The sequence below is a fragment of the Modicisalibacter luteus DSM 23508 genome (assembly GCF_000378505.1).
Classification (GTDB): Bacteria; Pseudomonadota; Gammaproteobacteria; order Pseudomonadales; family Halomonadaceae; genus Modicisalibacter; species Modicisalibacter luteus.
The window spans coordinates 3543-60868 of sequence record NZ_KB900005.1; the positions used below are offsets into that span (position 1 = coordinate 3543).

Annotated in this window: 55 protein-coding genes and 6 pseudogenes (1 of these 61 only partly in view); 22 read left to right on the top strand and 39 right to left on the bottom strand. The window is 57.6% G+C overall.

Going from position 1 to position 57326, the window contains the following annotated elements; genetic code table 11:
- Positions 1 to 711: 711 nt before the first annotated feature.
- The 6 genes from F568_RS0119060 to mobI all read right to left on the bottom strand — a co-directional run bounded on the left by F568_RS0119060 (position 712) and on the right by mobI (position 7752).
- Positions 712 to 1650, bottom strand: a complete 939-nt coding sequence (locus F568_RS0119060) for a DsbA family protein (RefSeq protein ID WP_169338686.1) — start codon at positions 1648 to 1650, stop codon at positions 712 to 714.
- Positions 1604 to 1927: a hypothetical protein gene (locus F568_RS0119065; RefSeq protein ID WP_019020367.1), complete on the bottom strand. Its 324-nt coding sequence runs from the start codon at positions 1925 to 1927 to the stop codon at positions 1604 to 1606. Before F568_RS0119065 ends, F568_RS0119060 begins: the two co-directional genes overlap by 47 nt.
- Positions 1917 to 2522, bottom strand: a complete 606-nt coding sequence (locus tag F568_RS0119070) for a hypothetical protein (protein ID WP_019020368.1) — start codon at positions 2520 to 2522, stop codon at positions 1917 to 1919. The genes F568_RS0119065 and F568_RS0119070 overlap by 11 nt, the downstream gene beginning before the upstream one ends.
- Positions 2515 to 2982 (bottom strand): hypothetical protein, encoded by a 468-nt coding sequence (locus F568_RS23345; RefSeq protein ID WP_019020369.1) that lies wholly within the window; start codon positions 2980 to 2982, stop codon positions 2515 to 2517. The genes F568_RS0119070 and F568_RS23345 overlap by 8 nt, the downstream gene beginning before the upstream one ends.
- 3949 nt (positions 2983 to 6931) lie before the next feature.
- On the bottom strand, positions 6932 to 7228 hold the full coding sequence (locus F568_RS25040; RefSeq protein WP_156817507.1) for a hypothetical protein: 297 nt from the start codon (positions 7226 to 7228) through the stop codon (positions 6932 to 6934).
- Between the two features lie 68 nt (positions 7229 to 7296).
- A complete protein-coding gene (gene mobI / locus F568_RS25045) occupies positions 7297 to 7752 on the bottom strand; it encodes a conjugative transfer protein MobI(A/C) (protein ID WP_156817508.1) in 456 nt (151 codons plus the stop codon).
- Positions 7753 to 8643: 891 nt separating this feature from the next.
- Between mobI and F568_RS0119095 the strand changes: the two genes are divergently transcribed.
- Entirely contained in the window at positions 8644 to 9141 is a 498-nt protein-coding gene (locus tag F568_RS0119095; protein WP_156817509.1) for a hypothetical protein, read from the top strand.
- 1252 nt (positions 9142 to 10393) lie between these two features.
- Here the strand turns inward: F568_RS0119095 and F568_RS23355 are convergent.
- The 3 genes and pseudogenes from F568_RS23355 to F568_RS24560 all read right to left on the bottom strand — a co-directional run.
- Positions 10394 to 10972: pseudogene (locus tag F568_RS23355) on the bottom strand (IS30 family transposase); the annotation flags it as partial.
- A 295-nt stretch (positions 10973 to 11267) separates the two neighbouring features.
- The gene (locus F568_RS0119110; RefSeq protein WP_169338687.1) at positions 11268 to 12302 is read right to left on the bottom strand and encodes a type IV toxin-antitoxin system AbiEi family antitoxin; all 1035 of its coding nucleotides are present in this window, start codon (positions 12300 to 12302) and stop codon (positions 11268 to 11270) included.
- A gap of 456 nt (positions 12303 to 12758) precedes the next feature.
- Positions 12759 to 12923 carry a transposase gene (locus F568_RS24560; protein WP_507236284.1) on the bottom strand — a complete coding sequence of 55 codons (165 nt, stop codon included), beginning with the start codon at positions 12921 to 12923 and terminating at the stop codon, positions 12759 to 12761.
- On the opposite strand from F568_RS24560, the gene F568_RS0119115 reads away from it, so the two are divergent.
- The 3 genes from F568_RS0119115 to F568_RS25050 all read left to right on the top strand — a co-directional run bounded on the left by F568_RS0119115 (position 12862) and on the right by F568_RS25050 (position 15925).
- Complete coding sequence (locus tag F568_RS0119115; protein WP_026300660.1) at positions 12862 to 13809, top strand: RNA-guided endonuclease InsQ/TnpB family protein; 948 nt, start codon at positions 12862 to 12864, stop codon at positions 13807 to 13809. The genes F568_RS24560 and F568_RS0119115 overlap by 62 nt on opposite strands.
- Before the next feature lie 83 nt (positions 13810 to 13892).
- Positions 13893 to 15521, top strand: coding sequence for an IS1182 family transposase (locus F568_RS0119120; RefSeq protein ID WP_156817510.1), 1629 nt, complete (start codon positions 13893 to 13895; stop codon positions 15519 to 15521).
- Between the two features lie 254 nt (positions 15522 to 15775).
- Positions 15776 to 15925, top strand: a complete 150-nt coding sequence (locus F568_RS25050) for a hypothetical protein (protein ID WP_019020378.1) — start codon at positions 15776 to 15778, stop codon at positions 15923 to 15925.
- Between the two features lie 16 nt (positions 15926 to 15941).
- Here the strand turns inward: F568_RS25050 and F568_RS0119130 are convergent, their stop codons facing one another.
- The gene (locus F568_RS0119130) at positions 15942 to 16598 is read right to left on the bottom strand and encodes a helix-turn-helix domain-containing protein (protein ID WP_019020379.1); all 657 of its coding nucleotides are present in this window, start codon (positions 16596 to 16598) and stop codon (positions 15942 to 15944) included.
- 183 nt (positions 16599 to 16781) lie between these two features.
- Positions 16782 to 16934, bottom strand: a pseudogene (locus tag F568_RS26140) (RES family NAD+ phosphorylase); the annotation flags it as partial.
- Positions 16935 to 17139: 205 nt separating this feature from the next.
- On the opposite strand from F568_RS26140, the gene F568_RS0119135 reads away from it, so the two are divergent.
- The 3 genes from F568_RS0119135 to F568_RS0119150 all read left to right on the top strand — a co-directional run bounded on the left by F568_RS0119135 (position 17140) and on the right by F568_RS0119150 (position 20651).
- Complete coding sequence (locus tag F568_RS0119135; protein ID WP_019020380.1) at positions 17140 to 17424, top strand: hypothetical protein; 285 nt, start codon at positions 17140 to 17142, stop codon at positions 17422 to 17424.
- A 13-nt stretch (positions 17425 to 17437) separates the two neighbouring features.
- Positions 17438 to 18718: a hypothetical protein gene (locus F568_RS0119140; protein WP_019020381.1), complete on the top strand. Its 1281-nt coding sequence runs from the start codon at positions 17438 to 17440 to the stop codon at positions 18716 to 18718.
- 592 nt (positions 18719 to 19310) lie between these two features.
- Positions 19311 to 20651, top strand: coding sequence for a DUF5623 domain-containing protein (locus F568_RS0119150; RefSeq protein WP_019020383.1), 1341 nt, complete (start codon positions 19311 to 19313; stop codon positions 20649 to 20651).
- Between the two features lie 203 nt (positions 20652 to 20854).
- On the opposite strand, the gene F568_RS0119155 is transcribed toward F568_RS0119150, so the two are convergent.
- From F568_RS0119155 to F568_RS26400, 4 genes are all read right to left on the bottom strand, one after another.
- Positions 20855 to 21292 (bottom strand): hypothetical protein, encoded by a 438-nt coding sequence (locus F568_RS0119155; protein ID WP_019020384.1) that lies wholly within the window; start codon positions 21290 to 21292, stop codon positions 20855 to 20857.
- A gap of 80 nt (positions 21293 to 21372) precedes the next feature.
- On the bottom strand, positions 21373 to 21891 hold the full coding sequence (locus F568_RS0119160; protein ID WP_019020385.1) for an RES family NAD+ phosphorylase: 519 nt from the start codon (positions 21889 to 21891) through the stop codon (positions 21373 to 21375).
- A complete protein-coding gene (locus F568_RS0119165; protein WP_019020386.1) occupies positions 21888 to 22307 on the bottom strand; it encodes a hypothetical protein in 420 nt (139 codons plus the stop codon). Before F568_RS0119165 ends, F568_RS0119160 begins: the two co-directional genes overlap by 4 nt.
- A gap of 87 nt (positions 22308 to 22394) precedes the next feature.
- Positions 22395 to 22805, bottom strand: coding sequence for a hypothetical protein (locus F568_RS26400; RefSeq protein WP_211213457.1), 411 nt, complete (start codon positions 22803 to 22805; stop codon positions 22395 to 22397).
- 295 nt (positions 22806 to 23100) lie between these two features.
- Here F568_RS26400 and F568_RS26405 point away from each other — a divergent pair, with 295 nt between their 5' ends.
- The 3 genes from F568_RS26405 (at position 23101) to F568_RS0119180 (ending at position 23937) form a co-directional block, all read left to right on the top strand.
- Entirely contained in the window at positions 23101 to 23229 is a 129-nt protein-coding gene (locus F568_RS26405) for a site-specific integrase (protein ID WP_211213458.1), read from the top strand.
- 73 nt (positions 23230 to 23302) lie between these two features.
- Complete coding sequence (locus tag F568_RS0119175; RefSeq protein WP_229804353.1) at positions 23303 to 23539, top strand: type II toxin-antitoxin system Phd/YefM family antitoxin; 237 nt, start codon at positions 23303 to 23305, stop codon at positions 23537 to 23539.
- Entirely contained in the window at positions 23536 to 23937 is a 402-nt protein-coding gene (locus F568_RS0119180) for a type II toxin-antitoxin system VapC family toxin (RefSeq protein ID WP_019020388.1), read from the top strand. Before F568_RS0119175 ends, F568_RS0119180 begins: the two co-directional genes overlap by 4 nt.
- 883 nt (positions 23938 to 24820) lie before the next feature.
- Here F568_RS0119180 and F568_RS0119190 read toward each other — a convergent pair.
- The 3 genes from F568_RS0119190 to F568_RS0119200 form a co-directional block, all read right to left on the bottom strand.
- Positions 24821 to 25447: a LysE family translocator gene (locus F568_RS0119190; protein WP_019020390.1), complete on the bottom strand. Its 627-nt coding sequence runs from the start codon at positions 25445 to 25447 to the stop codon at positions 24821 to 24823.
- A gap of 133 nt (positions 25448 to 25580) precedes the next feature.
- The gene (locus F568_RS0119195) at positions 25581 to 26786 is read right to left on the bottom strand and encodes an MFS transporter (RefSeq protein ID WP_019020391.1); all 1206 of its coding nucleotides are present in this window, start codon (positions 26784 to 26786) and stop codon (positions 25581 to 25583) included.
- 62 nt (positions 26787 to 26848) lie between these two features.
- On the bottom strand, positions 26849 to 27742 hold the full coding sequence (locus tag F568_RS0119200) for a dihydrodipicolinate synthase family protein (protein ID WP_019020392.1): 894 nt from the start codon (positions 27740 to 27742) through the stop codon (positions 26849 to 26851).
- A gap of 106 nt (positions 27743 to 27848) precedes the next feature.
- Here F568_RS0119200 and ptsJ point away from each other — a divergent pair, with 106 nt between their 5' ends.
- From ptsJ to F568_RS26410, 8 genes and pseudogenes are all read left to right on the top strand, one after another.
- Positions 27849 to 29153: a MocR-like B6 salvage transcription factor PtsJ gene (ptsJ, locus tag F568_RS0119205; protein WP_026300661.1), complete on the top strand. Its 1305-nt coding sequence runs from the start codon at positions 27849 to 27851 to the stop codon at positions 29151 to 29153.
- 1914 nt (positions 29154 to 31067) lie between these two features.
- The gene (locus tag F568_RS0119215; protein WP_019020395.1) at positions 31068 to 31493 is read left to right on the top strand and encodes an arsenate reductase ArsC; all 426 of its coding nucleotides are present in this window, start codon (positions 31068 to 31070) and stop codon (positions 31491 to 31493) included.
- Between the two features lie 16 nt (positions 31494 to 31509).
- A pseudogene (locus F568_RS26145) lies at positions 31510 to 31850 on the top strand (metalloregulator ArsR/SmtB family transcription factor).
- 44 nt (positions 31851 to 31894) lie between these two features.
- Positions 31895 to 32911: pseudogene (locus F568_RS23370) on the top strand (ArsJ-associated glyceraldehyde-3-phosphate dehydrogenase).
- Positions 32912 to 32923: 12 nt separating this feature from the next.
- Entirely contained in the window at positions 32924 to 34177 is a 1254-nt protein-coding gene (arsJ, locus tag F568_RS23375; RefSeq protein WP_019020399.1) for an organoarsenical effux MFS transporter ArsJ, read from the top strand.
- Between the two features lie 124 nt (positions 34178 to 34301).
- Positions 34302 to 34619, top strand: a complete 318-nt coding sequence (locus F568_RS0119235) for a PadR family transcriptional regulator (RefSeq protein ID WP_019020400.1) — start codon at positions 34302 to 34304, stop codon at positions 34617 to 34619.
- A 5-nt stretch (positions 34620 to 34624) separates the two neighbouring features.
- On the top strand, positions 34625 to 35830 hold the full coding sequence (gene chrA, locus F568_RS0119240; RefSeq protein WP_019020401.1) for a chromate efflux transporter: 1206 nt from the start codon (positions 34625 to 34627) through the stop codon (positions 35828 to 35830).
- 156 nt (positions 35831 to 35986) lie between these two features.
- Positions 35987 to 36450: pseudogene (locus tag F568_RS26410) on the top strand (exopolysaccharide biosynthesis protein).
- 314 nt (positions 36451 to 36764) lie between these two features.
- Here F568_RS26410 and F568_RS26415 read toward each other — a convergent pair.
- From F568_RS26415 to phnC, 15 genes are all read right to left on the bottom strand, one after another.
- Positions 36765 to 36857, bottom strand: a complete 93-nt coding sequence (locus F568_RS26415) for an ArsB/NhaD family transporter (protein WP_371827865.1) — start codon at positions 36855 to 36857, stop codon at positions 36765 to 36767.
- Positions 36858 to 37383: 526 nt separating this feature from the next.
- Positions 37384 to 37794 carry an LbetaH domain-containing protein gene (locus F568_RS23380; RefSeq protein WP_019020403.1) on the bottom strand — a complete coding sequence of 137 codons (411 nt, stop codon included), beginning with the start codon at positions 37792 to 37794 and terminating at the stop codon, positions 37384 to 37386.
- Between the two features lie 29 nt (positions 37795 to 37823).
- Positions 37824 to 38579, bottom strand: a complete 756-nt coding sequence (gene phnP, locus F568_RS0119260; protein ID WP_019020404.1) for a phosphonate metabolism protein PhnP — start codon at positions 38577 to 38579, stop codon at positions 37824 to 37826.
- Positions 38576 to 39118, bottom strand: coding sequence for a ribose 1,5-bisphosphokinase (phnN, locus tag F568_RS0119265; protein ID WP_019020405.1), 543 nt, complete (start codon positions 39116 to 39118; stop codon positions 38576 to 38578). The genes phnP and phnN overlap by 4 nt, the downstream gene beginning before the upstream one ends.
- A 2-nt stretch (positions 39119 to 39120) precedes the next feature.
- Positions 39121 to 40263, bottom strand: coding sequence for an alpha-D-ribose 1-methylphosphonate 5-triphosphate diphosphatase (locus F568_RS0119270; protein WP_019020406.1), 1143 nt, complete (start codon positions 40261 to 40263; stop codon positions 39121 to 39123).
- The gene (phnL, locus tag F568_RS0119275) at positions 40260 to 40985 is read right to left on the bottom strand and encodes a phosphonate C-P lyase system protein PhnL (RefSeq protein WP_019020407.1); all 726 of its coding nucleotides are present in this window, start codon (positions 40983 to 40985) and stop codon (positions 40260 to 40262) included. The genes F568_RS0119270 and phnL overlap by 4 nt, the downstream gene beginning before the upstream one ends.
- An 11-nt stretch (positions 40986 to 40996) precedes the next feature.
- A complete protein-coding gene (gene phnK / locus F568_RS0119280; protein WP_019020408.1) occupies positions 40997 to 41803 on the bottom strand; it encodes a phosphonate C-P lyase system protein PhnK in 807 nt (268 codons plus the stop codon).
- Positions 41800 to 42633 (bottom strand): alpha-D-ribose 1-methylphosphonate 5-phosphate C-P-lyase PhnJ, encoded by an 834-nt coding sequence (locus tag F568_RS0119285; protein WP_019020409.1) that lies wholly within the window; start codon positions 42631 to 42633, stop codon positions 41800 to 41802. Before F568_RS0119285 ends, phnK begins: the two co-directional genes overlap by 4 nt.
- A complete protein-coding gene (locus F568_RS0119290; protein WP_019020410.1) occupies positions 42633 to 43727 on the bottom strand; it encodes a carbon-phosphorus lyase complex subunit in 1095 nt (364 codons plus the stop codon). Before F568_RS0119290 ends, F568_RS0119285 begins: the two co-directional genes overlap by 1 nt.
- Entirely contained in the window at positions 43712 to 44329 is a 618-nt protein-coding gene (gene phnH / locus F568_RS0119295) for a phosphonate C-P lyase system protein PhnH (RefSeq protein WP_019020411.1), read from the bottom strand. The genes F568_RS0119290 and phnH overlap by 16 nt, the downstream gene beginning before the upstream one ends.
- The gene (phnG, locus tag F568_RS0119300) at positions 44326 to 44757 is read right to left on the bottom strand and encodes a phosphonate C-P lyase system protein PhnG (protein ID WP_019020412.1); all 432 of its coding nucleotides are present in this window, start codon (positions 44755 to 44757) and stop codon (positions 44326 to 44328) included. Before phnG ends, phnH begins: the two co-directional genes overlap by 4 nt.
- The gene (gene phnF, locus F568_RS0119305) at positions 44754 to 45491 is read right to left on the bottom strand and encodes a phosphonate metabolism transcriptional regulator PhnF (protein ID WP_019020413.1); all 738 of its coding nucleotides are present in this window, start codon (positions 45489 to 45491) and stop codon (positions 44754 to 44756) included. Before phnF ends, phnG begins: the two co-directional genes overlap by 4 nt.
- A 27-nt stretch (positions 45492 to 45518) precedes the next feature.
- Positions 45519 to 46313 (bottom strand): phosphonate ABC transporter, permease protein PhnE, encoded by a 795-nt coding sequence (phnE, locus tag F568_RS0119310; RefSeq protein ID WP_019020414.1) that lies wholly within the window; start codon positions 46311 to 46313, stop codon positions 45519 to 45521.
- A gap of 47 nt (positions 46314 to 46360) precedes the next feature.
- Entirely contained in the window at positions 46361 to 47392 is a 1032-nt protein-coding gene (phnD, locus tag F568_RS0119315) for a phosphonate ABC transporter substrate-binding protein (RefSeq protein WP_019020415.1), read from the bottom strand.
- Between the two features lie 69 nt (positions 47393 to 47461).
- A complete protein-coding gene (gene phnC, locus F568_RS0119320; protein ID WP_019020416.1) occupies positions 47462 to 48292 on the bottom strand; it encodes a phosphonate ABC transporter ATP-binding protein in 831 nt (276 codons plus the stop codon).
- Positions 48293 to 48691: 399 nt separating this feature from the next.
- On the opposite strand from phnC, the pseudogene F568_RS23385 reads away from it, so the two are divergent.
- A pseudogene (locus tag F568_RS23385) lies at positions 48692 to 49636 on the top strand (IS481 family transposase).
- Between the two features lie 1585 nt (positions 49637 to 51221).
- Here F568_RS23385 and F568_RS25310 read toward each other — a convergent pair.
- The 3 genes from F568_RS25310 to F568_RS0119360 form a co-directional block, all read right to left on the bottom strand.
- Positions 51222 to 51383 (bottom strand): hypothetical protein, encoded by a 162-nt coding sequence (locus F568_RS25310; protein ID WP_019020422.1) that lies wholly within the window; start codon positions 51381 to 51383, stop codon positions 51222 to 51224.
- Between the two features lie 426 nt (positions 51384 to 51809).
- A complete protein-coding gene (locus tag F568_RS0119355; RefSeq protein WP_019020423.1) occupies positions 51810 to 52064 on the bottom strand; it encodes a hypothetical protein in 255 nt (84 codons plus the stop codon).
- Positions 52065 to 52313: 249 nt separating this feature from the next.
- On the bottom strand, positions 52314 to 52559 hold the full coding sequence (locus F568_RS0119360; RefSeq protein WP_019020424.1) for a hypothetical protein: 246 nt from the start codon (positions 52557 to 52559) through the stop codon (positions 52314 to 52316).
- Between the two features lie 294 nt (positions 52560 to 52853).
- Here F568_RS0119360 and F568_RS25480 point away from each other — a divergent pair, with 294 nt between their 5' ends.
- The gene (locus F568_RS25480) at positions 52854 to 52994 is read left to right on the top strand and encodes a hypothetical protein (protein WP_019020426.1); all 141 of its coding nucleotides are present in this window, start codon (positions 52854 to 52856) and stop codon (positions 52992 to 52994) included.
- Positions 52995 to 53081: 87 nt separating this feature from the next.
- Here the strand turns inward: F568_RS25480 and F568_RS0119375 are convergent, their stop codons facing one another.
- Positions 53082 to 53396: a DMT family transporter gene (locus F568_RS0119375; RefSeq protein WP_019020427.1), complete on the bottom strand. Its 315-nt coding sequence runs from the start codon at positions 53394 to 53396 to the stop codon at positions 53082 to 53084.
- 563 nt (positions 53397 to 53959) lie between these two features.
- Positions 53960 to 54271 carry a hypothetical protein gene (locus F568_RS0119390; RefSeq protein WP_019020429.1) on the bottom strand — a complete coding sequence of 104 codons (312 nt, stop codon included), beginning with the start codon at positions 54269 to 54271 and terminating at the stop codon, positions 53960 to 53962.
- Between the two features lie 549 nt (positions 54272 to 54820).
- On the opposite strand from F568_RS0119390, the gene rdgC reads away from it, so the two are divergent.
- Both rdgC and F568_RS0119410 read left to right on the top strand, forming a co-directional pair.
- Positions 54821 to 55072, top strand: a complete 252-nt coding sequence (gene rdgC, locus F568_RS0119400; RefSeq protein ID WP_019020431.1) for a recombination-associated protein RdgC — start codon at positions 54821 to 54823, stop codon at positions 55070 to 55072.
- Positions 55073 to 55314: 242 nt separating this feature from the next.
- Positions 55315 to 55737, top strand: coding sequence for a hypothetical protein (locus tag F568_RS0119410; RefSeq protein ID WP_156817511.1), 423 nt, complete (start codon positions 55315 to 55317; stop codon positions 55735 to 55737).
- Positions 55738 to 55819: 82 nt separating this feature from the next.
- Here F568_RS0119410 and F568_RS23390 read toward each other — a convergent pair whose 3' ends face one another.
- Positions 55820 to 57326: the 3' portion of a sensor domain-containing diguanylate cyclase gene (locus tag F568_RS23390; RefSeq protein ID WP_019020434.1), read on the bottom strand. 527 nt of this gene lie beyond the right edge of the window; the window shows 1507 of its 2034 coding nt (coding positions 528–2034); the start codon falls outside the window, past its right edge — the gene reads right to left on this strand; it ends in the stop codon at positions 55820 to 55822.

A 57326-nucleotide genomic window follows, 5' to 3' on the forward strand; every position in this document is an offset into this window, starting at 1 on the left:
GGTGTCCCGCATGCGGTACGCTCAACATCGCTAGGGGGTAGCTGCTTTTGAGATCGGGTGTCCCGCATGCGGGACGCTCAAGCACAACATGAGATGGCTGTTTTAGTGCTTCCCAGGTGTCCCGCATGCGGTACGCTCAGACACAACATGAGGTAGCTGCTTTTGAGATCGGGTGTCCCGCATGCGGTACGCTCAGACACAACATGAGGTAGCTGCTTTTGAGCCCAGGTGTCCCGCATGCGGTACGCCCAACATCGCTAAGAGGTAGCTGCTTTTGAGATCAGGTGTCCCGCATGCGGTACGCTCAACATCGCTAAGAGGTAGCTGCTTTTGAGATCAGGTGTCCCGCATGCGGTACGCTCAACATCGCTAAGAGGTAGCTGCTTTTGAGATCGGGTGTCCCGCATGCGGTACGCTCATCGCTAAGAGGTAGCTGCTTTTGAGATCGGGTGTCCCGCATGCGGTACGCTCAAGCACAACACTCAGAGCGGGCCAAGAGGTGTTATCAGGTTGCCAAACGAGTTATTTCAGCCCTACGGCTTGAAGGCCTTGTCCGATCCAACTGTAGGGCGTCGCCATGGCTTCAGGCCATAGGTGAAATGCAGCGATGGTAAAAACGGATCCAAGCACAACACCACTGACAGATGAGCGCACTAGGAAAGCTCCAATAATGATGGCCAGACCGATAGGCGGGATAGGAAGGGGCATGAATTATCCTTCTCCTTCTTCCGCTGCTCTGGCTACCAGGCCCTTCATGGCGGAGACAATCGCTTGTGCCGGTTGTGCGCCAGCAATCAGTTGCATATTGCCCGTCTGATTATCGACTACCACTGTTGAAGGGGTACCGGTCATTCCCTGGGAGCGGGCCGTACGGGTCTGCTGGTCGATCCGGTCTAGGTGCCGTCCTTCCTGCATACACATCTGGAACTCGTCTGTATCAGCCCCGACGCTACCTGCCAATTTGGTTAAGTTGCCAGCGCCAGCGCCGTTGCTGCCGGTCTTTTCATACATTTCTTGTATTGCGACCCAAAAGCCACGATTGCCAAGTTGCTCACCGATGCACTCGGCGGCTTGAGCCTGTTTCACTGACGTGTCGCCAAGCACGGTCAAATGTCTATATTCCCAGTTCACATTGCCATTGCTGCCATCCACGATGGATTTCGGTGTGTCGTGAAAACGCTTACAGAAGCCGCATTCCGTATCGGCGTATTCGACAAGAGTAAATCGGGCACTTTGACTACCATAGATCCACTGTCCCTCCGGAGCTGTCTCTGCCGCAGCGTCGAATGGAGAGTAGCGAGCATTTATCTCGGCTTGTTGAGCCTCCTCTGCATGAGCTCGGATAGAGGCGCTCACGGCCTCCTGAAACGCCTCTGGACTGGAAAACTGCTGGGCGTTGGTCTGACGGTCGACCAGGGTGGACACTGCTTCGGTAAGTTGCGCCACGGCCTGTTGGGTATCATCGGCCTTTTGATTCGCGTTCCAGGCGGCGTAGCCAATAGAGCCAAATAAACATAAGCCGACCGCTACACCAATGGAAGTGGCAGCAGCTTCGAGTGGGCGGATGTTGAGGACTGGTTCACAGCAATACCTTTTGTCTAGTTTAGTAATAGGCGAGCAAGCTATCGGCGACACTGAAGGCAGCGTCAAATACCAGCCCGTATATGGCTTGGGCAATCACACCAACAACCGCCATCACACCGATGGCAACGCTGAACAGCAGTGGCTTGTTCTTGCCATAGGCGATCATGACCGGAACGGTGCCGCAGGCGCCCAGGATGGCACCAGCCCAAAGACCCAACTCTGGAAACAGCAAAACCTGAAAGGCGACGGCAAGCACTGTGAGGGTGCCGCAGCGACCGAATGCGGTCTGCTCGACGTCGCTAAAATCCAGGCGGTCATCCTGTGCAGTGTCGTTATTTCTCATCTGTCGTCCTCCGGCCAGTCGAACTGGCGTTCATTTGCGTTGTTATCCGTTCTCGCCCATGCAGGATCAGGGTCCACCCGTCTGGGATAGCAAGAATCATTTGGGCGAACGTCATCTCGTCAATTACGTCGATCTCTCGGCCAAGCCAGTGCCCAATAATCATTGGCCTAAGGCGTTCGCCGGCCTCTACGAAGAACCAATGTGGTGAAGTTCTCGCGCTGAGCCCTTTCTCTTGGCTCAAGGTGACGTAAGGGAACGTGTCCGTGAGCCGTTCATGCAGTCGATGCACGGCAACCGCCCGTTTAGCCAAGCTCCACTGTTCTTCGGTGACGCCCCAAAGCGCCAGATCAATAAAGGAAGCCTCCTGTAGCCGGTACGTGAGCAAGCCTGTCCTGCGACGTAACAGCTCTTCGACGAATTCCATCACTGCCGGCTCCTGGCCCTCCAACAATGTATTCAGCAACCGCATGCCTGGTGCCATTTCGCCGATGTAGTTCATATCACCAATGATACGGATTTCCTTAATAACGCAAGGGGTCGAGTGATGCCCTTGCGGGACGCTCTGGCACGACATGACGGCGAGGGAGTCAGGCATATTCCTTCGACTGTACTGTGTGTTGCTGGGCTATCACGCGACGTTCTGAAAGTAGCCAGACCTTGATGTAGCGAACTCGATGTCCCGGTGTGACGGTGCGAACATAGCCGTAGTCCGCAACAGGCTCGGCTCTGGTGTGCCTGAGAATCGTTGCATAGACAGAGAGCTGCATCCTATCGGCATGTGTGGCCCGCGCCTTGCCGCGTAGCTTGGTGTCGATGGGGACCAGGCAGCCCTTGCGGTTGAGAAACACCTGATCGGGTGTGCCATGAAGTGCGACGGGTTGTCGTGTACGTATCGGAGTTTCCGACATGACGAGCTGCCCAAGCATAACGTCTCGAGGCAAGCCCTCGCGGACCGCCCAGTGGACGCTCTTGCCGAAGACCCGCCGGCTGACCAGATCGATCACGGTAGTCATGACAGCCATTGCCAAAAACACGAGAAACAATTCAGGACCCATGCCAGCACTCCATAACCGGACGCTGTGGGAGACGCACCTGGTCGATAAGCCCATCCGTCATTGAGCTCAGGACTGCCCAACTCAGCGGTGCACCTTCTATGCATCGGCCGTGGTAGTCGAAACGCGTCTGGCCTTCCGTCCCGATAACGCCATGGGGTATGTCGTCCAAATCCCCGAGCCACATTCGTAACCGCAAATCGAGGATTTCGCCCCCGTGTAACTTCACCCAACAGTGCGGCATGACAATCGCCAGGCTCTGGGTGGGGTGTCACGAACATAGCCGCAATACGCTTGATGGCTGATACCGCCCATAGCAAGCAATGCACAGATTGCGTAGGTCATTCCGTCGCATTCGTCCGGTGCGTCTTCCAGAGGGAGCAATGCGCACATGATTTCTTCCAACCATTCGTTTAGGCCTTCACCTTATTCCATGCGTAATGCCCCTTTGATGCGTGTCTCTGGAGGGGACTGGCAACGACTTGCTCTAGGCCCGACCGGAGTGACACTTGCTAAGCAGTAATAGTGCAGTTATTGGTTGATATTCTGGTTCTGTAACGTCCTAGCAACGGCTCTCCAAGGATCGATATCATGCTGCAAGAAGGTGATCTAAAAATCACAGCGTATGCGTCCCCACGAGTGGATTAGCAACGTCCTAGCAGCGGCTCTATAAGGCTCAAACTCAAGTCGCAATAATGCGATCACAAAACCCTCGACTTTGCGTCCCCACGAGTGGATCAGCAACGGCTTAGCAGTGGCTTAGTAGCGGCTCTCTAAAGCTCATAATCAAGCCGCAAGATGTTGATCACAGAATTACAAGGTTCTCGCGACTATAAGTGGATTAGCAACGTCCTAGCAGCGGCTCAACAGAACCGAGGAACCAAGAGCAAAAAGCAATTCTGTCGTGCCCCAAGGATACGATGCGAAGCGTTCTTTCGCATGATTGTAAAGCCATAATTTTCATATCAATTTAGCATACCTTGGGCTCCAGCAGTTAGGATCTTACGCGCAAAAGCAAAAAGCGCAAGGGACGCTGGAACGGCTTAGCAGCGGCTATGTTGAATGCATATAATGTCTGCATGCTCCGTGGGTTAGGGTTTGTCACGTAGGGACTCTGGAACGTACCTGGAGGGATTTAGCAGCGGCTTTATAGATACGATAATGCACCGTGTAAGGCGTCATCATGTGACAGCTACCAGATCGGCTCTATGTTTGGATGAGTAACGTCCTAGCAACGGCTTAGCAGCGGCTCTCTAAGGCTTGAAATTAAGCTGCAAGATGCTGATCACAGAAGCACAGGGTTCGCGCCACTATAAATGGATTAGAAACGTCCTAGCAGCGGCTCTCGAAACACCATAAATCATGTTTTCCAGAGACGATGATGGATGAGAGCTACAAAGCCATACCATGGCGGCCCAGTAACGGCTCTGGAGGGACGCTATGGAGCCATGTGATACGTCGGGAGTGACGCTGTTTTGTAAGGACAACAAGTGCCATGGGTAGTGTCCCTAATTTGAGGCAAGCTGCGTTGCGCCTCGGGAAAACAGATGGCTATTGCCCAGCTACCAGTGCCCGTCCAGGCCAAGGCCACCGTTACCAGTTGCAGAACCCTTGAGCGATCGTGAAAGTCTTGCTGGCCACTGCTCAAGTTTTGAGCATCGCAACGGCGCAAATGATGTCTCAGGAAAACATCCCAAAGATCATCGTTTTGTTGTGACAGCGTTTAGTTATTTCCATAGTTTTATACACGGTTCCTGTGGATAGCAGCTATGCGAAGGTACATGGCGACAGGGAGGTATAAGAGCATTCAGCTCAGCGCCGTTGCGACGTGTCATAGCCAGTTGGCGTTGGGCAAGATGGCAGTGTCCGGCACATTACCGAACTCGACCCCATCTCCGAGCGAGGCAGGGCATGGCAATGTCTCTGTCCGGGATGCATGGAACCGCTGTGGGCAAAAATGGGAACATATCGCTCAAGAATGCCTGGTCCCGTCTGATGCGTTAAAAGTGGCGTGCAAGCAGAGCGATAGAGAGGGCCGTATCTACGCCAGAAATAGGCAGGTCGTTATGGCTTGCGACGAGGTCGCTGTGCGTGACGTACATCTTGAAAACCGACTGGGTGCGATTGCGATTGTCGTTGATCTCTGCGTAACGGATAATACTGGAACTTTGCTCGTAGTGATTGCGGTCACTCACTACGTGGACGAAGAGAAGAGAGCCAAAATAGAGGCATTGGGACATCGTTGCTTAGAGATAGACCTAAAGGGCCTCGATCGGCATTGCGACCCTGATGCATTACAGCGTCACCTGCTTTCGGCCAACCATGCACGCTGGGTGTACTACCCAGATGTTTCCTACTGGCACCAAATGCTGAGCGACGATCTCCAATCGCTTGTGCAAACCGCTAACAGACGGATCGCTGAGCGAACGCCACACCGCAGCACGAGCCCAACGGATCTCGGGTCCGACACTGAACAATTGGCGACACCTGGGTCAGGCAGTGCTGAGGAATTAGCCCAGGTGCTGTGGCGTAAGAACTATTCCCGCAATCGAAGGCGCAGTCGACGCTGACGCGTCATGACGGCGTCAGCTATTGGCTTAGGGCTGTGCTGGATCTTGGACCTGCACAGGTGACACCCCTCGCATAGCTTGTTCGTTCGTTGCGTTGTGCGTTTCCGAAATTTGTATTGTCTTTGCTGGCTGGCTTGCGATGGCTTCGGGATCGCTTAGATCTTGCGTAGAGAGATAACCGAGAGACAGGGAGAGACACCCAAATGCAGCGGCGGAAAACAAGATTTTATCTATAAACGGCTCAATTTAATGAATGCCCACGACGCCGCGCAGAGAAAGGGGATGAAGCAGGCGCTTGACGTGAGTGTGATAGAAATTCGGCCTCGTGGGCCGGGGTGGGCTTCCTTGCGACACCACAAGCATCCTGCTCATGCATCCTTGGCGCTGGTTCCGTCAGCGTTCTCGCTCTCCCTTGCTTAGCGGTCCCTGCTAAGCGAGACCATAGTGACAGGAACAGATTGCCGGCGCATCAGCCTATGTGATTGCTAAATAACTGAAAGGCGAGGACCTTTTAGAGGTAATAACAACGAGGCGGAACTGACCAGCCTTGTCCTATATCGATCTCTCGAGCTTATCAATGATGAGGTCATCTGGCCGAAGTTTCCGCTGAGGCTGTCGGAGCCCTCTGCGGCAACAGACAGGTGGTTAAGGACTCCTCCTTCCTGCATACCCTTCAGACGGCCCAGAATGGCCGTATGAGCTTTTTTTACCCTTGGGCAGGGGGGGTGGAATAGGGTAGGCACCGCAAGGCTTTCACAGCGCGTCTCTGAGGGAGAGCGCGCAATTCGCGGGTAAGTGCTGGATAGTTTGCTTGGGAGAGCTTATAGCGCCTGTTGAATAAGCGACGGAGCAACATGGCAATAATACTTTTCAGTTGTCCTTTCCTTAGCCAGGAAAGCGGAATATAGCTAAGCAATAAATAACAAGGTTGACGCCAAGCATCCTGTTGTAACGGTATATTGAATGATGATTAGCATAGCTCAATGTTTTAAGCGGTCTACTAAGCAATAGTAGGGCAGGGTAGGTGGGCGCTGCATTGCTAATCTATTATAACTCAATTTGGTACATCAAAACATGCTAGCTATTTTTTTGCCATAACAACTGCGGGAATGCCTGGCAACAAATGCCGCAGTAAAATTTGGCTACAGCATATGTAGATGCTTATTGAATACATAGAAGCTGGTTAATGATCCCTAGATCAACATATGATACCTGGAACAACGAATGATCCAGCTTATATCTGAATATCATTTATCTCAGTATTGCCTGCCCTGAAAACATCCTCAGTTGTTTGCGCAGTCATCCATGCGGCGTTTATGAGGCGCTGAACAACCCTTGTTAGGATTTGCTGTGTCAACTCAGCACCTGCTTAATGGCTAGACCTAAATAACCAGCGATGCAAAGGCCAGACCCAGGGCTAGGATCGTCAGGCCAGTTACTGATGCCATGAAAACATGATATTGGCGACGCTCCTTAACTCCGCCTCGCATATGCTTACGAACTGCCGCATTAAAATTGGCATGTTCTATATTGCCTGCCGCTATGTTATTGGCACGACGCTCCGTCGTGGCAGAAGGTGACCCAGAGGTACCACTAATAGCTGTGGCCGATATGCTTTTGTTCGATAGTGACTTACTGTTAGTTATCATGACTGTTCTTTTTATATTGGTAATCTTCATAACTATCCTCGACTAACTTCTTGTACCGGCGCATAAGTCTGCGCATTTGAGTGAGTAACATGGCGCGCTCACGCTGCTTGGCGTAATGACCCTCCACATACTCGGCAAAGTTCCTTTTCCCATGACGGGCAACGAGTGAATGTTGATTTGCTGTAGTTAGGATTAGAACTCGCCGTCCCTTTAGGAAGTTGTTTGGCGTAATACTTCCCTGTAGACGGCCCGCTTCGGGCAGGTCCGGTTGCACGCATCCACACCGCTTGCAGGGAAACATCAATTACACGGACCCGAGTTTGCAGCGTTGCGTCCTTTGCGCCCGAGTCGATCTCGTCTTGCATGTTGCTCCAGTAGGCATCGCAGATCAGCCGTGCATGAGCTGCTGCTGCATAGAATTCATGCTCGAGCAATTGAACGATCTCGCTGATCGCCTTGGTAGAAGAGTCTCGTATGTCCGGTAGGGTGAGGCCAGTATCCCCGGCAGATGTACCTTCCTCAGTGACCCGGCGCAACATCTCAGTTTCTACCACGCAAATCCCCCTTTTTGGCAGTGGCGGCTAGCGCCCATTTCCTACCCATATCTATCTCTTGGTAGACTTTCAGTTTCTACCAAAGGAATGCCAGCCGAACGAGCCGTTTGCTATGGGTAAGTTTACCAATAATTGGTAGAAGCACTAGAGGGTAGGGGTGTTTCTACCAATATTGGTAGAAACTAGGTGAAGTGGCTTGTCATAAGGGCGGATTTAATGGGCTCCCATATGCCGTTATTCTGGATGGGGAATGGCTCTGGAGGGATGCAGCAACGGCTCCCATATGCCGTTATTCTGGATGGGGAATGGCTCTGGAGGGATGCAGCAACGGCTCATATATGCCGTGTTTCTGGATGAGAAATGGCTCTGGAGGGATGCAGCAACGGCTCCCATATGTCGTGATATTGGATGACGAACGGCTCTGGAGGGATGCAGCAACGGCTCTCATAGGTCGTGACATTGGATGAGGAACGGCTCTCATAGGTCGTGACATTGGATGAGGAACGGCTCTGGAGGGATGCAGCAACGGCTCTCATAGGTCGTGACATTGGATAAGGAACGGCGCTGGAGGGATGCAGCAATGGCTTGCACATGCCACTTATTCAACGAATTTCTATATAGTCGGCTGAGTGAGAGCGCGTGTTAAGATACATTCGTAAAAGGGAAGTTGTCATAGACAGATAGAAGGAATGGTAACAATAGACACCGTAACATAGAGATTGGCCCAACGTAAATATCTGTCAAAATAACGGTGAGTAAGTCAATAAATTGACTATTGTCCATGGCCGGGAGGGGCCTGTTACCATAATGCTTAGATAGAATACGACATTATTGTGTTTTCGTTATATATTCTTCTGAGAAATCCATATTGACCAAACCATCCGAACCGTTTTGGATTCGATCCTAAATTTGGCGATTGTGTTTGATGCCCCACATGATGGCAATACGCCGATGTACTGGGCGAGTATCAGCTGGATTAAGCCTCCTTCGGATATCGAAGAAGCGGATCGTGAGGAGGCTTGGTGCCATGCCAAAGGTCTATCCCGCCATGAAGACCACTCCTCGTTCTTCTTGCACAGCGCCAACCTTTTAATCCTTGATGTAAATCTCTCCACGAGCCGTTTAACTGTCGACAGGTCAACGATCGGAGAAGCTCGCTATTCGGCTATAGAGGAGGTGCGACTCCCTCCACTGGTTCTCGGCTGGGAAGATGACGATGCTACGTTTGAAAAGCGTAATCTTCCGGGGCTGATACAAGTGCTGGATGTCGAGAGGTATGCTCGGGTCGATGATGCGCTGAGCATCTTTTCTCAATTGACAGAATTCGGAGACTCAGGTCGTCAACGGTTGGAAGCTTTTTTACTGTGGACTCCCCTTACCGCAGCATAATGTCAATGGTAATAAGCGGGGTTTCGCCTACTACGGCCGAAATATGGGACATTGCCGTGCTTAATTTACACCGGCCCGCATCCGGAATAATGGGTTCGTCACAACGGGCAGATATGTTCTACCATCAGATCACACCATTCCTGCCGTTGCTATTCCGGCTCTGTTGGGCGAGAAGCCTTATAGATGGCCAAGCCATCAGTACACATGCAAGGACAGCCTTTAGGTTGTACACTGAGTGCCAAGACACCTCTGTAGAGGAGGGTATACAAGGTGAGAAAAAATAGAGAAAGACTGATGGGTGCTAATGGCACGTCCGTCACCATGCCCGTTACGGACAAGCCCCGGAAGCGACGGAACAAGCTCCGGGTGGTAAGTTTTGCTGACACCCAGAAGCCGATGGCCGAGTCAGAAGTTTTCATGAAAGCTTCGGTCCAACGTCACAAGGATACTGTGGAGGCTGTGCGTCGCCACCGTGAGGAGCTTGTAACCTGAACCACTGAAGCCAGCAGCATACTGCTGGCTTCTCTGCTTGCTGGGTTCGCCAGGAAGCTACCCCTCGATGACACGTTCCTGGTCCGTGTGGCTCCAAGGTCAACGATGCCCATCATCCCGTCGCCAAGACTATCCCAACTGCTCGCGCCACCTAGACAGCTGTCACCACTCCCAGCGCCGTGTGATTCTATGCCTTGCTTCTGTCTCTCTGTAACAGTGCTAGCAAGCTGACACCTCCCTAGGGGCGTCCTCCAAGAGCTCTTTTCGACAGGGGAGCGCCAGCTACCCTATACGATGATTCGCCTTCGATTGCATACATACGGTGGAATTATGACCCGCTTTTCCATAGGCCCCAGCCTGTTGTTATGGCTAACGCTCGCCATTGTTCCCTCAGTGGCTGGCGCTGAAACCGTAGAGGAGTGGTTGGAGTCGGTTACACCATCGGAGCAATCCGCTGCCCCCCCAATACTGGCGGGAGCTACTTCGACGGAAGTCCCAGTGTGGTCGAGGAGCCATTTAAACCAACCGCTTGGCACGATGACGAACAGCTGTACATAGCATTCGAGATTGCCGCGAACACTGCCTCTATCGAAAACACTTCAAGATCGCGGGGGAGGGGATAGGTAGCCTGCGCATCCCTGAGGGTATCTCATCGCACGACGAGATTTTTGGTGAAGCGGAGATCTCGCGCGAACAGGTCTTTATAGCGGCTGAAGCAGAGATCGCCGAGGCTGGGCGGTCTCAAGTTCCAAGCGCAACACTATTGAAGTGTGTCTGGTCCAGCGACTGATTTCTTGAAAACGTCCGCGTAAACCTCCAGCGGCGTCCGCCAATCCAATCCCTTGCGTGATCTTGTGTTCAGCGAATCAGCAATCGCATCGAGTTCATCCTGGCTGTATACCGAGAGATCAGTCCCCTTCGGCAGGTACTGACGCAGCAGGCCGTTGGTATTCTCATTGGAGCCGCGCCGCCACGGGCTGTGCGGGTCTGCAAAATAGATCGCACTGCCGGTCCGCTGGGTAATTTCGGCGTGCTTCACCATCTCTCTGCCCTGATCGTAGGTCATGGAGAGACGCAGGGATCGCGGTACCTCATTCAGCTTGTCGCTGAACCCGGTAGCAGCGGCCGTGGCGGTAGTGCCGTCCAGCTTCACCAAGAGCACCAACCGGGTGGTGCGCTCCACCAGCGTGCCGACGGCGGATCGGTTGTTGGCGCCCACGATCAGATCACCCTCCCAGTGGCCGGGCATCAGGCGGTCCTCGATCTCGGGCGGTCGCAGGTGGATGCTGACCAGATCAGGAATCTGGCCGCGTCGATCCTTGCCACGGCTGCGTAGCCTTGCCTAAAGTCGAAGACTCGCATCAATGTCACTTCATAACTGACGACCGTTCCGGGGGAGCATGAGCGGCGAGAGCTGGCGATATCCTCGAAGGCCGTCTGCGCTTCACGGGAAAGATAGAGCAGGTGGTCTGATACGGCTGAATCGCCCACCATACCTGGCCCGGTGTCAGGCTGACAGCAGGCTCAGCGAAGACTTCCCAGCCTGCACCTTTGACCAATTTCAGTGCCGAAGCCATCTGCCATACTTTGCGAGCACCTCGGTACTGTCAGACAGGACAGCACGGGCACTTGCATCAAGCGGTACGGAAAGCGTCAGTGAGGTAGCGCTCATCAAGTCTCCCAGCGATTTCAGCATTGCGAGCGTCGCCACTATGTAGCAGATCTGCATAAGCGAGTAGTGGATGAACCATGCCACTCTCGGGACTCTCGTCGATCCAGAAGCGCTCCATGATCCGAAGGTTGGGCTCGACACCGGCTGGAGGCTTCCTCAAACGGTGCGCCTGCATCAGTTGGGGCAGGTTCTTTCTGGGCAGATAGAGCGTGGCGACCTGCGGTTTCAAGTGTCCGCTGTAGTAGCTGCCGGCAATCTCGCCGCCCCACGCTGCGTCCAGGCGGGCAACGCTATCATCACCCCACCAGTCCGTGGCCTCGCTGTAGAACTCCCCGATTGCCAGCTTGGAAGCAAGTTTTTCCCCGTAGCCTACGACCCAGCGCTCCATCAGTTTTCGAGGCTCGGTGATCTTGGTGGTCTTGCGATTCCCCTTCGCAAAGGTCGCTAGGTGGCCCCCGACCTCGAGCGCCTTGAAAACGTTCTCGACGGTACCGTGGGATACCCCGGTGCGCTGGGCGATGGTGCGGATTGACGCTCCTGTCAGCTCGGGTTGGGTCAACAGGTGATAGATAACCACCAGCCCCTTGCGCTGAAAGGCTCGCTCAACCGGGTGTGATTCCTGCGCGGCCGCCGTGGCCGTCGTGCGCCGGTTACCTCGGATAAATACCTTGAGTTGGGGCTGATCAATAAAGGCATTGCCTGCGGTATCTATGAATTGGATACCCCGTCTCTGAAGCGTCCGGGCGGCATTGGCGTTGAGATAGTCAGCGATCAGCAGTCGGTCAGGGGCGTTGGTCCATTGGTATGGAAGTGCGGCTATCTGGTGTGACACCCATCGTTTCACTTCGCCACGAAAGCGGTGCCCGTCCAGGTCAGCGAGGTAATCGTCCTGAGGGGCACCCTTCATGGGTAATCCCAGCGACGCGTTCAGTCCGGTTTCGGATTGGAAAGCGGCGATGGCCTCTTCAGCAATGTGCCAGTCGTGTGACGTTGCCATGGTGTCCAATAATTCTCTGTGTCCAATAATAATGTACATCTTGAAAAAATGGACAGCAAGGCAATATGGGATTCCTTGGCAGGTACGTGCTCAAGAAGCAAATCCAGCAAGACTGACTTGTAATCCCCGCCCGGCAAGGCTTACCACTACAGTGCTAAAATGGTTCTATTATAGAAAAGCATATATTCCATGCTGCTACGACACTTACAAGCCCTACGCTTGCAGAGACCCTGCCGACAAGCCCTGGTAGGCACCGCATTCCTCCTTTCGGCCGTGGGGCACCCTGCCAAAGCAGATATCAATGACTGGCAGTGCCTACCTCAGATTTGTGGACTCATCTACAGATTGGGCTGGGTTTGTCACAGCAGCCAGCGAAGCCTCGAGTGTTTTCAGCAAAATTCCGCGAGAACCCCCGCCCACTCGGGCGGGGAGGTAAGCGGGAGCCGCGCAGCGGCTCTATTCTGGCGTCTTCTGTCCTTGCACATAGCTCTTGAGCGTCTCGATGGTTGCCCCGCCCGCACTACAAGCAAAATACGACCGTGACCACAGCGCAGCGCTTTTGCTCAACCTCGGGATATCCACGACCGGGCAGGCGGAATTTTTGAACCGCCAATTCGGCACGGTGCGTTTCTGCTACAACACCGGCCTGCGCATCATGTCTCACCGCTACAAGCGCCACGGCCAGTCGCTGAGTGCCAAACACGATATCAAGAAGCTGTTGCCGGTGGCCAAGAAGTCTCGCCAGTATGGCTGGTTACGCGACGCCGATTCGATGGCCCTCCAGCAGGCGCTCATCAACCTCGACAAGGCGTTCCAGCGCTTCTTCGACCCCAAGCAGGCCGCCCCCGAGCCGATCCAATGCGTCGAGGGCAGCAAAATCATCGGTCTCGATATAGGACTGTCGCACCTGGCGATTGACTCCACTGGGCGTAAGGTCGCGAATCCTCGCTTTCTCAAAAAGGCGCAGAAGAACCTCAAGCGCAAACAACAGGCGCTGTCCCGCACGAAGAAAGGCAGCGCCCGCCGAGCGAAGGCGCGACGGCTTGTCGCCAAGGCGCATGAGCGGGTCGCCAATGCCCGCAACGACTTCCAGCACAAGCTCTCTCGACAGATCGTTGACGACAACCAAGCGGTGATCGTCGAGACGCTGAAGGTCAGCAACATGATGAAGAACGCCGGCCTCGCCAAGCACATTGGCGATGCGTCCTGGCAAGCCTTGACCACCAAGCTGGACTACAAGGCCAAGGAGCAGGGCAAGCATCTGGTCAAGATCGACCCGTGGTTCGCCAGCTCCAAGACCTGCCGTGTATGCCAGCACAAGATGGACGCCATGCCGTTGAACGTCCGGTCGTGGGAGTGCCCCGCCTGCCATACGCTCCATGACCGAGACGTCAACGAGGCGCTGAACATCAAGCATCAAGGCATTATCAAGTTGAAGGCGGAAGGGCTGTCCGTCTCTGCCCATGGAGGCTCGCGTAAACCCGGCATGTCGCCGGTTGCTGCCTGAGAAGTGGGAAGCCCCGCCCGCTAGAGGGTGTCGCGAAAGGGGTAAGGCCGTAAAATGGTTCCTCCCTTGCCCGAGAACTTACCGTGTCGACAGCCTGCCTGCCTACGCCTGATGACAGGCAGTTCGCGCTTTTTCAGGAATCGCCTGCCTCGCCTTCTCCGTCTCCCCGCGTGACGGCAACTTCGTCAGGACGGCGTTTCATACAGGGCGACGCCACGGCGATTTTCCTGGGCATGACACCGCTTGCAGATCATCTTCGGCAGGCAGGGGTTGATGCCCCTTTTATTGTCGCCGACCTGTTGGATGCCCAGGACTGGACGCCCTTCGAGGATCGCTATGCCGCAACAGGGCGCGCACCCTATGCGCCACGCGCAATGCTGGGACTAATTCTCTACGGGATCATGCATGGGGTCTCATCACTGCGCGCATTGGAACGGCTGGCACGCGTCGACCTGGGATGCATGTGGGTGACCGGAGGCATTGCCCCCGATCATGCCAATATCGGGCGCTTCATCTGCCTGCATGAACAGGCCCTGGCGCAGGAATTCTTTGAAGCGTTGACACGTACCGTTCTGACCAGGACAGCGACATCAGCCACCTGCCTGGCCGATGACGGGACCGTGATTGAAGCTGCTTGCTCTCACTATCATCTGCTCAAGGAGGAGGCGGTACGTGCCAGGGTCAGTGACGCCCGGACACACCATCAACAGGCTCCTCGGGAGCAACAGGACAAGACCCGGCAGCAGCTGGAAAGGGCGCAGGCCTGTGAGCAGGTGCTTGATGCGCGGATCGCGGCACGGCGACGATATGGCAAGCGTACCGATACGGTGCGCGTCAGCCTGACGGAGCCAGAGGCCGCCCTGCAGCGGCAGAAGCGTGGACGCGGCTTTGCGCCGGCATACACGCCCTCCGTCCTGGCCAATGAGGCACGCCTCATCGTGGCACACGCCGTGGATCCCACGAGCGAGACACGCGTGGTCGGTGAGCTGATCGATCAGAGCGGGCGTGTGGCACCCGAGCCCCAGCGCGAGCTTCTACTGGATGCCGGCTATTTTGATGATGGGGTGATTGCCGCGACACTGGCTCGCGATATCAGCCTGCTTTGCCCGCCCAAGCCCAGTACCACCGATAAGGCGAATGGCCTGTACCATAAAAGCCAATTCGCTTACGACGCCGAACAGGAGGTTTACTTCTGCCCGGCAGGGCAACGGCTTCAGCGTATCAGTCGTATTCAGGCCTCGACACGCTCGCGTGAGCAGTCGGTCTATGCCTGTGATACCTGCGCGGCCTGCTCACAACGGACCGCCTGTACCCGCTCGCCCCGGGGGCGCCGAATCAAGCGTTACCCCGAAGACGAGGCCCGCCTGGCACTGCAACAGATCATGATCCACCCGGGTGCCCAAGCGGTATTTCGGCAGCGAAAAGCCATGGTTGAGCCGGTGTTTTCCGCGCTACGTCAGCAACAGGGGCTGTCTCGCTTCCGGCGCCGAGGGCTGGCTGGCGTCAAACGCGAGTTTGCCTTGCATGCCCTGGCCTACAACCTGGCTCGCGCTGTTGCGCTGAGCCTTTACCGTCTCCTGTGGCTTCGCTGGTGGCGGTGTCTGGAGGTCTCTGGCCTGACAAGGAAAATGGTCGCCGCTGCCTGCAGGTACGGCATCGTGTCGTGCCAGCCATCGAAATCGCCGAGTCCCTGTCGATTTATGGGTCGATAAGCGATTTGCGACAGCCTCGCTAGGGCGGGGAGCAGTCACATCATCCTGAATGCAACGAATATTAGCACCGAACATCGTCACCGGATTCGGTACACCACGCTGCGCCAGCTCACCTCCGGGCTGAACTACTCACGCGCACGTGACGGGATCTCCTATTTGGAAAAGGAGATCAAGAACATGGTGAAGAGTGGTTGTCTCAGCGGCTATGAGCGCGAAGATCACTATCCCAGCGAAGAGGGAAGGGGCGTCCAGCCATGACCGATGCGACGTTCACGCTTTACCCCAGCGACACACTGGTGGCTGAGGTTAAAGCGTCCTCAAAGCGCCAAGGTCATGCTGAGCAGACACTAAAATTGTCGCGCATGTATCGCAAAGAACGCCAGATGGGACTGCCTTTGGATTAGTGTGCCCTTGGGCCGCTCAGTACTGCTGGGCGGTAAAAACGACCGTGCCGATGTAGCGGCAATCTTTGGTTAGGTGGATATAACGCTCGGGCCAGTCTGGATTGAGCGCCTCTAGGTAACGCCTGATGCCTGCTTCCTTGGAGCGACGCAGGACCGCGGCCGGCTCTCCGGGTATCTGGGTGAGCACCTTCGCGTTATGTACTACCGGCACGCTGGGGTCGACGAACAGTAGGCTACCTTGGGGAAGCTGTGGCCACGACTCCGTATTCGTCAACCGCACGACGAATACATCGGGGCCGCAGGGAATGGGACAGCCCCAATAATTGCGGTTCGTCAGGTCCAGACTGTGGTTGCTGCTATCGTTCCAGGTTGCGGCTTCGGTCCACGAAATCTCGACGGCCTGGCGAAACGGCAGGTTATCGCCAGCGTTTTGGGAAGGTGGGACAGGAGTGGGATCCTGGGCTTCTTCGTGGCCGAGCAGCAGTTGGTTGGGCGTAATGCGCAGCGCGGCGGCAAGCATGCAAAGCCGCTCATAGTTCGGGCGCTTGGCATCCGACTCCCATTGCACGATTGCAGGTCGAGACACCCCTACCTTGATGCCCAGTCTCTCCTGAGTCAGCCCCATCGACTTGCGAGCCTCACGAATACGCTTTCCCAATAGAATATTCTGCATGTTTATACGTTCCGAACCTAAGCGGAGGTGAGAACACCTGTGCGCCTGGCCGCCACATCCGGCGGACGCAAACCGCACAGTCATCGGCTGACGAATCAATGGTCCAGTGGGGTCAGTCGATAAGGTCAACTCGAGGACGTGGCGGATTCTGGTCCCGTCCCACTCATGCCCGAGGTGGCGACCCTGCCAAGTGGCAGACACCACGGGCGGCCGCAGTACAGCGGCGCACTCACCGCCGGCGTGTCGCACGCTGGGGTAGACGATGCCGTCGCTGTGGCTCTCCCAGGCCCGACGCCCGAAGGCCTGGCTGGCGCTCCAGTACGATGTCGTGGGCATGTGCTGGCGCTGGTAGTGAACTGGGTGCGGGCATGGGGCATCCTCCCTCGCTGCGAATACTGTTTTAAAGCACAGTATGCGACAAGTCTGTTTATCATCCAGAAACGTTGACCACGGAGCGATATCAGTCGCCTAGTGAACAATTCAGCGAGCCCATAGAATCGGGACAGTCCTATTTCTTGAGACGAAAAGCAGGAGAGATGTGATGCCAACACCGGAGTGGCGCTACGAAAAGGCCGAGCGGGTAGTAAAGGCCTTGTGCCGGGGGCTTGCCGAAGCGGAGTCGGAAACGCTGCAAGGTGAGCTTGCAGTCGCCCTGCATGATTCTCTGAAGCTGCTATGCGATGCGATCGCCGAAGAGACCCCATCCCGGGGCAACGTGTGGACCCCGGCCATGGTCGACCTGTTTCGGGAACAGCCCGAGAAATGCGGCCAGTGGCTGGCGCTACTGAACGAGCCCGATTTCAAACCCGACTATCACACCCAGTAGGAGGTGGTGCGAGATGGGCGAGTCCTCGCGACAGGGGGAGAAGGGCTCTGCGGGCAGCGCCTGGGTCTGGGTGAAGGAAAAGTGGCGGTCGTTCGTTCGAGCGGTGGGCGGCAGCAGCCTGGCCGGCACTCTCGTTGTTGGCGGGAGTGCTGCACTGGGTGGCGCGCTGGCGCTGTTTCCCAACGACATTCGTCGTTCCCTTTTGCAGCTGTGGCGGGCAGTCACCGACCAGGATACGACCTCCCCGCTATGGCCTGCCATTTTCTTCTGTGTCTCCTTCCTTCACGTCGTAATCATCGCGTGGTTCAAGGAATTTGCACGAGCCGCTGAAGCTCGGGAACTACGCCGGGAGCTGAACGAGCAGATCGATGACCTTCGTGAGATCACGCGCACGATGCCTCCCCGGGACTACCTGGAACGGTATGGCGAGCAGTCCAGGAAAGTGTCTTTTGAGGCCCAGACGGTGATTCCGGGGATAACGCAAGCCATGGAGCGAGGGGAGAATCTCGAAGAGTGGCGGGACACGATCAATAAAGCTGTTCGCGTCGTTCTCGACGCAATACTGAACCTGGCCATGGTCTTTGATGCGCCACACGATTCTCGGCGCCCGGTTTACTGGGCCAGCATCTTCTGGATCAAGGCTCCCAATGATGTCGACCACGGGAGTCGTGATGCCGTCTGGGAGCATGCCTGGGAGTTGTCGCGACATGAGGATGCCGGCTCCTTTTTCTCCCGTTCTGAAGTGTTGCTGGTGCGAGACGTCAATCTGTCGACCAGTAGGTTCACTGTCGACCAGAAAGACCCTGAGCCGAGCCCGCTTCTCCCCTTGGTGCTGGGCTGGGAAGAAGCCGAAGTACCGGAAGCCCGCAATCTGCCAGGGCTGGCGCTGGCGCTCGATCGGAGTCGCTATTCGTGGATCTCGGATACGCGGATGGCCATGCCACAGCTCACTGAGTTCGGCCTCTCGGCGAGGGAAAGGGTAGGTAGCTTCTTTTCAACCAACCTGGAATATCGCAGCCTCATGTCAATGCGCCTGGAGGGGGTTAGCTCGAAAGATGCGGAAATGATGGATGTGGCTGTGCTCACGCTGCATCGAGATTCACCAGGTATCATGCGATCGCTCGAGCGGGCCGATATGTTCTACCACCAGTTGGCGCCACTGCTCCCGCGGCTGTTTGAGCTCTGTTACGCACGGCAGACGCTTGATGCGAATGCAGCTGGGGACCTGACGGTGTATACTGAGCTTACCCCCGTTCCTTCGACCAAGGAGGACAGTGATGCTGAAACGGAATGATCCCCGGCGCGTGACAAGCGGCGGGAGCAAAGAGATCGCCGAACGCCGAGAACGCGTGCGGCCACGCGTTGTGACCGCCGAAGACATGCGGAAGCCGCCTGCAGAGCCGAGCGTCTTCCTGGCTGCCGCGAAGCGGCGGCATCGTGAGTCCGTTGCAGCTGTGCGGCGCCATCGAGCCGAACTCCTCGAGGACTGAGCGCATCGGCGGTTCCGCTGCCGCCCTCAATTTCTCCATAATCCCCAGAAGCCACTCCCATTCAGGAGTGGCTTTCACGTATCGCGGAGGTGGAAGCCCGACCGGAACCGGGTGCAGCTCCCCTGGGTTGACCAGTCAGGCTCCGTCAGTCTCCAGCTAGGGGCAGGGCTCAGGGGGAGCCCCCTCGCCAGTTGGCCACGTGCGACAGAGCCATTGCCGTCTCCCCCTGATACTGCCAGAATTGGCTCTGGCTCTAGCAGGCGCCTCCAACCCGTCATCAGGGAAGCTGTTATCAGCGCTGCTGCAAGCAAACTCTCATCGCCGTTCATGTTGCGTTCGGGCCTGTGAGGATCGGTTGACGGGTTACGATGTGTCGCAGTGCCGTGGAGAACCAACATGCCCGACACTCGTCTAGTGCGTCCCTCTACGATCGCCAGCATCAAGCGCTTGGCCAATAGGCTCAAGCGAGAAAGTGGCATCGCCCATCATGAGACGCTGAATCTGGCTGCACGGCAAGGCGGCTTTGCCAATTACCGCCATGCGCAGCAACAGCTAGGTGCCGTCCAGCCCCCGGGCAATACGACTTCCCGCCAAACATTCTCTCTGTATATTTCTGTTCACTGGCGGGACACACAGGGCAATCGGGGGCGCGAGACTCTCTTCATGACCTTGTCTGCCCCCTGGGAAGAATTGATTACCCGTCAGGGAATGGGCAGAGTGGGCAAGCTACGCAGCTTGCGCCAGGATGGCCCCAATCACCTTGTCACTCCGCCGTACTGGGACTCACCGGAGTCCGCCCGTCAGCACGCCTTCAGAATCGGCCGAGTGCTGCAGTTCATCGATGCAACGCGCCTGTCCCCCTCCAGTAGCCACTCCCGAGTTTACCCAGGGGGAAGATCGAGCAACGCGATTCCGGGTAACGATCACAGCAGTGTCTGGTATCACAGGCCAAGCGGGGCTTACGTCTTCGTAGACGAGCCTTACGCAAGCCCTCTGGAGGGGCATCAAGAGGAGCGCCAGCAGTGGGCGGACAGGCATGGCTACGCCATCAAGATGCCCTCGTGGCCTGGCATACATAACCCCGATCAATACGGTGGTACAAGGCTGTGCTTGGTCAGTGCGGCGGACAACGCAGCTTTGCTCGATGATCTGGTGAGCGCGCTCGACAGGCTCCCGCGTAATTGGTTGACGAGCTCTGGTCAGGGGGAGTCCAGCCAAAGCCTGACGAAGTTAGTGCCCCCAGAGGCAGAGCCTGGCGTTTCCAGGGAGCAAGGGGCAAAACACACCAAGCCGGCCCGAAAGCGTCGTACCGCCAAGACAGTTGCCTATCGATCGCTTGGCGGCTCGAGCCGTCGCCCGGCTCAGCGTATGTCAATTGCGGGGCACGGGGAAATCGGCGTGCTACTCCAGACCATTGCACGCGAGGCTTACCATCGCTGGGGCGTGGTCACGGCCGTGAACCAGGTGCGCAATGAACTCGTTGATTGGGTACAGGGGGAATATACCCAAGAGGAACTACCTCAGGACGTGTTCCAAGAGCTTTACTATGGGGGAGCGCCCCGGGATGCCCCCATCTCTCGTCGTCCAGGCATGGAGATCCGCCAGCGTTGGATTGCCGACCTGGAGCGTGCCAAGGCCGTGCTTGCCGACCACTACCCGGATTGTGCACCGGTCTCCTTTCTGATCAAGAAGCTTGATCGAGCCAAGGGCTCAGTAGAGAAGTGGAATCCCAAGTAGGGGAGTCTCACGATTGAGGGCTGGCGCAACACCAGGCCCTCGATCGTGAGACTCACTGCCGCCTTTTGCGTGGCCGCTGGGGAAAGACAGGGGGGCGCATGCTCTGGGATGCGAACCGGGAATAGGCACAGGCGCCCCCGCTATGCGACTGGGCTCAAAGCGAAAGCTACGGGACCAGTCCCGAAGCATCCACCGAGATGGCACTACCAGCGTGCAGAACGCCGGCAAAACGCACGAATGCGCGCGGCAACCCATGCTTCCGTAATCGTCGGCACGACGACGGTGGCACCTCGCCCGCCACCGACCCGCTCAGGCTCAGCCCACCACTGCAGCTGCTTCCGGGCCAACGATTGACCAAACACCCGCAACTGCCATGCACGCACGTTGTCCCGCCCGGGACGTGTGTCGGAATTGCTGCGAGAAAGGGCATAGGCGGTCAGGAGCGTCAACGCCGCCGCCCGTGCATGGCGCTTCCATCCGTTGACCATCCCGCCTCGCACCTGGGGTGAAATGCCCGTGCTCGCCCGCACAGCGTCGATTTCTTTCAGGGTTCCCCCGGCCAGTAAGTCGAGGCGCAGCCGCACGTCATCACCGCCCATGGTGATCGCCACTTCGGATGGAATAAGTGCAGCGTAGATCATCCCGCAGTTATCGGACTGGTCCTCTAGCTACTTGGCAAGCGCAGCGAATTTTCCCAGAACAATATGAAAGGTTGCCGCAGTTACGGCCATGAAGCTTGGTCGACAGGCAGCCGGCCGTCAGGGTCGTAGGCGTTGAGCCGATCTTGATCGCCCAGCGCGTCGGTGTAGACCACAAGGTTTACGCCGCCCGGGTTAGCGGCCGATGGAAACAGGATTCCGCTGGCGCCTGTCTCCAAGGCTAGGTCGCCGAGCAACCAGCTGGGCGGCTCAACGCGCTCGTTAAACCACAGCCTTCGCCAGTCGCAACTCATTTCCTGCCAAATCGAATCCCAGTCAGCAGAGTATCCGTGGCGGAAGTCCACCACGGTGGTCAAGTTTACGGTGTAACTCACAATCAACCCAGGAGGCATCAGCGTGGAGAGCTGCCGATACTCCTTCAGCGCAGTTACCTCTTCCAGCGCAAGGTAAAGGGCAGGAATGCCTATGCGATTCAGGCGCCCACCATGTTGGGCGGCGCCAGCGCCGCTGGCTGGCTCTATCGCCCAACGAGGGACATGGACACGATATGCTGATTGATCTGGCAAGTTGGTAAGGATCATCCGGCCGCGCCAGCGCTAAGCGATTGGACGTAGCCCAATAGGTCATCGGCTCGCCCATCACTTACCAGCTGCTCAGGTGTCTTGAAATCGAATGCGCTTATCGGCTCATTGCGGAACCAGAACGCGGCATCCTGGAAATTGCCATTCACAGCAGCCGCGGCGCCCATGACTCGCACTGCGTCCCGTAGATAGGTCTGCAGCTTCTCGGCCCCTTGGGCACGGTTCACTGTTACGCGATGGACGTGGGCACGGGCAGCAAGCGTCTGAACGTCCATGCCCAGGGCAAGGCAAAACATCCTAGGACTGATGATCGGGCTCTTGTCATAACGTGCGCGAGCTTTCAGATCAGATATGAACTGATCGAAGGTATCGGGAGCATCATAGTCGGACGGTTCGATGATTACTTCAGCACTCATAGCCTAACCTCCCTACAGGCATGCAGCGAAATTGCTACATAAATGCATCATAGCCATACAGGTAACTTACGTCCAACCCCTCATTCCTTAATGCAGCATGATCGCCTCGCGAATAGTGCCGCTTCGCTGGCCGACTTTCCGTGAACAGCGCATGGTTGCTGGTGGTAGGCTGGTTGGGAGGCCAACAGGCAACTCTCTCAGGATCGCTCCCGATTCCCCACCAATCCTGACAGAGAGGTTTCCATGACCAACCCCAGCCGCCAGGCCACATCGCTCCGACCGGGGCAGTTCCGCCACCTGATCCGCGTTGCCGGCGTCACCGGGCGTATGCCCGAGCGTGATCAGATGCTGCTCTGGCTGACCCACACCACCGGCATCCGCGTCACTGAACTGGCGTTGCTCCGTATCGATGATGTGCTGTACCCGAGCGGGGCAATCCGTGATGAAGTCTATCTGCGGGCCGAGATCACGAAAGGCTGTCGGCCGCGCAATATCCACCTCACGCATCCGAAGTGCATCGCAGCAATCAATGCCTGGCTTGAGGTGCGTCGGTACCGGGGGTGGGGACTCTCAGGCGACAGTGCATACCGTGGCTTCCTACCTCACACCAAGCTGGTATTGACGCACAAAGGGAGAAGCTTCGAACTGGCCGTGAAGCGGCGAGAGCTTGATGCTGGCCTCAAGGAGTACCGGGCCTGTGACGCTCTCCAGCAGACCATGAGCCGCCTGTACCGCCAGGCTGGTATTCAAGCTGGGATCGAGCCACAGCGGCCGACACACGCTGGCTGCAAGGGTGCTGGCTGCCACCGGCGATGTAGAGACGGTGCAGGCCGTACTGGGCCACCAGGAGCTGGATCACACCAAGCCATACTTGACTGTCGTTCAGGAGACAATTCGGCGGGCGTTTGAGATGGCGCTTTAGAATGATGACTCCTTTCCATAGTCATCAGGTTGCTTTATCTTGGTGACTAGACGTGATGACTAGGGGTATGACCATGCATTCTGAAGAGGTATCAAAATCTCAGTTCAAGGCGCGGGCGCTGGAGTTCTTTCGCCAGGTTGAAGCGTCTGGCGAGGCGGTCATTGTGACTGACAAGGGGCGCCCCACTATCGAAGTACGCCGCTATAAGGCAGATCAGCGCTCACCTCTTGAGCGACTGCGCGGCAGCGTTATCGAGCTGGCTGATCCCTTCGAGCCAGTGGGCGAGGAAGACTGGGAGGCGCTGCGTTGATCGTCTTGGACACCCACGCCCTGCTGTGGTGGGTCAACGGTGACTCCCAGCTCTCGCAGAGCGCCCTTGAGACTATTGAGCATGAGCTTCTAGCGGATGATGGCGAAATCCTGATATCGGCAATCTCGGCGTGGGAAATTGCGCTGCTGGTCGAGAAGGAGCGCCTCACGCTATCGATGGCCATCGACGACTGGCTGGATACCGTAGAGGAGATTGAGGGGGTCCGCATTGTAGCTGTCGACGCTGCCACGGCAGTTGAGTCAACCCGGCTCCCCGGAGAGTTCCACAAAGACCCGGCAGATCGGATGATCGTGGCATTGGCCAGGCACCACAACGCTGAGCTGATCACTGCGGACGAAAAGATTACAGCCTACCGGCACGTCAAAACGATCTGGTAGCCGAACTATCGAGGAAAAGCAGAACTGTTCGGCGAGTTCTAACGTTACAGTGAGAAAAGCGGCCCCTGGCGACCATGAGTTGTCAGGGGCCGTGTCGTTTATGAGGCGTGTGACTTTGTCACATCGCGGCAAGCCTATAGGGGGCTGCGCAGGGTAGGCGATGGAATAGCCCGATACCTGTTGACGAGCCCACTATCTGCCGGGCTAGGCCGTTTTCGAGCCGCAGAGCTCCGGCGATCCATTAAGCTGGCAGTTTGCCATCACGGCCGCTCCAAGTTTCGCGGTAAGGGAACCGACCCCATGACTAAACAAGTGAAAGATACCCTCATATGGGAGGATGAAACCTTCCTCCTCGAGAAGCCTCCTGAGCTACCGAAGCATCACGACAAGATCGTGCCAGGGAGGCCCCAGAATGCCGACCCGATGGACGATTATCTCGATATCACTACGAGCACAGCCTGTCACCGCGGATACATCGCCACTTGGGAGGTCGTGGAGGGCCAGCTCTACTTGACGGGTCTCGAGGGCAGATTCCAACTCCCCGAGGGACCGGTGCTGGCAGATTGGGTTTCTGGCCGCCTGTTGGCGCCAACGAAGCCGTTGGGGGTGCACATAAACATTCGATTACCTTAGTTTATATCATGTTATTAGTGCGTAACATCATGATTTTAATAATTAAGTAATATATAACAGTTTAGGTTACGGATGTTGGATGAAATGGTTGGTGGAGCCTCCCAGCCCCACCGACCTGAAATTGTACTTATGGTCGATAGCGACGTCCTAGTTCCTAGTTCTTCTTGTGCCTGGTTGACAGCAGTAGGTCCGGCAAGGTTCTCTCCGCAATGTTGGGGTACTTGAAAAAACGGGGTGGCAAAATTGAGCGCTATCGCTCTTGTAGGGCCAAGTGCACGCCGAGAGCACAAAAGAGGCTGCCGACGATCCTGTTCTGCCACTTTGCCATCATGGGACTGTGCCTCAAGAAGGCGCCTACGTTGCCGGCGGCACAAGCATAGACGGTCGTCACAGCCGCTCCGATCGCCACGAAAAGCAAGCCCAGCACACCCAGTTGTAATGAGACACTGCCCGTCTCCGTTTGTACAAACTGGGGGAGGAAGGCCAGGAAGAACATGGCCAATTTGGGATTTAAAGCTTCACAGAGCACCCCCTGTTTGAATGCCACCCTAGGCGAAATGCGCCCCTCTGCGGGCAGCTCAAAAGAATGGGTAGGCCCCAGAATCGCTCTCAGCCCAAGGTAGATCAGGTAAGCCGCCCCCATGTATTTCATGATCGTGAAAGCGACGGCGGACGCCATCAGAATGGCCGAAACGCCAAGTACCGCTAAGACCGTGTGCAGGAAATCACCGGCTGCGATCCCCAAGCTGGTGGCGACCCCAGCGCGGGTTCCCGAGCTAACAGAGCGCGCTGTCGTCAGCAGTACGGCAGGACCAGGCAGTGCCGAAAAGCCGGCGACTATAGCCGCGTAAGTTATCAAAGCAGAAGCATCAAACAATTTTGGTCCACCTCATCAAGTGATATTCGGCTGGGGGTTGTTTCAGCCTGCTGTTGTGAAGGGGGCAACCCACTATTAGGGATTCCCTTCCATGTCCTGGTCTCTGAAAATCGACTGCAGACTCTCTGCCTGCCTATGCCGCTCCAGATCGTTCCATGCACCGCTCAACGAACGACAGCGCTACTGCACAGCCAATCAGCCCGATTCCAACCATCAGCGGGATGCGTACATCCCAATCTGTCATTGCGCCGGCAGCAGCGGTGCCGGCGGAACCAGCCGTGATCTTCATCGCCGCCACCCATAGAAAGACCTGGCCGCGCCCCTTTGTCGGCGCATACTCCGTCCGTGCTGCCAGCGTGGCGGCAAAGAAAAACGCATTGATAATTCCCGCCACCCAAAAGGTCGCGATGGCGATGAACAACGTGGGACTCACCATTACCGCAAACAACCCAGCCATGACGCACAGGGCCAACACTGACATCAAGTGGTCCGGGCTGCCTCGCAATGGCCGCAGCATGACGCCTATTGATCCGGTGAGATTCCCTATCCCATAAGCTGCCGTCATGGCCCCCGCGCTGGCGGCTGGGGTACCCATCAGGGTCGTCATGTGAACGGCGGTGATGGGCAGGGCCGCCATACTGAAGGCGACCAGCATGGTCATGTACAAGGTTCGACGCAGCGGGCCATCCTTTACCATCAGAGCGATGGTGCTCCAGGCACTCGGCACGCTCTGGACATCGCCTCCGTGCTCGGGGGCGCTGTAAGGAAGCCGCATGACCAGCCAGGCGGCACAAAAGGCCGCCACCGCCAGGCAGAAAGCGGCCAATCCCGGGGAGGCCCATGAAGAGACAGCGGCCACAATTGAGGGGCCGACCGTCCCGCCGACGCCGTAGGTGGCGACGTCCCAGCCCTGCGCGCGACGTTGGCTGTGCTGATCACTGCCGGCGATCGCCGGCAACCGGCTGCTGATACCGCCCGTCAGTAATGGGCCGCAGCAGCCTGAAATCGAGAGCAGTAAGCCGGTAAGAATAGCCGGGGTGTGGCCATAGCTAAGGACTGCCGCCGCCAAGGCGAACGAATAAAGGACACAGGCGAAAGCGATAACCTTGCGACCGTCGTCGGCCAGGTCGATGCGTCGTGCCACAAAAGGTCCAAGCAGGTGCGGCGCAGTGATGCAGGCAGCCAACAAGCCGGCCAGACTGCCGCCACCGCCTTGTGTGGTGACCAACAGTACGATGGCAACCACGGCGCCGCCATCGGCCGTGCGCGCTAATGCAGCGGCCATGACATAGCGGGCAAGACCGAACCGCCCGGTAGAGCCCCAGCTCGCTGTATTCACAGAAAAAGCTCTCCGTGCCAAGGCTCACGCCCCCACAAACTGACCCAGTGCAACGCGGCCCATCAGGCCAGCTCAAGCTCATCAAGTAGCACAGCGAGCCGTTGCCGGCCGGACCCTTCCAGTGCCTTGAGCGGAAGCGGCAGGGAGGGATGCTCTATTAGCCCTTGCAATTCCGCAGCGGCCGCGACGACACGCAGGCTACCCCCGTGCTGGCCGAACAGTGCCCACAGCGGTTGCAGTCGTTCGGATAGACGCGTGGCTTCCTGCGTATCACCAGCCTGTGCAGCGCGAGTGATGGCCAACGCCGTCTTAGGGAATAGGCCGCCGATCACTGAATACCAAGCCTCGCAACCCGCATTCAGCCCCGTTGCAGCGAAGGCATCACCGCTGACGCCGAGCGTCACGTGTGGTGGAATCAGGGCGCGCAGACGCTCGACATGCGCCTTGGCGGCTTCGGGGTCCGCCGGAACACCGGGAATCTTGATGGAACGCACGTTGGGTAGCTGGGCGATACGCCCATACAGGTCGTCACTGAACTCAAAATGTGTTGTGCCAGGGTTGTCGTACACACATAGCGGAACGGATAGGGAGCGGTTCACGGTCTCATAGAGATCGAAGACTTCATCGGTGGATAGTTTCTGGTACGACATTGGGGCCAGCAGCACCGCGCTCGCACCCGCTTTCTGCGCATCTTCGGCCAGGGCTAACACATCACGCGTGCGCAAAGCGCCGATGCCGACAATCACTGGCACGTTGCCAGCATGCTTCACTGCCAGTTGCGCGACACGCGCACGTTCGGCTCGCGTAAGGTAGGCATAGTTGCCGGTCGATCCCAGGGCACCGATGGAATCAACGCTGGCCTCAGCCAGACGCTCGACCAGTCCGGCAAACGCCGCTTCGTCAATGCCGCTCTCGTTCATGGGGGTCAAAGGAAATGCGCTGAGGCCGGAAAACATGGTCGATTGTCCTTATGTCGATATAAGTGAAAAGGCCGCTATGTTTCTTTCGTTAGGCCTACGGTAACATTGTCACAGACTACATATACATTGTCATAGGACAAAATTGAAGATAACCGGTAAGACTTCTCTGGAAATTTCCGACTGTATCCGTGCAATGGTGCAGAAAGGTGACCTGCTGCCCAACGACTCGCTGCCGCCTGTCCGTGAGCTGGCGGCCACACTCGATGTGAACCGCAATACGGTCGCGGCGGCCTACCAGCGTCTGGCGAAAGCGGGCATCGCCGTCACGCAGGGACGCCTGGGCACGACCATCTGCTCGCCGCCCCAGGCAGGCGAGCAGGAAGGATTGAGTCCCGAAACAGCATTGGTCGATCTCGCCCACGGAAACCCCAATCCGCAATGGTTACCCGAGCTGAAGGGGCTACTGGCCGAATGCTTGCCTAAGCCGTTTCTGTATGGTGAGGACACGATCCTTCCCGAACTTCGCCAATGGGGGCTTGATTGGCTTAAGCCGGATTGCCCGTCCCATCACGAGCTGGAGCTGACGCATGGCGCTGTCGACGCCATTGAACGCCTGGCGGTTGCGCATCTAGTGCCCGGCGACCAAGTGGCCGTGGAAGACCCTTGCTTTCTAGGCACCATCAATGCGCTGCGCTTGGCAGGTATCCAGACCGTGGGCGTCGAAATCGACGACGCGGGTATGCGCCCGAAGGCATTAGAGGAGGCCTTGGATAAGGGCGTGCGGGCGGTACTGATCACGCCGCGTGCTCACAATCCGACGGGATGCAGCCTGTCCAAGCATCGCGCAGACGCTTTGAAACGGGTTCTCGCAGCGCATCCGAATGTGTTGGTCATCGTCGATGACCACTTTGCTCTGCTGGCCGAGACGCCGTATCACTCCATCATCCCGACCACCACATCCCGTTGGGCGCTGATACGCTCTGTCTCCAAAGGCTTGGGGCCGGATCTACGCCTTGCCTTCTTGGCCTGCGATTCGGCAACGGCGGATCGGCTGCGAACCCGGCTAGCCCCTGGAATGACCTGGGTGAGTCACATTCTTCAGGCGATCGTTAGCGCCTGCTTGACGTCAAAGGATGTGCGGAAACGACTCGAAAAAACGTGCAGCGAGTACGCACGACGCCGCGACGAGTTGAGTACGGCCTTACAAGCTCAGGGAATTGACGTACTGCCTGCCTCGGGCGGATTCAATTTATGGGTGCCGCTGCCCCAGGACGCGAAGGATGTGGCCTACGCCCTCGCCAAGAAAGGCTGGCTGGTTCGGCTGGGCAGCGCTTTCGAAGTGCAAGGCTCTGTTGAGGCAATCAGGATCACGGTGTCCACGTTACAGGATGGCCAGGCGAAACGCTTTTCGGAGGATCTTAAATCGTGCCTTGCACGTAAGCCATGACGGGAGGCAAGCAGGGCCTATCAGCACTGGCAGTTAGAAATGCCCGTTGCGGGGAGCCACATCACACGGTGCGATCCTGATGCACCGGAGCAATTTACGTTTAGGTGGTCTCAGACAATCAAATGTTCCAGTGGAAAAGTAATTTGGCACTTTACTCTAGTAAGCTCGCATCAGCTAGGTAATCCGGATACCCAAAAAGAGTAGAAAAGGAGCAACGGGCTGGTCGTGTCAGCTCGCTTGGCCTAGCGTTTTTTTATGGACATATGGGGGCGGAATGTCCACACATTATCCGTGTCCATACGGACAATTATAGAAACACCCGCAAAGTCAGTAAGGCGCCGGTTGCAGGCTGTATCCATATCAGCGTCACTAACGACTACCTGGGGGCAGAGATCACCAAGGGCTGCCGGGCACGGAATGTCCACTTAACGCATCCTAAGTGCATCGCAGCGATCGATGCCTGGCTCAACGTTCGCAGGCGCCGTGGCTGGGGACTGTCCAGAGATGGCAGTTGCCGGGGCTTCCTGCCTCACACAAAATTGGTGCTAATTCACAAATTCCGGTGCTCCCTTAACGGTTAGAATTGTTTTATCGCGGCTAAATCAAACGTTTACTGAATTTACCTTTTTAGCGATTTCCCATCTTGCAGATTTAGTACTACAGCCCTAACTGCTGTGAAGCGGTTTCCATGCCTCGCCATACCAGGCAAGCCAGTAACTTCCTGAGCCCGCATGCCGATCTACCATGAAACCTCGAGGGTACGGTAGTGCTTCAGCGGTGAGAGCACTTCAAGCCGTGAATTATGGAAGGCTCGAAACTCGAGCATGAAAGCCGAAGCCATCTTTAGTAGGCTGAAGTTACTAAATGTGACATGCGGGATTCCTGCGTAGCCAAATGGCGACTCCGGCAGCCCCATAGCCGAGAAGGCGGCACATTTGATACTGCCGGGTGGTAGCGTGCTAGCAGATAGGGAAATCCATACTGGATCGGGTTCCGGTCAGTAGAACACCCGTGGATGAGAGCTTGCCACCGGTAGATATCGACCCAAAGCGGACATTCCATTGGAATGAAGGTGCAATCTGGGATTTCAGGAATGGCTTGAGTAAAGAAGAGAAAGAGTAAAGACAATGGAGGAGGGGCTGAATACAAAGCCTAGTAAAATTTTAGACAACCAACACTTAATGAAGGATTTACCGATGGCAAAATTGGCTGGGATGCTTTTATTGGTAAGCACACAAGAAGAATTGCATTTGCAGCAGCTGTTTCCACGAGCTTGCCGAAGGGGCGAGAACTTGACAAAAATGGCAGAAGGCTTCCAACACCCTACAGCTTATTTACGGAGTGGTGCAAAGCATATTTAACCGGAGAGTGGGCAACAACAAAGGTTAGCGGTGGTTTTCTCTTATGTATTTCTACAAATGAAGACGCTAGGGCTATACAGGACGAGTTCAAAATAATAGGGCAAGCCAAGCATACACCAGCTGGAAAGGATACCTACCCAATAGGCTATAGAGATTCACAGTATGCAGCACTTGCGGGCGATCTCGGGTACGTTCTGTGAAAGTTCCTAACAAGCCCAGCCACGGCGACGGCTTTTCCGTTGTGGCTTCGCCTTCACTACAAAGCCGCGCGTGCTGGCGGCATTATATCAGGATTGCCTGAACGTCCCCTTCTGGCCGAAAGCCGTTGTTTCAGGCGTCAGCGTGTGTAGCCGGATGCTCGCTGCGATCGGTTTAAAGGCTATTCCATCGCGTGGTGGGCAAATCTCTAGGAGAAACCTCTCTTCACTGTAAGAGCGCCGGCCAAATGGTCGGTTTTTTGGTTTCGGTCGACCCAGTTTCCCGTGTTGCCATATTCTTGTCATGCCTTGGGGGCATATATGTTATTTTGTATATATGGATATGGAGATATGAGATGGCCAAGCAACGTATTCTCTTTCTATGCAATGCCAACTCTGCACGCTCTCTCATGGGCGAAGCATTGCTTCGGCATCTGGCAGGTGATCGCTATGACGCCTTCAGTGCAGGCGTGGAGCCGGATGCCCCCAAGCAGGCAGCACTCGATGCTCTTGCTCAGGTAGGCATCGATACCACGGGGCTCGCGAGTGAGCCACTAGAAGCCTATGCCGATCAATATTTCGATGCGGTGATCATCCTCTGTGAGAAAGCCCAGCAGCGCTGTCGCGAATGGCAGGGCAAGACTGAGGAACTGCTGTTTTGGGATATACGGGATCCGCGAGTGATTAACCGTGACAATGCGTACCAGCAGACGTTGCAAGAGATCCGTACACGACTGCAACTCTGGTTGGATGTGAGATCACGAGACGACATTGAAAGGTGAACCATTGGCAACACTGATGCCCACGCAATTGTTCAAGTGCCTTAGCGATGAAACCCGCCTAGCGCTGATGCTGCTCATTCACGCGGAAGGTGAGCTTTGTGTTTGTGAGATGACGCACGCGCTGGACCAGTCCCAGCCCAAGATATCCCGGCACTTGGCCCAGTTGCGTGCGTGTGAGCTTCTTCAGGACCGTCGCCAAGGATAGTGGTCTATTACCGCTTGATGCCGAGTCTACCGGATTGGGCACTGGGTGGGCTTAACGCAGCGGCGGTAGGGGCTTCCCTGCAACTGGCCGCCTTGCGCGAGCGGCTTGCCTCCATAGGCAACCGTCCGACTCGCCAAGCTGAGTGCTGCTAACTCGGTTTCGGAGAAACGACACCAAAACACGGCAGGAGAGCCTTATGACACTTCGTATTGGCATCAACGGTTTCGGTCGCATCGGGCGTCTTGCACTGCGCAGCCTTTGGCCTTATCGCGAAAAGGCATCGTTGGAGATCGTGCGCATCAACGATCCAGGCGGTAGCACTGAAACCTTCGCCCATCTGCTTGAGTTCGACTCGGTGCATGGCCACTGGGCACCGGGGGCGGGCATCACTGCCGGTAACGAAGCCATCACGGTCGATGGCATTACGATCCCCTTCAGCGGCAATCGTGTACTCGCCGATAGTGACTGGGCACAGTGCGATGTGGTGATCGAAGCCTCCGGTGTGATGAAAACAGCCGACTGATTGCAGGCCTATCTCGATCAGGGCGTGGCTCGCGTCGTGGTCACGGCCCCGCTCAAGGATGAAGGCGTACTCAACGTGGTAATGGGCGTCAACGACGATGCCTACAATCCCGATAAACACCGTATCGTCACGGCGGCGAGCTGCACTACCAACTGCCTGGCACCGGTAGTCAAGGTCATCCATGAAAACTTCGGGATCCGCCATGGCTCGATGACGACCGTGCATGACCTCACCAATACACAGTCGATTCTCGACTCTCCGCATAAAGACTTGCGCCGCGCTCGGGCCAGCGGTATGAGCCTGATACCGACCACCACCGGTTCGGCCAAGGCGATCACCGCCATTTTTCCGGAGTTGACCGGCAAGCTGAATGGCCATGCCATTCGTGTGCCGTTGGCCAATGCTTCGCTAACTGACATGGTATTCGAAGTCGAGCGCGAAACCTCCGTCGAGGAAGTCAACGGCGTGCTTGAAAAGGCGGCTCAGGGGCCGCTGGCTGGTATTCTCGGTTTCGAAACGCGTCCGTTAGTATCCATCGACTACCGCACCGACCCTCGCAGTTCCATCGTCGATGCGCTCTCGACGCTGGTCGTCAATGGCACCCATGTAAAAATCTATGCCTGGTACGACAACGAATGGGGCTACGCCAACCGGGCGGTAGAACTGGCTATCAAGATAGGGCGAGGTTAACGGGAGTCAGGCATGTTATTACCCGAGCGACTGCGTGCCCTACCGCTCGAAGTGCGCCAATATTTGCTGGTGACTGGCAACTACTGGGCCTTCACCCTGACCGACGGCGCGCTACGCATGCTGGTGGTGCTGCACTTCCACCAGTTGGGCTATTCGCCGCTGGAAGTGGCGATGCTCTTCCTGTTCTACGAGGCCTTCGGCGTGGTCACCAACTTCGTCGGGGGCTGGTTGGGCGCGCGACTGGGACTCAACCGCACCATGAACGTAGGCTTGGGGCTGCAGATCGTCGCGCTGGGCATGCTGCTGGTGCCGACCGCGGCATTGACGGTACCCTGGGTCATGTCGGCCCAGGCGCTTTCGGGGATCGCTAAAGATCTCAATAAGATGAGTGCCAAGAGCGCGGTCAAGGTCTTGGTGCCCAAGAACAATGTCAATGCCCAGGGCGCGCTGTATCGCTGGGTGGCGATACTCACTGGCTCGAAGAATGCGCTCAAGGGAGCCGGGTTCTTCGTCGGTGGCTTGCTGCTGACGCTGATCGGTTTTCGCGCTTCCATCCTGGTCATGCTAGGTATGCTGGTGGCCGTACTGGCCCTGTCGCTGTGGCGGCTACGCGCCGACCTAGGACGAACTAAGGCTAAGCCCAAGTTTCGTGAAGTCTTCTCCTCGTCACGTGCGGTCAATGTCCTGGCCGCAGCGCGGCTGTGCCTGTTCGCCTCGCGCGACGTGTGGTTCGTGGTGGCATTGCCGGTATTTCTCTACGACCTGCATGGCTGGGATCACTGGGCAGTGGGTACGATGCTGGCCGCCTGGGTAGTCGGCTATGGCGGTGTCCAGACCCAGGCCCCTCATATCACCCGTCTATTTCACGGCAGCGCACGGGGCATTACCGCCGGCTGGGCACTGGCACTGACTGCCGTGCCAGCCGTCCTGGCGCTTCTCCCGCTCGATGCTGCCGTGGCCTGGCTGGTAGCGGGACTACTAGCCTTCGGTGTGGTCTTCGCTGTCAACTCCAGTTGGCATAGCTATCTGATCGTGCGTTTCGCGCGGGAAGAGGGCGTATCGATGGACGTCGGCTTCTATTACATGGCCAATGCCATGGGTCGGCTGCTCGGCACGGTGCTGTCGGGCTGGCTTTACCAGGCGCAGGGCCTGGCGGCGTGTCTGTGGGTCTCGGCAGGGCTAGTGCTGTTGAGCGCGATTATGGCGCTAGGGTTGCCGGCGGAGCGGGTAAAAGCTGAAAGCGATAAGTACGCTTCGGGAAAGTAATACAACCTATACCTCAGGGTAGGCGCTATCTCATGCGTATATCTCATAGTTTGGCCAATGCGTTGACACGTTCTCTACGATAATTGCTATCGAAAATCGATATCGGCTTTCGATAAGGAATGTTTTGGAACATCAAGAGCTGCTGGCGGGCCTGATCCGCCTACATGTCCTGCATCATGCCGCAGAGCATGAAATCTATGGCCAATGGATGATCGATGGGTTGGCACACCACGGTTATCGGCTGAGTCCCGGGACCCTCTACCCCATGCTGCACAGTCTGGAGCGCAAGGGATATCTCGTTTCTCGCGAAGAGCGGAAAGGAAGCTCACGGCGCAAGCTCTACCGGGCGACCGACAAGGGCCGCGAGGGGCTGGCCGTGGCCAAGAGACAACTCCGAGAATTCACGGGGGAAGCCATGCAAGACAACATCGAGAAGGAATAGGAACCATGACACAGCAAGCTGTGACGGCAGGGCGCGTCCGCGAAGTTTTCAGGGCTTTTCTCCTGCTCGGCCTGACGTCCTTCGGAGGTCCTATTGCACACCTAGGCTATTTCCGCACAGAGTTCGTAGCGCGTCGTAAATGGCTGACAGAACAAGCCTATGCGGATTTGGTGGCCCTTTGTCAGTTCCTGCCGGGCCCTGCCAGCAGCCAGGTGGGATTTGCCTTGGGCCTCATGCGTGGCGGGCCTTGGGGCGCCGCTGCCGCCTGGCTAGCCTTTACCCTACCTTCTGCGATGATTCTTGTGTTGTTTGCCTATGGCGCTTTCCTGATGGAAGGGGCCATAGGCAGCGGCATTATTCATGGCCTCAAGCTAGTGGCCGTCGCAATCGTTGCCAATGCCGTTTGGGGGATGGCCAGGAATCTATGTCCCGATCGTCAGCGAGCCACCATTGCGCTTGCGGCTGTGCTGATCGTGGTGCTGTTCAGTGGTCCTTTGGGACAGGTTGCAGCTATTGTGGCAGGAGGGCTGGCTGGCATATGGTACTGTCGTGGCCAAGCCTCTTTCCCGGATAGCCATTTGAATTTTTCCGTTTCGCGCAAGGCTGGCGGTGTCGCCTTTCTCCTATTCCTCATCTTTCTAGTTGGGCTGCCCTTTATGACATGGGCGACAGGCAGCCAGACGCTGGATGTTATCGATGCCTTCTATCGTGCCGGCGCCTTGGTGTTCGGAGGGGGGCATGTCGTACTGCCTCTCCTAGAGGCCGAAGTGGTTCAGCCTGGTTGGGTCACTTCAGATGAGTTTCTGACAGGCTATGGCGCGGCTCAAGCGGTGCCTGGTCCGCTTTTCACTTTCTCCGCATATCTGGGAGCTATCTTGGAGCCCGAGCCCAATGGGCTAGTAGGAGCGGGGCTTGCATTATTAGCGATATTTGTGCCGGGTTTTCTGTTGCTGATCGCGATATTGCCGTTCTGGGGAGCGTTTCGTCAGTATGCGACTGCCCAGGCCGTCATGCGTGGCGCCAATGCGGCTGTCGTAGGCATTCTGGGCGCAGCGCTTTATGAGCCCGTATGGACGAGTGCCGTGTTGGGGGCCCATGACTTTGCCATGGCCCTTACCGGGTTCGTTTTGCTCACGGCATGGAAAATTCCGCCCTGGCTCGTGGTGATTATCGTGGGGCTCGGCGGTCTAAGCGTCAGCCTGCTTCTCTAAGCGGGACGAGGGCGAGAGAAGCGATTGACCACGCCTAGTAGGGCTAAAGGCCTAACCTTTACGAGACGAGAGACATTTCGCCATGAGCGGTGACAATTTAAGCCTGGCTTATGCATTGCGTGGTCTGCCTGACCGTCTGCCGGCAGGACGCCCTACATTGAACGATATTCTGAGCGCACTGGTGACTGTGGGCTTGCGCTCATTTTGTTGATTTTTTCGATCCCAGCCATTATCCCGACGCCAGGTATCCCTGCTGGTATGATATTCGGCTCGGCGCTTGCGCTGATCGGCGGACAGATGGTGATCGGCGCGAAGCGTGTCCGCTTGCCGTCTTTCATAGCTCAGCGGCGTGTCGGGCAAGACGTGCTGCGCAAAGTCTTCCAGCGCGCTACGCCATTTATAAAAAAACTAGAACGCCGCCTGAATATTCGTCTGGCCGGGATGATGTCCCCCTTAGCCATACGAGTTATCGGGGAGTTATTGTTGTCATGGCGGTGCTGGTTGCCTTGCCCATCCCATTTGGGAATACCTTGCCTGGCTTGGCGGTTCTGGCTCTACCGCTAGGCCTCGCGAGGCAGGATGGAATTGCAGTACTCGTTGGCTTGAGCCTTGAGCCTTGAGGTGCTGGCTTGCGGTGTCTCTGTGGCACTAGTACACGGCAGTCTGTGGCTGTTTGATACTGGTCTACGCGTGGCATGAATAAGCGAGCTTGCAGCGATTGATTTGTATCAATCGATGTAGCCGTCCCAAGAATCCTATCTTGGTAGATGTTGGTTCTTCATGCTGCTTGGCGACTTTGCGCTCGGTAGGTGAGTAGCCTGCCGAGCACTAGTGGATCTATTTAGCGCGACGTTATCGCCGGTAGCCAGAACGCCAGCGTAACGAGCGTGGCCAGCAGCACCGGGGGCGTCATCACTAGCCCGACCTTCATGTATTACCCCCAACTGATGCGATACCCCATGCCAGCCAGCACGTGCAGCCAGAGGAGTGTGGCGAGGCTGCCAATGGGCGTGAACCTGGGCCCCAGATCATTCCGATGACATTGGCGTAGACCATGTGCTTCTGTGTCAGTCTAGCTACAGTGCGTGGGTGATCGATCGCCGATTTACCGACCAAGGTCGAGGGCGTGCTGTTTCATCAGCGAGGCAAAAGTGACCCTGACGGCGCTGAGTGTCCGCTTTTGGCCGAAAGCTGCTGTCTGGCTGGCCATCGAGCGGTTAGTTTGTTCGAGGGCTTTTACAGTATCCGGACGCTTAGTGACGGCTTGGAGCTGACCTAGGCCATCTGTGAAGATGTCCGGTACCAGATAAACTAAGTGGTGTAGGACAACTTCTCTCAGAGCTGGGCTGGGATCGGTCCTGGCCAGCTCCTCGGCGGGTTTCCCTTCTGGATTCCCTGCTGGGTCAGGCTGCGCACTTGACCGCCGGGTGGGGCCCCACTCAGCCAAATATGATGAACTTCCAAGCGACTCACGGTCGTCCCCGACCCAGACGCATCACGGGCCCAGTTGACCAGCCCGCGACGGTTCGAGCGGTATAGCCCGTATACGTTGATTAATGATATCGGGGCAAGACGATGGCACTGTGGCCGATGCACACGTTATGACCGATCGTGACGCGATCCTTGGAACGCCAGACGAAAGCGCTATCATCGACGTCCTGGCTGGTATCGCTGAACCCGAATTTGCCGGGCCGGTAGGTGAAGTGGTGCAGAGTCGGCCGCCACCAAGGATGATTGCTGGGATTGATCCTGACGCTGGCGGCGATTGAGGTAAACTTGCCAATACCGGAATACATCACATCGCAATCACGCTCGATATAACTGTAACTGCCTACATCGCTATGGTTGAGCACACAGCGGTCGCCAATTTCCGTCCATTTCCCTAAATGAGTCGCATGCAGGCGCACTGTCGAGGCCACTATAGGGCTGGGTGCAAGCACTTCTGAAGCGGGCTGGGTCGACACGTTATTTCCTTGTGTTCAGAGCCGGGTGGTCAAAGTTCGAATTCCCGACCATCTGCTGCCAATGACACGTTGGGCGGTAAGCACAGTGGGTTGTGCATGGCATAAGCGTCGAGTTCGTGGCTGAGATGGGTCAGCCAGGCCTGGTCAGGGGCCAGGCGCTCAATGATGGACAAGGCCATGTCGAGGTTGTTGTGGTTGCGTGGCTCGCGATGGGTGGCGGGGTGAGTGGCGTCGAGGATCACCACACTGGGCTGCCACTGGCGCAGAAAGCGCTCGGTGTCGGCGGGCAGGCCGAGCGTATCGGTCAGATAGGCCAGCTTCGTACCGAGCCCGGCGATGCAGTAGCCCAGCGTGGGCTTGCTGTGGTTGAGGGGGACCGGAATGACTTCCAGGCCATTCAGGGCTAATGGCCGGAACGGTTTGAGCCCAGGCTGGAAGGCCAGCACGCCGGCATTCTTGTGGAGATCGGCACATCCTTGGGCATCCTTGGGGCCATAGACCGGTATCGGTTCGCCCGCCCCCCAGCGTAGATGGAAAAGCCCCTGGACGTGATCGGCATGGTAGTGCGTTAGCAGGATGGCCGCGGGACGCTCGCGCTCGCAACTCTCCGCGAGGTCCATGCGTCCGGCATCCAGCAGAATGCGGGCCCCGTCGACACGGACCTCGGCACAGCATGGTCCGCGTCGATGACAGTTCAACACACGGGCACGCTGGCAGGCGGGACAGCTGCAACCGAATCTCGGCACCTGTGCGCTATCGCCGGTGCCAACGAATCGAAACCTCATGATGTGCATTCCGACACGAGCAAGGCCTGCAACGTGGCAACGGCATGATGTAGTTCGCGACTGTTATCGATGTGGGCAACCCCGTCGAGTGTCGCTTCCAATTGTTGGTGACGGTGCAAGCGTGACTCGATCTCTTCCCGCGTCTCCCTGCCGCGCCGGATCAGACGCTCCCGTAGCACTGAAGGCTTCGCAGTCACCTGCACTGGCAGTAACCGGTCCTGGAAACGCTCACGTGCCGTGGCCAGGGCACGGCGACTACCGTTAACGATTACCACCTGATCGCGCTCCAGCCAGGCCGAGATCTCGATGCCCAGGCCATAATCGAGACCATGCGCGTGCCAGTCGAGGCAGAACAGACCCAGGCGCCGCCGCCAGGCAAACTCCACTTCTGATAGGCCCACGCAGTTCTCGCTCGTGCCGCTGGGCCGCGTGATATAACGGTGGGCCACCAGCCATTGGGGATGATGCTGACGCACTGCACCGAGCAAGGTGTCCTTGCCGACGCCGCTGCCGCCCATCAGGTAAACGAGTCGGCCCATGATCAGTGCACCTGCCTTCCTTGGGACCACACCCGTTGCACCATCGGATGGTCGTCGACTAGGCGTACGCGCAACAGGTCGGCACGCAACCCCGAGGCGAGACGACCTCTGTCGTTTAGGCCCACGGCCTCGGCCGGTTGGCGAGATGCCGTAGCTACCGCTTGCGGCAGGGTATAGCCGCCTTCCATCTGTGCGATCCTGAAGACGGCATCGAGCAGGGCTGCCGGATAATAATCGGAGGATAGAATATCGAGCACGCCCCGCTCGACCAACGCCGCCGCCGCGATATTGCCTGAGTGCGAGCCGCCGCGGACCACGTTGGGAGCGCCCATCATCACTGCCATACCGGCGCGATGCGAGGCCTCGGCGGCCTCACTCGTAGTAGGAAACTCGGCAACTCGCGTCCCGTACTCTCGGCTCTCGGCGACGTGCTCCAGGGTGGCGTCGTCGTGACTGGCCAGCGCCAGCCCCCGCTTGTGGCATTCGGCAGCGATGGCCTGGCGGTATTGAGCACTGTAACGGGCACTATTCGCGAGCTGTTCCGCGACAAATACTTCGAGTTCGGCGTCGTTGAGGCCGTACTTGCCCTGATAGTAGGTACGATAGGCCTCAAACGAGGCGAACTGGCGCTGGCCGGGGGCATGATCCATTAGGGACACCAGGCCGAGGAGCGGCAGGTCAGCCAAATCTTGGAAGCGCTGTAATGTCTCGGGCTGGCTGACTTCGCAGCGTAGGTGCAGACGATGGTCGACCCGGGCTAGCCCATCGGCGACGATGTCGCCGATGGCCGCACACATCTCATGCAGCGCCAGATGACGCATGCTGTCCTTGTGGACGTCGCCGATCGATACGGCGTCAAACACCGTAGTAATGCCGCTGGCCGCCATCTGCGCATCGTGGGCGAGCGCCGCTTGGCGGCCGGGCCAGGCGACCTTGGGACGGGGCTGGAAATACTTTTCCATATTATCGGTATGCAACTCGACCAAACCGGGCAACAAATAATCGTTGTCACAGTCGATTGCTGGCGGCAGCTGGCTGGGGGCGGTATCAATGTCGGCGATCAAGCCGTCACGGATCACCAGGCTGCCTGATATCACCTCGTCGTCGAGTACCAGCCGTGCATGGGTAAGAATCTGTTCGCTCATGAGGGCTGCCCCGGGAAATGCGTGGTCTTGGCCATCAGATGGTCGTCGAGTGGTAGTAGGCGATCCGCAACCTGGCTGCGCACATCTTCATCATGAAAAATGCCGAGCATGGCGGTGCCACGTGCCTTGGCTTCATGAATCAGCGCAACTACCTCGGCGCGGTTGGCAGCATCGAGCGAGGCTGTGGGCTCATCGAGCAACAGCAAAGGATGCTCGCCAATAAAGCCTCGGGCGATATTGACGCGCTGCTGCTCGCCGCCGGAGAAAGTGCCTGGCGGTAGCTGCCACAACCGCTCCGGCAGGTTGAGACGGGACAGTAGCGTCTCGGCCTTCGTGCGGGCATCCCAAGCATCGGCGCCACGTGCCAGTAACGGTTCCATTACCACCTCGACGGCACTGACCCGGGGTACCACGCGCAGGAACTGGCTGACGTAGCCGATCACGTCGCGGCGTAGGGGATGCCAGGCATGAGCGGGCAGATCGGTCAGTTCCAGCGGCCCGTCGCTGAAGTGCAGGCGGATACTGCCGCGCCGGGCAAGGTAATTGCCGTAGAGCATCTTAAGCAGCGTGCTCTTGCCGATGCCGCTGCGCCCGGCCAGCACCAGGCATTCGCCGGCACGCAGTTCGAGCGACAGGTCATGCATGACTTCCAGTGCGGTGCCGCCTTGGCCATGCAGTACGAAGCCCTTGTGCAGATTCTCGACAGTGAGTAAGGCATTCATGGTCTGGCTCCTTAAGGGGTCAGCACCGACGACACCAGCAACTGCGTATAGGCGTGCTGCGGGTCGTCGAGAATCTGATCGGTCAGGCCGGCTTCCACCACCCGGCTACGGCGCATCACCAGCAAGCGGTGTGAGAGCAGGCGTGCCACGGCGAGGTCGTGGGTAACGAGTACGACCGACAGGCCGAGCTGGCGCACCAAAGTGCGGATCATGTCGAGCAGGCGCGCCTGTACGGACACGTCGAGCCCGCCAGTAGGCTCGTCCATGAATACCAGCCGCGGCCGAGTCACTAGGGTGCGAGCGATCTGCAAACGCTGCTGCATGCCGCCGGAGAAAGTTCGCGGTGCATCATCGATGCGCCCGGGATCGAGCTCCACCTGCCCCATCCAGTCCTGGCCAGCGGCGCGTAACTGACCGTAATGACGCTGGCCCAGTGCCATCAGACGCTCGCCGATGTTGGCGCCGGCGGACACACCCATGCGCAGGCCATCACGCGGGTTCTGATGGATCAGCCCCCACTCCAGGCGTAGCAGTGCGCGGCGGCGTGCTTCACTGATGGCATAAAGATCCAGCGTGTCGTCGTTTGCAGAATGGTAAGCCACGTGGCCGGCATCGGGTGCCTCCAGGCCGGCCAGCACCCGCAACAGCGTCGACTTGCCGGAGCCGGACTCGCCGACGATGCCCAGCACCTCGCCGGCATGTAGGCGAAAGTTGATCTCCTGGCAGCCCTTGTCAGGTCCATAGAGGCGGCTGACGTTATGTACATCCAGCAGGGCGGGACGTTCCAGGTCGGGTCTAGGAAGGACGGAACGATTCATGCCACCTCCCCGCGGCGTGTCATGCAGTAATCGGTATCGGAACAGACAAACATGCGGTTGCCGGCGTCGTCGGTAATGACTTCGTCGAGGTAGCTGGTCTCGCTGCCACACAGTGCGCAGCATTCATCCCAGGCCTGGATCTCGAAGGGGTGGTCCTCGAAATCGAGACTCTCCACCCGGGTATAGGGCGGAATGGCGTAGAGGCGTTTCTCTCGGCCTGCGCCGAACAGCATCAGGGCCTCATTCATGTGCAGCTTGGGATTGTCGAACTTAGGGATAGGCGAAGGATCCATCACATAGCGATCGTCAACCTTGACCGGGTAGGCATAAGTGGTGGCGATATGGCCGTAGCGGGCAATGTCCTCGTAGAGCTTGACGTGCATCACGCCGTACTCCTCCAGGGCATGCATGAGCCGGGTCTCCTGTTCGCTGGGCTCGATGAAGCGCAGCGGCTCGGGTATCGGTACCTGGAAGACCAGGATCTGGCCATGGCTGAGCGCGGCTTCGGGGATTCGGTGACGAGTCTGGATGACGCTGGCCGAGGTCGTCGCCGTAGTGGTTTCGACCCCGGCGACCCGCTGGAAGAAGGCGCGGATACTGACTGCATTGGTGGTGTCGTCGGCACCTTGGTCGATCACCTTGAGCACGTCATCGCTGCCCAGGATGCTGGCTGTGAGCTGCATGCCGCCGGTTCCCCAGCCATAGGGCATGGGCATCTCGCGGCCGCCGAAAGGCACTTGGTAGCCGGGAATCGCCACCGCCTTGAGCAGCGCACGGCGGATCATGCGCTTCGTTTGTTCGTCCAGATAGGCGAAGTTATATCCGTTCACTAGATGACCTCCTCGTCGGATGCCGCTTTCTGGCTTGCCGCATGGGCACGGCGCAGCCGGCGCAACAGCTCCAGTTCGGATTGGAAATCGACGTAGTGCGGCAGCTTGAGATGCGAGACGAAGCCTGAGGCCTCCACGCTGTCGGCGTGAGCTAGAACAAATTCGGCCTGTTGGGCCGGGCTATTGACCGGTTCGCCGAGCTCTTCGGCACGCAGGGCGCGATCGACCAGCGCCATGGCCATGGTCTTGCGTTCGTTGTGGCCAAAGGACAGTCCATAGCCGCGCGTAAACTGGGGCGCGACCTCACGCGAGCCACCGAACTGGTTGATCATCTGACATTCGCTCACAGGGATTTCACCGATGCAGATGCGCTCGCCGAATTCCTCTACGAAAATCTCGACCTCCACCTGGCCGATACGAATCTCGCCGGCGAAGGGATGGTTGCGCCCATAGCCGCGTTGAGTGGAGTAAGCCAGCGAGAGCAGATACCCTTCGTCGCCACGCGCCAACATCTGCAGGCGCGCGGCGCGATCGACGGGATAGTCCGGCGGGTCGCGGGTGATATCGTAGGGCTCGCTGCCATCATCGGCCTCGCGCTCGATCAACCCTTCGGCATTGAGCAGTTCGAGGATCTGCGGGCAACTCTCCAGCGCCTGTTCGGCACGGGCTGGCGTGGGTATTTCTCCCTCTGCCAACTGCATGAAATCCAGTAGACGGTGAGTGTAGTCATACGTCGGGCCGAGAATCTGACCGCCTGGAATGTCCTTGTAGGTGGCGCTGATCCGACGCTCGATGCGCATAGCGCTGGTATCGACCGGTTCACTCACCGCCAGCCGCGGCAGAGTGGTGCGGTAGGCACGTAGCAGGAACACCGCTTCAATCGTGTCGCCACTAGCCTGCTTGAGCGCGAGCGCAGCGAGCTCAGGGTCGAACAGCGAGGCCTCGCTCATCACGCGATCGACTGCCAGGCGCAGCTGTTCCTGAATCTGCTCGACCGACAGCTCGGCTAGCTCACGATCGCCACGCCGGCGATCGCCCAATAATTGATGGGCGTTGGCAATCGCCTGTTCGCCGCCTTTCACTGCGACATACATGAACGATCCTCCTTCAGGCACTTTTCGATCCGGCTGCTACGGGGAATGGCAGTCAGCCGAGCGTCGCAGGCCAGCAGGGCATCGAGGCCACGGGGAAACTGGGTGTGATTGCGAGCCAGGCATCCCATCAGAGCCTCTCCATCGCCAACATCGAGCCAGCGTCGTTCTGGAATGCCCGGGCCGCTGATTTGCCAAGGGCCTTGGTCGTTCAAGCTGTCGAGTGAAACCAGCAGGGTCGTGCTGCGGTCGGGATACTCGTCGCTACCGGTGGCGAAGGCGATTTCGGTGTGCAGCGTGGTGGGAGTCACCACGGCGAAATCGGCGCTTGCCGGGTCATCGGCCAGACGGCAGCCGGTATGGAAGGAGAGCGCTTCGCGCAGCGCCGGCGTGTCGAGTTCGCGGGCGATCCAGACGCGCGTATCGAGATCGCACAGCGTCAGCAGGGCGCCCCACAGTGCGGCGCCGATCGGGGCCACTTCCGGCGGAGCGTCGAGGTCCAGGTTATGCAGCGTACCGGGTTCCGACATCGCCTGGAGAATCTGGCGGAACAGCCGCTGGCTGTCGTGTACGGGATCGGTCAGGCCGGGCCAGAGCATGCTCATTCCCCTCTTACCATGGTGAAGAAATCCACGCGGGTAGCCGCGGCGGTGCGCGAGGCTTCGGCGTTGCGAGTGGCGAGCTCGTCGGCGAGCGGTGCAATAAGCTCGGCGTCGATACGTTCGCGTAGGTCATCTTGCTGGGCGCAGGCGTCGATAAGCGCGATCAGCTCGGCGTGGTGAAAGTCGCGGCCGCGTACCCAGCCATGGCCTAACGGGCCATCTTCCAGCGTCACGCTGGCGCGGGTCATGGTCATTTCCCCCAAGTTGAAGGCATTGCCGGTGGCGCCCATACGGCCGCGAACCATGGCCATGCCGGTTTCCGGACCGCGTACGCGGCGATGGGGTCGATCGATACCAAGCGCGGTCCAACGGGACTTCAGCCGCTCGCGAGGCGTCAGCGCCAATATCCGCTGTCGTTGGGATCGGGTCATAGGGAGACCTCGTCGATGTCATTAAAATCAATGTGATAGGCGAACCGGTCGGCCCGGGCGCGGCCGACCGAAATTTCCACCAGCGTGCCGTTGGCATCCACGTTGTCACTGGTAAGTTGAAGCAGTGGAGCATTAAGCGGGCAGCGGAGCAGTCGCGTATCGTCGCGGTTGGCGCTGCCGGCCTCGATGCGTACTCGGCGACGGTACAAGCGCAGGCCGTAATGCTGACTGAGCAGTGCTCGTGTCGATCCGCCGCGGTAACGGTGCGTCCAGTTCGGAAGGCGGTGGTCGTCGAACCAGTGACGCAGGAACAGTACGGGCGAATCGTCGACATGGCGCAGGGTGTCGACGCACAGCAGTGGCTCGTCTGAGCGTCGGCCAAAGCGTTGAGCGATGGCTTCGGGAGGCAAGCGCAAACCCTGTTCCAAGCACTGGGTTTGCGTGGCAACACCCTGTTCGGCGAGGTTCTGGGTGACCTTGCTGCCGGCATTGACGGCATAGTCGAGCCGGCGATCGACAACCTGGGTGCCGCGCCCCTGATGGCGGGTCACCATGCCGGCGGCGACCAACTCGTCCAAGGCCCGGCGAATAGTATGGCGATTGACATCGAAGCGCTTGGCCAGCGCCGCCTCGGCAGGCAGCAGGTCGCCGGGTTGATAACTGGCTCGAACCTCGCGCGCCAAAATATCGGCGAGCGTGCGGTAGCGCGGTGCCTGGGTGAGTTGTCTAGACATGTTGCTTCCTGATAAAGCGTGGCCGGATCAGATGAAGCGTTTGCGCAGGGTCTGTGAAGCCATGTCCAGCGCCGTCACGGCCACGATGATCACCAGCATGATCGTGGCGGTCTCGGTGTACTGGAAACCGCGCATGGTTTCCCACAGCGACACACCGATGCCGCCAGCACCGACCATGCCTAGCACCGTGGCCGAGCGTATGTTCGACTCGAAGCGGTAAAGACTGACCGAGATCCACAGCGGTAGGACCTGCGGAATCAGGCCGAAGATAATCTCCTCGATCCGGCCGGCACCGGTGACCCGGATGCCTTCCATGGGACCGGCCTCGGTGGCTTCGACGGCCTCGGAGAAGAGCTTGGCAAGCACGCCCGTGGTATGGATAAAAAGCGCCAGCGTGCCGGCGAACGGACCCAGCCCGACGGCGACCACGAACAGCATAGCGAAGACCAGTTCATTGATGGCGCGGCAGGCATCCATCAAGCGTCGCATTGGCTGGTAGACCCACCAGGGGACAAGGTTATCGGAGGACAGCAGGCTGCACGGGATGGCAAACACGATAGCCAGTAGCGTGCCCCAGATGGCGATCTGTATGGTGACCAGCATCTGCTCGATGTAGTGGCCAAGGTTGGTGAAGCTAGGCGGTACAAAGTCGCTGGCCAGCGTTGCCATATTGCCGGCGTTCTCGACCAGTAACCCTGGCTGCATTTCGGTGCCCTGCCAAGCCCAGCCGAGCACGACCAGGGCTGCGCTCCAGCCAGCCAGGTTGAGCCAGCTGCGCTTACCCATAGTAGTGGCTGTTATCGAAGGTGTCTGGGTAGTCATGGGGGCTCCAGGCGAAGGGCGCACGGCCCTTCGCGTCGCTTATTAAATTATTGGGTAACCATAGCCGTGGTGTTCTCGGCCGCTTTCCGCTGGGCGGCTTCGCGGGCCTGCAGACGCTTGTCGAGTGAATGCAGCTCGGCGTCCAGGTCGGCGAGGCGCGCCTGCTTGTCATTGGCATCCAGGGAGTCGTCGGCAGCGATCTGGGCGCGCTGCTTGAACAGTGCTAACTGACGAATCGGCAGCAGCTGATCGTTATCGGACGGCTCGAAGTGCGACCACTGCAGCGGGGCGAGCTTTTCCTTCTGAGCCGGGGTGTCGCCGTAGGCCATGAAGAACTCGCGCATGCGTGTCTTCAGGTCCTGGGGCAGGTCCTTGCGCCAGACCAGCGGGTCGGAAGGAATCAGCGGCGACTTCCAGATCACCTTTAATTGTTCGGCCTTCTCGGGATGCGCCATCTCGAGACGGCCCATGCTTTCGGTGTTAAAGGTGGCGACATCGACCTGTTTGTTGGCTACCGACAAGGCGTTGGTCTCGTGGTTGGAGTTCAGCGTGCGCTTGAAGGCCTGGGTCGGGTCGATGCCGTTCTTGGCGAAGATGTAGTAGCCCGGCACCAAATAGCCTGAGGTGGAGTTGGGATCGCCGTTGCCGAAGGTCAGCTCGGAGGCGTTGGCGAGAATTTCGTCAACGCTGCCATAGGGGCTGTCCTTGTGCACGATCATTAGGCTCCAGTAGCCCGGTTGGCCGTTTTCCGGCACGGTCTGGGCAAAGATTTCCCCGTTGGCGCGGTCGACCGCTTCCATCGCAGACTTGTTGCCATACCAAGCTAGGTCGATCTTGTCGAAGCGCATGGCCTGGATCACGGCGGCGTAATCGGTGGCGAAGAATGGCTTGACCTCGACACCCAGTGCTTCGGACATGTCGGCCAGGAACGGCTTCCACAGCGGTGCTTGGTTCTGGCTCGATTCCGTGGAGATAATGCCGAAGTTGAGCGTGTCGTCGGCAGCCAAAGCCTGTTGGGCCATCAGGCCAAGGCCGGCAATCAGAGGAAGGGCCAGACGGTTGAGGGAACGCAGCTTCATGGTCGTGCTCCTGGGTCGTTGACTACTAATCAAGGGTTGTGTGATGGCCTGTCTGGCCTAAGGACGGGTCTAGCCCGTAGCCGCGCGCAGCATCACGGGTTGTACGGATCCGTCCGACGGCTGATAGAGCTCGTTGAGCCCCGCATTTTCGTACAGTGCCTGCAGGCGGGCGTCGGTGAGCTGGGTGATCGGACCGTCGTAGTAGAGCCGGCCCTGCCTGAGTGCGATTGCTCGCTGGCAGTACTCGCGAGCGTAATCAACCTGGTGGAGGGTGATCACGACGGTACGGCCATCTTCTTCGTTGATACGCTTGAGTATGTCCATGACTTCTCGCGCACTGCGCGGATCGAGCGAGGCGATCGGCTCATCGGCGAGAATAAGCTCGGCGTCCTGCATCAGAGCGCGAGCGATAGCGACGCGCTGCATCTGACCGCCCGATAGGGTGTTGGCGCGCTGGCCGGCAAGCTCTTCGAGGCCGACACGCTTTAAGGCATGTAAAGCCATAGCTCGCTCCTCGGCAGAGAAACGACCCAGCAAGGCTCTCCAACGGGGCATGCGACCTAGTCGACCCACCAATACGTTGGTCAGGACGCTGAGACGTCCGGCCAGGTTGAACTGCTGAAAGATGTAGCCGGTACGGCAGCGCTCGGCACGGCTGGCACTGATGAGCTTTCCATGGCGTTGGATATCGCGCCCCAGCGCATGAACACAGCTATTGCCTTGCCGGTTGGCACGCGTGAGCCCGACCAGGTGACGCATCAGGGTGGACTTGCCCGATCCGGAGGGGCCAATGAGAGCGACTCGCTCACCTTGGCGAATTTCGAAACCGATATCCTGCAGAACCGGATGATGGCCGAACGTCTTGCTGAGCTGTTGAACAGCGATAGTGGTCAGCGACATAACGCCTCCTTGATCTAGTAGGCGCTAGTCTGGCGCGGTTATGTGAACATGAGTTGTCTAGACAATTTCTTTTTGATGAAAATTTACAAGAAAGAGAAAGTGTAATCTGTGGTAGCTATTCTTCTCGAAAGTAATGAAATCAGGTTGTTGAAAATCATCGAGCTAATTCTGTCATTTAATTGACACGTAAGAGACACATACCAGTCGCTCGGTATAAGAGAAATGGAGAAGGCTTGAGCCCGAAAGCTTCTACGCTCTTTCAGAAGCGACAGTTTTAATTTTAGCCGCATTGAGGCACAAAGGCCGGATCGGCTAGGTTCTCCATTAGGCTGGCAAGCCTACCTGTGTGGTCCCGAAGAGTAATGGATTATCTTACGAACCATTATCGGAGGATGACCCATGGCTCAGATTCTTCATAAACGCGCCACGACCACGCACGCCATTCGAGCAGAGATACAGCGATCGACGGAGTCGGCCACGACGTTGAGCCGGCGCTACGGGATCAACCCCAAGACCGTGCGAAAGTGGCGCAGCCGGGATACCGTCGAGGACACCCGGATGGGACCCAGGGCGCCTCGCTCCACGTCGTTGACGCCCCTAGAGGAAGCCGCTGCCGTCACTTTCCGGCAGAAGACCCTGTTACCCCCTCGATGACTGCCTGCATGCGCTTCAGCGAGAGATCCCTTCGCTAACCCGCTCAAGCCTGCACCGGCTCTACCAGCGGCACGGCATCAGCCAGTTGCCAAGGGCTGGCGACCAGAAACGCGAGAAAAAGCCGTTCAAGCGTTACCCGATCGGCTACCTGCACATCGATATCAGTGAAATCCGCACGGGTGAGGGCAAGGCCTACCTGTTCGTCGCCGTGGACCGGACCTCCAGGTTCGTTCATGCCCAGTTGTATCGACAAATGACGAGGCAAATCGCCGCCGACTTCCTCGAAGATACGCTGCAGGCCTTGCCTTACCGCGTCCATACGGTGCTGACGGACAATGGGGTGCAGTTCGCGAAGAAGGCCGGGACAGAAGCCTACAAGCCACATATCTTCGATGTCGTCTGTTACCGCCACGGTATCGAGCATCGGCTGACGAAGCCCTTCCACCCCTGGACCAACGGACAGGTGGAACGGATGAACCGCACCATCAAGGAGGCAACGACCCGGGCGTTCCATTACACCTCGCTGGGTCAGCTCCAGTCCCACCTGGATGATTACCTGTGGGCCTATAACAGTGCCCGGCCACTCAGGGCGCTCAGGGCAAAACACCGATTGGATTTATCCTTGAGCAATGGCAGAAAGAGCCCGAGAGGTTTTATGACGAACATTACTTCACGGGACCAAACATGTAACGACACTGAGCCAGGCATGCTGTTCCTGAGGATATGTATCTTCTCGTCACGAAGTATGCCGTGACCTTCGGGCCTCTTGGGTTACCAGCCTTTCATTGCTGCGATAGGAGCGGCTGGAAGGACTTGGCGAATGTGCACTGAGATAAAAGCTACGAGCTTTACGGCAGCGATACCGGATCAAGCCTCGGGAATTAAGACAGCCTCGAAAGAGCCGAAGAGGAGCGGCGGCACATGAATCTCCAGACCAGGCGGCGAAGCAGGGCGGTGCGGACGCCGATCCAAGCGTGGAGTGGCTTTAGTGCGCAGTCTGTGGAAGGTGGTGCCTCACTCTGCTGCACGCTCGCATGCAGGGGTAGGCCATGCCTACCTCATCGAAAGAGCGATTCATAATGAGCCGCGAAAACAGAGGGTTATTCGCGGCCCTGATTATGCATTTGCGGCCGAGCTGGACTGCTAACCTGTCCCGCCGTTAAGTGAGATTTTTTGTTTGAATAAGATTTATCATCCCGCTTTCCTGCGTCAGCGCGTTGACTACCAAGTCAGCACACAGTATTGGGGAGTGATGGTCATGCTCGGTGACTTGACCGGCAGCCTGACTAAAGAGGCTTTCGATACCTACCCAGAGGCAGAGGCCAAGGCTGCGGAGTTAAACAAATTTGAGAAGGAGGAGCGAATCCGGAACCTCCTATAGTTGCCCATATGGGGCAGGGTCTCAGTGTGCACTGCCTGGCCCGGCTCATTGCTTCCTGTGCAGGTATTGTGTTGATCCGTTGTTTTGACGCATCGCTGGTTCCCGCATACGGGGCAGAGGGGCAGTTGCCACCGAGCATGCAGCTCATGGTGTAGCATTGCTCGAGCATCGTTTCCAGCGAGGCGATTCGGATGAGTAGATTATCCACGTAGCCACGGTTATCGCCTAGCTTCTCCACAATGAAGCCTTTCTGAGCTTCGAGCGATCCGCCTTGGCTTGCTCCGAGCTCAGCGCATTACAGGCCGTAGCCTGAGGCTTGTAGGTGGCGCTCTTGCTCTCAAGCTGAGCCTGCAGGGCTTCGACTTGCTCCAACCTGTCTTTCCTTTCGTTTGCCCAACTGGTCGCTAGTACTGACAGCAGCATGGTGACCAGTATACCGGATCGCAAAGAGCGAGCGTGGCCAGACGCCAGGCGATCATTCATGTGCCACACGCGATCAAGAATAGCAGGGCGTCGAACATCCGCCCGGTTATGGTGTCTCACACCTTCGAGCATCGCCATACCAGGAGCAAAGCTAGTGGGATTTGCATAGCGGCTCAGATGAGGTCGAGTGTCATAGGCTTTGAACCCGGCGCCCTGCCAGACGGGCCGCACGTTAACGGGTTTCAGCCCCCAGAATCGTGTTATGTACCTTAGATCTCGCCTCACCTTGGTGATCGCGCCATTCTGGTCGGCATTGAGCCTTGCGTTCTGGCGATAGGCAATACCGGTATCGAACAGAACGGACCCGCCTGGCCTGCCTACGTACTAGAGACGCAGGATCGCCATATACATGTCGCTGAGCGTGAAGCTGCGGCGGCGGTAGGGCTCGGAGTAGGCCTCGACATAATCAAGCTATCGTACGGCACTCATGGAAGCCAGCGCCTCGTATAATTTTCCCAGCCCCAGCCCCAGCCCCAGCCCCAGCCCCAGCCCCAGCCCCAGCCCCAGCCCCAGCCCCAGCCCCAGCCCCCGGCCGTGGCCGTAGCCGCCATGGGACGAGTGATGATCTATCACCCGTTGAGTATGAACGGCGTTACTTCCAGAGCCTGACGGATGTCTACAAGACCTGGGGCGATTCAAAGATATAGTCGATGAACTCCTCGTCGACCTTCTGTCCACAGGCAAATTTTACCGGCTGAGGCGTATACGCAGCCTGCCCCAACTGGGAACTTCGCGGAGAAATTGGATGGGTTACCTCGGGAATGGAAGCTATTAAATCTTGATGGCGTGAGGAGCTATCTACTACGTTGCCTAATGTCGCTCAGGCATTGGCAGTCAGGCTCCTCGTGGCCAGGCAGTTTCCAAGGACGGAGAAAGCTAATGCTTGTGGCAAGCTCAGCGTGTGAAAAGACGGCCCCAGCTGTGCAGCTCGGGCTTTTCTTTTGCCCAGCACAAAGCCCCGCCGGTTAGGGCAGGGCTTTGTAGCAATCAGCGTAGTTATCAAGACTTTCTCTTCTCGCCTTGATCCTTCTCTTTGTGGTGGCTGTCGTCATGTGCCGCCTCTTTGCGCTGCTGATCTTTCGTGGCGTTTTCTTCAGCGGCTTCATGTTTATCCAGTGCCTGGTCGGCGGACTCGCTCGCCTCAATATGATCCTCCGGCGCGCGGATCTCTTTCTGTTCCTGTTTCTCTTCCTGTGCCCAGGCCGGCATTGCGGAGAGGGCGGCGAACGCAACACAAAAAATCCGTTTCAGCATAGGGGTCTCCTTACATGGTGGCTCCTTGATGCTAACACGCGATCACTTCGTGTTGCCCAGCGCCGTAAACGCAGAGCAATATAAAAGCCCCGTCATTTAGGCAGGGCTTCGAACAATTAAGGCTGTTCAGGGCGTAGCCTCGCGCAGCTTAACAATGAGCTGATATTTCGGCCTTCATTTGGTCAAGCGGCGTTTTTAAGATAATTGCGCATCAGCCTATTTGATTGGTAGCTATGTCTGAAATAGGGCTCATGGCTTCGCTTTCAAGCTGGGAAAGGATGCTCTCCGTGCAATGACCAGACCTTGTCCCAGCCGTTCCGGCGTAAGCAACATATCGACTACATCGTCGAGGTACTGGTTGGTTTCTCCGGTGTCGTTGATGCTCGGCCAGTGGCCAATAGCCGCCAGGGAAGGCTGCTCCCTCTCCATGCACTTGATCACTGGCACATAGTGATCGTTATGGCTGCCGCCACTCTTCGCGCCGCTGGGCTGCACGGCTTCCTCGAGATCTGCACAAGCCTGGGGAATGAAGCTCGGTTTCGAAGGCCTGCGCCCATGCCAACCTCGGGTTGTGATCGATATAGCTCATCGCTTGCCCTCACTGTGTCGTCCTGCTGATGTCTGTGCTTCTTTGGCCGTGACCTATGCTCGTGCTCACGTTCCAGAACGTATAGAGCGCTTCCTCGCCGTGCTGCGCTTTGCTGACTATGTAGTGCCCGTTGTCGCTAACGTAGTGATAATCGGGGCGCGGCGCCCATTGCATGACGGCTTTCCTTAAGGTAGCGCATAGTGAGCCGGCCTGATGCCACAAGAGCGACGAAGCTGGAGGAAGCGCAAGGGGGGCAGATTGATGTGCTAATGGCCGAGTGCATCGAGACCCGGCTCAAGCACATGTCAGACCTCAAGACACGGGCTCGCATGAATGCCTAGCGCCGCATGACTTCGGTCTGCAAACGCATTCATCTGGCGGGTTGTATACCTGTATGCAAGAGTTCCTTGGGCCCCGCTCTATCCCGATTAGGTAGCAGCTTTCATCGTAACGATACCTGCGACTATCAGCAGCGCGGCAATAACGCGAAGCGGTGATATGGCTTCATCCAAGAACCAGACGCCAACGATAAAGGCACCCACGGCACCGATGCCGGTCCAGACCATATAGGCTGTCCCAAGCGGCAAGCTTCGCATCGCGATCGCTAGCAAACCGAATGATCCGGCCATCGTGATCAACATTACGACTGTGGGCATTAGGCGCGTGAAACCTTGGGATTGCTTCATTGCTAACGCCCACACGATTTCAAGCAGCCCGGCCAAACTGAGGATTAACCAAGACATGGAGGTCTCTCTCAAGCTCTCGGGGCGTCCCGAAGTTTAAGCCCTGTATGGGGGAAAGTCGTCCTTCCAGGCCAGGATTATAGAAATGTCTTTTTTCAGGGCAAGCCTAAACGTCATCATCGCCATGCTCTCCCAGACGTCACAAGCATGGGGCTACACGTACCCAGACATGAGCCACCGCCGAAGCCCCGCTACGGCAGCGTGAAGCGACACCAGCGCGCCGCGGCTACGGCCAGGGCGCGCCGGCGGGCGAAGCGATTGGGGCGATCAAGCTAGATTCTAGAATAGTGGATCGTTCTCTCGCGTGGCGGAAAGGTCTCGCGTTCGTCAATCACTCCGTACTGAGCCACCGCACGCCCCTTGCTGTCTCTCTGTTCAACGATACAGTAGCCTGTATCTCGCCCCCCTTTCTCCCAAGAGGTGCAGTTGAGAATAACCAGCTTATGGGTGTCAGGTATCCCGATTTTATCCCGGTAGTCTTCGACCGACATAAGCGCCTCCTTTGCGTCTTGATTTATTACCTTCGCAACGATGCCGTACAGCTGGGCGAAGCGGATAGGTTATTACTGGGCCAGCGCTTCCACATGGGGGAATCGAGGGATTACCTCATGATGGCCAGCAATCAGACTCATGGTTGACGAGGGGAGTTCGCAGAGGCTTGCCCCGATGCAGTTAAGGAGCTCAGAAGCATATTTCTGCGTTGCATGGGTGAAATAGTAGTTGGTCGCTCCCCGCTCATGGTTGAACTCGCTGAACATTGCCATGTCTCGCGGGCCTCTGTTGCTCATAAACGCCCGCTGAAATGCTGCCATCAGCTCGACTTCAAACGTGCTTGTCGCCTGCTCGTTCGTGGCCTCGAGTTTGAACCAGGGCATTTTACCTACCTCTCATTGTATGAGTTCGCATTGAACAGGATTCAAGGCCACCCAAGCGGTGGTCTTTCTCGTTTCACAAGGGAGAAACAGGGAACGGAGCCTAGGACTGTTCGCCCACGAGTTGGTCGTCGATAGTCTTGCCGGGGGACGGTGCCAGCGAAGGCATCGTACAGGCCCTCGATCGCTCTGCTCACGGTGAGCTTAAGAAGCGTTCTGGTAAGTCACCGCTTGGGTAGGCTCACTGACTGCAAATTCAGCGATCAGTCGCCCTGCTTCAAAGCTGATCACGTCACGAATATAGCCATCATATGTGCATATAAACGCTTGGCAGTACCGGCAATGAAGGCTGGCAGCCGGCTTGGGTTCGCCTTCCCAGAAGTTGGCTCCGCTGCACTCTGGACAAAAGACTTTTCTAGAACGATTAAGGATAGGGGTTTCCTGCTTACTCACAATGTCGCTACATGATATCAGGCGCATAGAAAGCCCTCCTTAACTTAAGTTTTTGTCTTTCAAGCATTTTTTATCCTTCCTTTCGAGCAGGTGAAAAACATGTGGTTCAAATCCCTACACCTCTACCGCGTCCATGATGCCGTTACCCTCGCCCTGCCCGTCTTGGGCGAAGCGCTTCAGGAGCAGGGCTTCCGCCCGTTAGGTGGCGTCGAAGCCAAGCGCATGGGCTGGATTGCCCCGGCTGGGCGCGGCAGCGAGGCCTTCGTCCATGAAGTGAATGGTCAGCGTCTGCTGTCGGCGCAGCGTCAAGAGTGCTTGCTGCCGGCATCGGTCAGCGTCCGGCTTGGCTAGCACTTGGCGACCAAGTGGAGATCAAGGCGGTCCGCGGCGATGAGAGCGTGGCCCGCGGTCAGCAGTGGGATCTGGCTAGCGAAGATCCTGTCCTGAGGACCATGCCGCCTGCGGGCGGTTTTCCTGCCTAACGAAAGGAGAGCGACATGGATATCTTGGAAGTGAACGACGTTCAGCGTACAGGGAGCGAACAGCTGGCTCGCTTCTAGAGCGAAGGACAGGCACGACACATGGAGTCAGCGTTGAGCAAGATATTTCCTGAACTGGAGATAGCAGCGTTGGTATCTACGCCCGAGCCAGAGCAGGCTGAAGCCCCCCTACCCATTCGTGTCCGCGAGAAATCGGAATGGGATGCTGGCATGGTTCTAGAGGCATGGGTCAAAAACACGACAGGACGCAAACAGCCCCTGAGTGTTCGACTATCGCTGGCATCCGCTATCGAGGAGGTATGGGGCGGGACGTATGAGGTAAACGGTAGCGATTACATGATTACATCCGACAAGGCTATCGAGCCTGGCGAAGAGTGGGATCCCACGATCAAGGTCTTGGGTAGTGATCATGGCTACCAATTCAAGGGCACAAAAAACGGGCAGGGGCCGGCGCAGAAGGAGACAGAGCCCTTGCAGACAGAACTACTGCTCAGAGCCGGCGGCAGTGTCTGCTAGAGCCCCAACACGCCAACCCCCCATAGCCCGGGGCTGGGCTCCAGATCAGTCGGCTTGCTGTCGTTCATGTTTCTGAGTCGTATCAGCGCTGCTTGAGTTGATCACGCCCCGCATCCTTGGCTTCGTACATAGCCTCGTCGGCTCGTGCCAGAAAGCGCTTGCGGTTATCCCCTGAACGCCAGGCGGTCATGCCTATGCTGACCGTGACTGGGGGCAGCCCCTCGAGACGAATCTCTCGCACGATACGGTTGAGTCGTTCGCCCAGGCGGCAAGCATCGGTTTCGTCGGTACTCCCTGCAAGAATCACGAACTCTTCACCGCCCCAGCGACAGAGAGCGTCTGTAGGCCGAAGCGTATCCTTAACCGCCTTGGCGACAGTCTGCAGGACTTCGTCACCCGCTTCATGCCCGTAGGTATCGTTGAAATTCTTGAAGTGATCGATGTCGAACAACAGCACAGATAGCGGTCGGTCGTAGCGTTCCGCGGCGGCGATTTCCTCGTCCAGCTTGCCTTCCAGTCGATAACGATTCAGGGCACCAGTCAGGGCATCGTGATGAGCTTGGAATGCCAATTTTTTGCTGGCCTCACGCAGCGCTTCCTGGTTTCTCTGAAGCTCCGTATTGAGTGCCTGGATCCGCTGTGCCGTGGACACCACAGACAGATCCTCAGCCAGATCCATCGCCGTCGAAACCTCAATATCTTCCCATGGCTCACAAGAACCGGCGACTTCCTCGCGCCAAAGGTCATGGAGCTCGACGGCTGTCGCCAACTGGCCTGGCTTGCGAGGCTGGCGAGCTGTCTCGGGCATCCCTGCCCAGGCATGCGTCGCGGCTTGCTCAGCCCGGAATATCAGCAGCCAGCCGCAGGCCTTGCCGCCGAGAGGCAAGGGGGCAGCGAGTAGGCCGGGAAGGTCGCTAAGCGCGAATCCTTCAACAAGAGGATCTTCCTGGGCGCGCTGGGTGAACCAAGGTTCATGGTGATTGGTATGGTTTTCGAGGCGATGGCCCAAGGCTTTCAGGGTTACCAGACCCGGGGTGTCGCCATACAGTGCTGTGCCGTCGGGCTGAGCGATAGCCAAGCCTCTAGCTCGGAAAAGCTCGCACCATTCCTGACCATGATCCGATAGCAGGCTAGCTGTAGAAGGCAACAGACTCAATTTGGCATTCAATAGTTCGCGGCTGTCCTGAACGCGTTGGCGAAAATCGCGCTCAAGCCGGGCCTTCAACAGATGCAGCCGCTGCGTGGCCATTCGCACTATGCTCTGCATGGCATCCAGCAGGGCTGGGGAAAGGTACCGAGGCTCGGCAGCATAGCAAATGACCAGCCCCCAGATATTGTGCTGGCCGTGGATCGGGATGGATAGCAGCGATCGTGTATTTATGGCTCGAAGATGGCGTATCTGCTCGTCCGGCAATGTTCGAAGTAGCGTGTAGCTAAGGTCGGGCTGCTCACCTGTTGCCGAATCTCTTTCAGGCCTCAGCGGTACCGGATGCGCCTCGATGTCATGAATCCAGCGCATCGAGACCTTATGGAACTGATCGATCAAATAGGGCGGGAAGCCGTGGGCGGGAAAGCGCATGCCCTCCAGG

Bases quoted from the DNA above. Each gene is read 5' to 3' on its own strand.
- F568_RS25050 (WP_019020378.1), top strand. From the start codon at position 15,776: ATGACCGATGCGACGTTCACGCTTTACCCCAGCGACACACTGGTGGCT.
- phnC (WP_019020416.1), bottom strand. From the start codon at position 48,292: ATGTCGCTGACCACTATCGCTGTTCAACAGCTCAGCAAGACGTTCGGC.
- phnL (WP_019020407.1), bottom strand. From the start codon at position 40,985: ATGAATGCCTTACTCACTGTCGAGAATCTGCACAAGGGCTTCGTACTG.
- F568_RS0119200 (WP_019020392.1), bottom strand. From the start codon at position 27,742: ATGTTTTCCGGCCTCAGCGCATTTCCTTTGACCCCCATGAACGAGAGC.
- F568_RS0119135 (WP_019020380.1), top strand. From the start codon at position 17,140: ATGCCAACACCGGAGTGGCGCTACGAAAAGGCCGAGCGGGTAGTAAAG.
- F568_RS25040 (WP_156817507.1), bottom strand. From the start codon at position 7,228: ATGAAGATTACCAATATAAAAAGAACAGTCATGATAACTAACAGTAAG.
- phnD (WP_019020415.1), bottom strand. From the start codon at position 47,392: ATGAAGCTGCGTTCCCTCAACCGTCTGGCCCTTCCTCTGATTGCCGGC.
- phnG (WP_019020412.1), bottom strand. From the start codon at position 44,757: ATGACCCGATCCCAACGACAGCGGATATTGGCGCTGACGCCTCGCGAG.
- F568_RS0119165 (WP_019020386.1), bottom strand. From the start codon at position 22,307: ATGAGTGCTGAAGTAATCATCGAACCGTCCGACTATGATGCTCCCGAT.
- phnH (WP_019020411.1), bottom strand. From the start codon at position 44,329: ATGAGCATGCTCTGGCCCGGCCTGACCGATCCCGTACACGACAGCCAG.
- F568_RS0119270 (WP_019020406.1), bottom strand. From the start codon at position 40,263: ATGAGCGAACAGATTCTTACCCATGCACGGCTGGTACTCGACGACGAG.
- F568_RS0119070 (WP_019020368.1), bottom strand. From the start codon at position 2,522: ATGCCTGACTCCCTCGCCGTCATGTCGTGCCAGAGCGTCCCGCAAGGG.
- arsJ (WP_019020399.1), top strand. From the start codon at position 32,924: ATGTTATTACCCGAGCGACTGCGTGCCCTACCGCTCGAAGTGCGCCAA.
- F568_RS0119140 (WP_019020381.1), top strand. From the start codon at position 17,438: ATGGGCGAGTCCTCGCGACAGGGGGAGAAGGGCTCTGCGGGCAGCGCC.
- F568_RS0119150 (WP_019020383.1), top strand. From the start codon at position 19,311: ATGCCCGACACTCGTCTAGTGCGTCCCTCTACGATCGCCAGCATCAAG.
- F568_RS0119390 (WP_019020429.1), bottom strand. From the start codon at position 54,271: ATGCCCTGGTTCAAACTCGAGGCCACGAACGAGCAGGCGACAAGCACG.
- F568_RS23345 (WP_019020369.1), bottom strand. From the start codon at position 2,982: ATGGGTCCTGAATTGTTTCTCGTGTTTTTGGCAATGGCTGTCATGACT.
- F568_RS0119130 (WP_019020379.1), bottom strand. From the start codon at position 16,598: ATGCAGAATATTCTATTGGGAAAGCGTATTCGTGAGGCTCGCAAGTCG.
- F568_RS0119065 (WP_019020367.1), bottom strand. From the start codon at position 1,927: ATGAGAAATAACGACACTGCACAGGATGACCGCCTGGATTTTAGCGAC.
- rdgC (WP_019020431.1), top strand. From the start codon at position 54,821: ATGTGGTTCAAATCCCTACACCTCTACCGCGTCCATGATGCCGTTACC.
- F568_RS0119215 (WP_019020395.1), top strand. From the start codon at position 31,068: ATGGCCAAGCAACGTATTCTCTTTCTATGCAATGCCAACTCTGCACGC.
- F568_RS0119355 (WP_019020423.1), bottom strand. From the start codon at position 52,064: ATGCTGAAACGGATTTTTTGTGTTGCGTTCGCCGCCCTCTCCGCAATG.
- phnF (WP_019020413.1), bottom strand. From the start codon at position 45,491: ATGTCTAGACAACTCACCCAGGCACCGCGCTACCGCACGCTCGCCGAT.
- F568_RS0119155 (WP_019020384.1), bottom strand. From the start codon at position 21,292: ATGATCTACGCTGCACTTATTCCATCCGAAGTGGCGATCACCATGGGC.
- F568_RS0119290 (WP_019020410.1), bottom strand. From the start codon at position 43,727: ATGTATGTCGCAGTGAAAGGCGGCGAACAGGCGATTGCCAACGCCCAT.
- phnP (WP_019020404.1), bottom strand. From the start codon at position 38,579: ATGAGGTTTCGATTCGTTGGCACCGGCGATAGCGCACAGGTGCCGAGA.
- phnK (WP_019020408.1), bottom strand. From the start codon at position 41,803: ATGAATCGTTCCGTCCTTCCTAGACCCGACCTGGAACGTCCCGCCCTG.
- F568_RS0119110 (WP_169338687.1), bottom strand. From the start codon at position 12,302: ATGGCAACGTCACACGACTGGCACATTGCTGAAGAGGCCATCGCCGCT.
- F568_RS0119160 (WP_019020385.1), bottom strand. From the start codon at position 21,891: ATGATCCTTACCAACTTGCCAGATCAATCAGCATATCGTGTCCATGTC.
- chrA (WP_019020401.1), top strand. From the start codon at position 34,625: ATGACACAGCAAGCTGTGACGGCAGGGCGCGTCCGCGAAGTTTTCAGG.
- phnN (WP_019020405.1), bottom strand. From the start codon at position 39,118: ATGGGCCGACTCGTTTACCTGATGGGCGGCAGCGGCGTCGGCAAGGAC.
- F568_RS0119175 (WP_229804353.1), top strand. From the start codon at position 23,303: ATGCATTCTGAAGAGGTATCAAAATCTCAGTTCAAGGCGCGGGCGCTG.
- F568_RS0119375 (WP_019020427.1), bottom strand. From the start codon at position 53,396: ATGTCTTGGTTAATCCTCAGTTTGGCCGGGCTGCTTGAAATCGTGTGG.
- phnE (WP_019020414.1), bottom strand. From the start codon at position 46,313: ATGACTACCCAGACACCTTCGATAACAGCCACTACTATGGGTAAGCGC.